The organism is Pseudomonas sp. 8209 (assembly GCF_028682105.1).
Classification (GTDB): domain Bacteria; phylum Pseudomonadota; class Gammaproteobacteria; order Pseudomonadales; family Pseudomonadaceae; genus Aquipseudomonas; species Aquipseudomonas palmensis.
In genome coordinates this window covers 1-57,671 of sequence record NZ_JANIAH010000003.1, presented here as the reverse complement: position 1 = coordinate 57,671, position 57,671 = coordinate 1, and the positions used below count along the sequence as shown (strand labels likewise).

Here is a 57,671-nt window from a genome sequence, read left to right as displayed (position 1 = left end):
GCGTTCAGTTGCAGGCGGCGGTCCCACAGGGTGCTCTTGAAGCCCAGTTCGGCGTTGTTGGCGCGCTCGGTGCCGATCAGCAACGAGTCGGCGCCAGCCACCGGTGCGGTGCCCACCGCCAGGTTGACCCCGCCGGACTTCTCGCCGTGGGACAGCGTGGCGTAGCCCAGCAGGTCGTCGGTGAAGCGGTAACTGAGGTTGAGCAGGCCCGAGGGGCTGGTGCTGTACTGGTTGAGGTCGCCCGAGTCATACGCACCGGCCCGTCCCTGGCGTACCGCTGCCGCCGCCCCGCTGACCGCAGCGCCGCCCACCGGGGCGCTGCGGTTGACCCAGGCGCTTTTCTCTTCGTAGGTGCCGCGTATCCCGGCGGTGAAGTCCAGGCGCGGGGTGAGGTGCCAGGTGCCCTGACCGAACAGGGCGAAGCTGTCGGTCTTGATGTGCCCCTTGCCCACAGAGCTGACGTTGGCCAGCGCACCGGTCGGCGTGCCGTTCCACACGTCGGCCTGGGGGCCGTAGAAGGCGAAGGACTTGTTGTCCAGGTTGGAGCCGAAGTAGTACGCGCCCAGTACGTAGTCGAAGAAGCCGCCCGTGGTCGAGGCCAGGCGAAATTCCTGGGAGTACTGCTTGTCTTGCACCGACACCCCGGCGTTGTAGGTCGCCGGCACATCCAGGCCGTCGTCGTTGCGCGGGGTGAAGTCCCACCAGCGGTAGCTGCTGATGGAGGTCAGGGTGAAGTCGTTGTCCAGGGTCCAGTTGGCCTCCAGCGAGGTGCCGCCCTGGAACACCGTGACCTTCTGGTCGTCGTCCAGGTTGACCTTGCGGTGGCGGCCGTCGACCAGCGTGGCGCCGGCCGCCGCCGCACGGCTTTCATAGCGGTTGACGCCGTTGATGGTCGGCCCGGTGCTGTACAGCACGCGGGTGCCGGCGCTGGAGTCTTCCTCGTTGTAGTCGCCGATCCAGCGCAGGTTGAACTGCTCGCTGGGCTTGTACAGCAGTTGCCCGCGAAAGCCCTGGCGCGCGCCGCCGTTGAGGGTGTGGCCGTCGTGCTCGTTGCTGATGTCGCCGTCGCTGCGCGTGCGGTAGGCCGAGAAGCGACCGGCCAGGGTCTCGGTGAGCGGGCCGGAAAGCGTGCCCTTGGTCTGGAAGTAGCCGTCCTCGCCCACCGAGGCCTCGATGCTGCGCTCGGGGGTGAAGCTGGGCGCACGGGTGCTGATGTTGATGACCCCCGCAGTGGTGTTCTTGCCGAACAGGGTGCCCTGGGGGCCGCGCAGCACTTCGAGCTGCTCGATGTCCATGAGGTCGAACACCGCCATGCCGGGGCGGCCGAGGTAGACGTTGTCCAGGTACAGCCCCACGCTGCCTTCCAGGCCGTCGCTGGCCGGGTTGTTGCCCAGGCCGCGGATCGACACGCTGGACTGGCGCGCATGCATGTAGGCCACGTTGACGCTGGGCACCAACTGCTGAAGGTCCTGGATGCGGTACACGCGCTGGCTTTCCAGGGCCTGGCCGTCGAGCACGCTCATCGGCGTGGGCACGTCCTGGGCGCTCTCTTCACGTCGGCGCGCAGTCACGGTGACGGCCTTGAGCTGGCTGTCGGGCCTGACCTCGGGCGTCGCCTCGGTGGCCGCCTGGGCCGGCAGCCAATGCGCGCTGCCGGCCAGCAGCAAGGCCAGCGGCAGGCGCTTGAGCCGTCGGGAAGACAAGGGTGCGGCGGGGGAAGACGGGCGCATGGGCGGCTCCTGGGCAAGGAATTGATATTCCTTAAAGTTATTTATTTATGATTTCACATATGTTTACTGCATAAGAGATTGCCTTTATAAGGAGTGCAGCCGAGGCAGAGCAAATGCATTTGCCCGATACTTTTCATGTGAAAAATGCATATCGACCTACGCCAGCTTCGCCACCTGATCGCGCTTGCCGAGCACCGCAGCTTCGTGGCGGCGGCGAACGCGGTGAGCCTTTCGCAATCGGCCTTCAGCCGCAGCATCCAGGCCCTGGAACACAGCGCCGGGTGCCTGCTGGTGGACCGGTCGAGCAAGGAGCTGGCGCCGACCAAGCAGGGCCTGGTGGTGCTCGAACATGCACGCCGGCTGGTCAGCGGCGCGCATCAGTTGAGCAACGAGATCAGCCAGTTCAACGGCCTGGAGGCCGGCGAGCTGCGCTTTGGCTGCGGCCCGGCGCCGGCCGCCGGGCTGGTGCCGCGTGCCATCGGCACGTTCATCGGGCGCTACCCCAGGGCACGGGTGCGCTTTCAGGTGGATGACTGGCAGAACCTGGACAAGCGCCTGCTGGCCGAGGAGTTCGAGTTCTTCGTGGCCGACACCCGCCGCTTCGAGGCCGACCCGGCCTACCACACCGTGCGCCTGCGCCCGCGCCGCTGGCACTTCTGCTGCCGCGCCGCGCACCCGCTGGCGCAACTGCCGAACGTCAGCGCCGAGCAACTGCTGGCCTACCCCCTGGCGGTGACCCTGCGCCCGCCCAACCTGCGCAAGGTGATCAGCGACCTGAGCGGGCGCCCGGACTTCACCGCCAGCGTCGAGTGCGAGAACGGCTACAGCCTGCTGGGGGTGGTGCTGAACTCCGACGCGATCGGCATCTGCAGCGCCAACAGCGATGCGCTGCACAGCGCCGCCCAGCAACTGGTGCGCCTGAACATCGACGGTCTGCACGACGACTGCGAGGAGCTGTACACCCGCTACGGCATCGTCAGCCGTGCGCGCCAGCGCCTGTCGCCGCTGGCCGAGGCAATGATCGCGCAGATCGTCGCCACCGATCAGGCCGACCAGGACCTGTGCAACCTGGAGCGCCTGGCCATCTGAGGTGTTGCGCCGGGCGCATCGAAGGTATTCGGCAAATGCGCTTGTGGTCGCGTGGCGTGCAGGGCGAAATCACCCACCAGACTTTCAACCGGTGAGCGCCATGACCCAACCTGCCCCCGTGCGCAACGTGCTGTACATCATGTGCGACCAGCTGCGTCGCGATTATCTGTCGTGCTACGGCCACCCGCACCTGCACACGCCCAACATCGACCGCCTGGCCGCTGCCGGGGTGCGCTTCAGCCGCGCCTACACCCAAGGCACCATCTGCGGGCCGTCGCGCATGTCGGCATACACCGGGCGCTATGTGAGCAGCCACCAGGTGGCCTGGAACAGCGTGCCGCTGCCGCTGGAGGAGCTGACCCTGGGCGACTACCTGCGCCCGGCCGGCATCCGCACCGCGCTGGTGGGCAAGACCCACGCCACGCCGAACCTTCAGGCGCAGCAGCAGCTGGGCATCGACGCCGACATGGCCAGGCAGCTCGATGAAGTGGGTTTCGAAGCCTATGTGCGCCATGACGGTATCTACCCCGACGACCCGCAGTTCGCCGACAAGCGCGAGAGCGCCCCATACACCCGTTACCTGCGCGAACACGGCTATGGCGGCGACAACCCCTGGCACGACTGGGCCAATGCAGCGCAGGGCGAAGATGGCGAGGTGCTCAGCGGCTGGCACATGCGCCACGCCGACCGCCCCACGCGCCTGCCCGAGCAGCATTCGGAGACGGTGTACACCACCGACCGCGCCATCGACTTCATCACCGAACAGGGCGAGCAGCCGTGGTGCCTGCACCTGTCGTACATCAAGCCGCACTGGCCGTACATCGCACCGGCGCCGTACCACGCGCTGTATGGCGCGGCGCAGGTGCTGCCAGCGGTGCCGGGCGGGCGCAGCGATCACCCGGTGTATGGCGCGTTCCGCCAGCATCAGGAGAGCGTGAACTTCTCCCGCGAGGAGGTGCGCCTGAAGGTGATCCCCACCTACATGGGGCTTATCAGGCAGGTGGACGACCAGCTCGGACGGCTGTTCGAAGTGCTTCGACGCACCGGGCGCTGGGACGACACGCTGATCGTGTTCACCAGCGACCACGGTGATTTTCTGGGCGACCACGGGCTGGGGGAGAAGGAGTTTCTGCTGGAGCAGGCGGTGGGAGTGCCGTTGATCGTGCGTGACCCGCGTGGGGCGGCAGATGCCACCCGCGGCACGGTGGATGCGCGGCTGGTGGAGACCATCGATGCGCTGCCGACGTTTCTGGACGCACTGGGATTGCCGGGGGCCGAGCATCGGCTGGAGGGGCGGTCACTGGTACCGTTGCTGCACGGTACGGCGCAGGGATGGCGCGAATACGCGATTGCCGAGTACGACTATGCGTTCCAGACCCCGGCGCGGGAGCGGCTGGGGCAGCCGATCGACCGTTGCCGCATGACCATGGTGCGCAGCGAGCGCTTCAAGTACATCGCGTATGACGGCTTCAGGGCGCAGCTGTTCGACCTGCAGGAAGACCCGCAGGAGCGGCACGACCTGGGCGATGATCCGGCGCATGCCGGCGTGCGCGAGGTGCATCAGGGGTACCTGTTGCAGTGGCTGCGCGGGCTCAAGCGCCGCACCACGATCAGCCATGCGGAGATCGAGCGGCGGGGGGAGCGGTTCCGCTACGGGGAGCCGCAGGCGGACAGCGTGGTGAAGATCGGGGTGTGGTGAGGCGGGCCGCTTCGCGGCCCGTCGCGGGTCAAGCCCGCTCCCACAGGTACTCCACTGCCCCTTGGATCAGTGGTATCCCTGTGGGAGCGGGCTTGACCCGCGATGAGGCCCGTAAGGCCTCAGATATTGCCGACCTTCTGCCACACCTTCGGCTTGAAGAACAACGTCTCGCCACGGGCCAACCCGGTCAGGCTGTCGTGGTCCTTGACCACCTCGGCCTCGATCAGCTCGCTCTGCCCTTCCACCTTCAGCGTCACCCGCGTGGTCGCGCCCAACGGGCGGATGTCACGCACTTCAGCTGCGTGGTGGCCTTCCACCTCCTGCCGCGACAGCGACACTTCGTGCGGACGGAACAGCACGTGCTGGTCCTCGCTCAGGTGCAGGCGGTTGGAGTCGCCCAGAAAGTGGTAGACGAAGTCGCTGGCCGGGTTCTCGTATACCTCGCCCGGCGAGCCGATCTGCTCGATCACGCCCTTGTTCATCACCACGATACGGTCGGCCACTTCCATGGCTTCTTCCTGGTCGTGGGTCACGAACACCGAGGTCAGGTTGATGTCTTCGTGCAACCGCGCCAGCCAGCGACGCAGCTCCTTGCGCACCTTGGCGTCCAGCGCACCGAACGGCTCGTCCAGCAGCAGCACCTTGGGCTCTACCGCCAGCGCCCGCGCCAGGGCGATACGCTGGCGCTGGCCACCGGACAGTTGCTCGGGGTAGCGGTCGCTGAGCCAGTCCAACTGCACCATGTTCAGCAGCTCGTGGACCTTCTCGGCAATGCGCGTCTCGTTCGGGCGCTCGCCCTTGGGCTTCATGCGCAGGCCGAAGGCGACGTTGTCGAACACGCTCATGTGGCGAAACAGCGCGTAGTGCTGGAACACGAAGCCGACGTTGCGATCACGCACGTCGTGCCCCGACACGTCCTCGCCATGAAACACGATGCTGCCCTGGTCCGGCGTCTCGAGACCGGCGATGATGCGCAGCAGGGTGGTCTTGCCGCAGCCGGACGGGCCCAGCAGGGCCACCAGCTCGCCGCTGTGGATATCCAGGTTGATGCTGTCCAGGGCCTGGAAAGCGTTGAAGCGCTTGCTGACGTTACGAACTTCGATCGACATGAATTATTCCTCCGCGGCGCTGTGGCGCAGGCGGTTAATGCGGGACTCGCTCCACTGCTTGAGCAGCAGGATGAAGAGCGCCAGGATCAGCAGCAGGCTGGCCACGCTGAAGGCCGCGACATGGTTGTATTCGTTGTAGAGGATCTCGACATGCAGCGGCAAGGTGTTGGTCACCCCGCGAATATGCCCGGACACCACCGACACCGCACCGAACTCGCCCATCGCGCGCGCCGTGCACAGCACCACGCCATAGATCAGGCCCCATTTGATGTTGGGTACGGTGACATGCCAGAACATCTGCCAGCCGTTGGCCCCGAGCAGGCGTGCAGCCTCCTCTTCCTGGGTGCCCTGCTCCTGCATCAGCGGGATCAGCTCGCGCGCCACGAACGGCACGGTGACGAAGATGGTCGCCAGCACGATGCCGGGCAGGGCGAACACGATCTGGATGTCATGGTCCTGCAGCCACGGGCCGAAGAAGCCCTGGGCACCGAACATCAGCACGTAGACAAGACCGGCGATCACCGGCGACACCGAGAACGGCAGGTCGATCAGGGTCACCAGGATGCTCTTGCCGGGGAAGCTGTACTTGCTCACGCACCACGCCGCGCTGACCCCGAACACCAGGTTCAGCGGCACCGAGATGGCCACCGCGATCAGGGTGAGCTTGAGCGCCGACAGCGCGTCGGGCTCGAAGATCGCCTCGAAGAAGGTGCCCAGGCCCATCTTCAGGCCCTGGGACACCACGATGAACAGCGGCAGCAGCAGAAACAGCGCGAAGATCAGCCAGCCGAGGCCGATCAGCACGCGCCGTGAAATCGCGCTGCCACGGCGGGCAGCGTTGGCCGAAGCGGCCACACCAACAGATGATGCAGACATGGGTCAGGCCTCCTTCACGGGGTTTCGATGCGCCGCTGCAACAGGTTGATCAGCAGCAGCAGGATGAAGGAAACCACCAGCATCATCACGCCGATGGCGGTGGCGCCGGTGTAGTCGTACTGGTCGAGCTTGACCATGATCAACAACGGCAGGATCTCGGTCTTCATCGGCATGTTGCCGGCGATGAAGATCACCGAACCGTACTCGCCCACACCCCGTGCGAAGGCCAGCGCGAAGCCGGTCAGCCAGGCCGGCAGCAGCGCCGGCGCCAGCACGTAGCGGAACACCTGCAGCGGCTTGGCCCCCAGGCACGCGGCGGCCTCTTCGACCTCGCGCGGGATGTCGGCCAGCACCGGCTGCACCGTGCGCACCACGAACGGCAGGGTCACGAAGGTCAGCGCCAGGGTGATGCCCAGCGGCGTGTAGGCGATCTTGAAGCCCAGGTCGGTGGCGAACTGGCCCACCAGACCGGACGGCGCATACAGCGCGGTCAGGGCGATGCCGGCCACGGCGGTGGGCAGGGCGAACGGCAGGTCGATCATCGCATCGATGACCTTGCGCCCTGGGAAGGTGTAGCGCACCAGCACCCAGGCCAGCAGCGTGCCGATCACGCCGTTGATCAGCGCCGCATAGAACGCGGTGCTGAAGCTGAGCTTGAGCGCGGCCAGCACCCGGGGTGCGGTGACGATGGTCCAGAACTGGTCCCAGGTGAGCTGGGCGGCATGGATGAACATGGCCGCCAGCGGTATGAGCACTATCAGGCTGAGGTACACCAAGGTGTAGCCCAGCGTCAGCCCGAAGCCGGGTATGACGGGGGAGATACGACGCGACATAGAAGTCCCTGGTTTAACGCACGAAGCCCGAGACGAATCCCGGGCCCATGCTGGCTACTGAATGGCGATTATCCTAACGGCCACGCATCACTGCGCCGTGTAGATCTGGTCGAACACACCACCATCGTTGAAGAACTTGGGCTGCGCAGTTTTCCAGCCACCGAAGTCTTTGTCGATAGTCACCAGTTCGAGTTTAGGGAACTGCTTGGCGTATTCGGCAGCGACCTTCTCGTCACGCGGGCGGTAGAAGTTCTCGGCGGCGATCTTCTGGCCGGCCGGGCTGTACAGGTACTTGAGGTATTCGGTGGCGATCGCGGTATTGCCCTTTTTCTCGGCGTTCTTGTCCACCACCGCCACCGGCGGCTCGGCCAGGATCGACAGCGACGGCACGACGATGTCGAACTTGTCGGCGCCACCGTCTTCCTTGAGGGCCAGGAAGGCTTCGTTTTCCCAGGCCAGCAGCACGTCGCCCTGACCATTGTTGACGAAGGTGATGGTCGAGCCGCGGGCGCCGGTGTCCAGTACCGGCACGTGCTTGAACAGCTCCTGCACGTATTCCTGGGCCTTGGCTTCGCTGCCGCCGGCCTTCAGGCCGTAGGCCCAGGCGGCGAGGAAGTTCCAGCGCGCGCCACCGGAAGTTTTCGGGTTGGGCGTGATCACCGACACGTCCTTCTTGATCAGGTCGCCCCAGTCCTTGATGCCCTTGGGGTTGCCCTTGCGCACCAGGAACACGATGGTCGAGGTGTACGGGGTGCTGGCGTCGGGCAGGCGGGTCTGCCAGTTCTCCGGCAGCGTCTTGCCGAGCTTGGCGATTTCGTCGATGTCGCCGGCCAGGGCCAGGGTCACCACGTCGGCGCGCAGGCCGTCGATCACCGCACGGCCCTGCTTGCCCGAGCCACCGTGGGACTGCTGGATCTTGACCTTGTCGTCCGGGTGCGCCTGCTGCCAGTGCTTGATGAATTCGGCGTTGTACTGCTGATACAGCTCGCGGGTGGGGTCATAGGACACGTTCAACAGCTCGTAGTCCTTGGCGATGGCGGAACCGGCAAACACGGCACTGGCCAGTGCGGCCAGGGCATAACGGCGGATGGACATGGTGAAGCTCCCGATTGGCGTATTTTTTTCTAATTAGAGGGCTGAATCAGCTGGGCTTGTTGCCTGGATTCTGCAGGCGGAATTTTTCCTTGCGTTCGATCTGCACGACCTGGGCGTTGTGCACGGTGATTTCCACCGCGCCGAAACGCAGGTCGCGCAATGCGCTCTGGATCTCGCGCAGAATGGTGGCTTCGTCCTGTCCGTCAACGCTACGCAGAGATGCGCTCATGCTCGTGCTCCTGGAAATAAGGGGTGCCGTGCAGCTGCATCTGAAGGGGACGACTGCGCCTGGCTTGAGGGCAATCTTAGAGAGGGTGGAATATTCTTAAAAATACTATTTAAGAATTTTTATATAACTAAAAAGTGCAGAGGCGGGCTGCTTTGCAGCCCATCGCGGGTCAAGCCCGCTCCCACACGGTTCTCCACCGGCCCCTGTGGGAGCGGGCTTGCCCCGCGAAAGGGCCCTCAGGACCAGCGCAGTTGCTGCGCAGGCACCGGTCGACCGTACCAGTAGCCCTGGCCCATGTCGCACTGCTGCTCCAGCAGGAAGCGCGCCTGCTCGGCCTCTTCGATGCCCTCGGCCTGGATCTGCATGCCCATGCTGCGCGCCAGGGCGATGATCACCCGCACGATGGCGACGTCATCATCGTCATGGGGCAGGCCCGCCACGAAGCCCTGGTCGATCTTGAGCTTCTGCACCGGCAGGCGCTTGAGCCGCAGCAGCGAGGAGTAACCGGTACCGAAATCGTCGATGGCCAGTTGCAGGCCCAGCTCGCGCAGGCGGTGCAACTGCTCCAGCGCCACCTCGGGGTCTTCCATCACCGCGCTTTCGGTCACCTCGACCTCCAGCCGCGCCGGGTCCAGCCCGGTGTCGTGCAGCACCTGGGCCACCAGTTGGTACAGGCTGCGCTTGCCGAACAGGCGGCTGGACACGTTGACCGCGACAAACCTCAGGGCCTTGCCCTCGGCCTGCCACTGCACCATCTGCTGGCAGGCCTGGCGCATCACCCAGGTGTCGATCTCGGCAATCAGCCCGGTGCGTTCGGCAATCGGGATGAACTCGCCCGGCGGCACCAGCCCGCGCTCGGGGTGCTGCCAGCGCACCAGTGCCTCGACGCCGATCATGGCACCGGTGAGCAGGTCGTGCACCGGCTGGTAGTACACCCGCAGCTCCTGCTGCTCCAGGGCACGGCGCAGCTCGCCGGCCGTCTCGACCCGCTGCTGGGCATGGGCGGTCAGCTCCTCGGTGTACAGGGCGTACCCCGAGCGGCCATTGCCCTTGGCCTTGAACAGTGCCGAGTCGGCGTTGCGCAGCAATTGCTCGGCGCTCAGCGCATCGCTGGGGAACAGGCTGATGCCGATGCTGACGCTGGTGAACAGGCGATGGTGGTCGAGCTCGAACGGCTCCTTGAGGCAATCGATGATGCCTTGCGCCAGGGCAGCGGCCTGGCCGACCTGGGCGCAGTTCTCGGATAGCACGGCAAACTCGTCGCCGCCCAGCCGCGCCAGGGTCATGCCGGTGCCCAGCTGGGCCAGCAGGCGTTCGCTCACGGCCTTGAGCAACTGGTCGCCGGTGTTGTGGCCGAGGCTGTCGTTGATGCTCTGGAAGTGGTCCAGGTCCAGCAGCAACAGGGCACAGCCGCGCTTGTTGGCCTGGGCCGCAGCCAGGGTCTGCTTGACCCGGTCGTTGAACAGCAGGCGGTTGGGCAGGTCGGTGAGCGGGTCGTGGTGCACCAGGTGCGCCAGCTCGCGCTCGGTGTGCTTGATCGCGCTGATGTCGCTGAACACCGCCACGTAGTGGGTCAGCTGGCCGCTGTCGTCGTGAATGGCGCAGATGGTCTGCCACTGCGGGTAGATCTCGCCGTTCTTGCGCCGGTTCCAGATTTCGCCGCTCCATTCGCCCTTCTCGGCCAGGGTGGCGAATATCTGCTGGTAGAACGCGGTGTCGTGGCGGCCCGACTTGAACTTGCTTGGGCGCTGGCCCAGCACCTCGTCCTTCTGGTAGCCGGTGATCTGCATGAACGCCCGGTTGACGTGCACGATCAGGCCGTCGCGGTCGCTCACCAGCACCCCTTCGAGGGTGCTGTCGAACACCGCTGCGGCCATGCGCAGGCGCTCGCGGTCCTCGCGGCGCAGGCGCGCGCCCACGCCGATGAAATTGAGCAGGCGCCAGCGCGACACGAAGATCAGCGCAGCGCTGCAGCCCATCCACGCGTAGGCGTTGATCAGTTCCCAGCGTGCCAGCTGGGCGGGATCATCGAAAAGATTGCTCAGTATTTGATCAGACAGCACCAACCACATGACCGACAGCACCAGATACAGCGCGGACATACGCAGGGCGTCTCGAACGGATACAGACATAGAGTCGCTGGAACCCAGGGCAAAATGATGGCCATTATAGGGGTAGAAATATCCCGTGACCTCCTATCTAAAACGCCGACTGGTTTTATTTAGTAGGGTAGGGATAATACTTTGCGCTGTTTCTTTCGCTTTACGAGGGCCCACCCGCCTATGTGGTACAACGGTTTTCTCGACCTGTCAGCCTGGCAACTGCTGGCCGTCACCCTGCTGATGACCCACGTGACGATCGTCGCGGTCACGGTTTATCTGCACCGCTATTCCGCGCACCGCTCCCTGGAGCTCAATGCCGGGCTCAAGCACTTCTTCCGCTTCTGGCTGTGGCTGACCACGGCGCAGAACACCCGCGAATGGACCGCCATCCACCGCAAGCACCACGCCAAGTGCGAAACCGTCGACGACCCGCACAGCCCGGTCATCAAGGGCCTGTCCACGGTGCTGCGCAAGGGTGCCGAGCTGTACCGCGAAGAAGCGCAGAACCCCGAGACCCTGCGCATCTACGGCAAGAACTGCCCCGAGGACTGGATCGAACGCAACCTGTACTCGCGCTACAAGCTGGGCGGCATCGCGCTGATGGCGCTGATCGACGTGCTGCTGTTCGGCACCATCGGCATCACCATCTGGGCAGTGCAGATGATGTGGATTCCGTTCTGGGCCGCCGGCGTGGTCAACGGCCTGGGTCACGCGGTGGGCTACCGCAACTTCGAATGCCGCGATGCCGCCACCAACCTGGTGCCGTGGGGCATCATCATCGGCGGCGAAGAGCTGCACAACAACCACCACACCTACCCCAACTCGGCCAAGCTTTCGGTCAGGCGCTGGGAGTTCGACATGGGCTGGGCGTGGATCAAGCTGTTCACCTGGCTGCGCCTGGCCAAGGTGCAGCGCGTGGCACCCATCGCGCACCGCGTCGAGGGCAAGGGCCAGCTCGACATGGACACCGCCATGGCGATCCTCAACAACCGCTTCCAGATCATGGCGCAGTACCGCAAGCTGGTGATCGCGCCGTTGGTCAAGCAGGAGCTGATGCGCGTGGACGACTCGGTGCGCCACCAGTTCCGCCGCGCCAAGCGCCTGCTTTCGCGCGAGCCGAGCCTGCTCGAAGACCGCCACCACCAGCGCATCGAGTCGATGCTGGCGCACAGCCAGGCACTCAAGACCATCTACGAGAAGCGCCTGGCCCTGCAGCAGATCTGGGCACGCACCAGTGCCAACGGCCACGACATGCTGGCCGCGATGAAGGACTGGGTACACGAGGCCGAGGCCAGCGGTATCCAGTCGCTGCGCGACTTCGCCGCACAGCTCAAGACCTATTCGCTGCGCCCTGCCCTGGCCTGACGCCGTTGATCGGCGCGCCCCGTCCTGGGGCGCGCCTGAGGAACTCTCCCTTCGATTTTCACTCTGACTGGCATATCGCCCGCGTGGCGGGCCGTGTCAGGCCGCACGCCCTTCGCCTTTCGATTCCGCTTTTCGAGACGCTTCGTGCACATGGTCAACAAGAACCCGCCGTCCCCGTCGTTCAGCCCACCGTCGCATCCCGCGCACACCTTGCTGGCCCTGCTGCATGCCCAGGGTGAAGTCGCGCGCCTGAGCGAGCGCGAGCAGCTGTTCAGCTCGCTGCTGGACAGTGTCAACGCGGTGCTCTGGGCCATGGATTGGGAAACCCGGCGCGTGCTGTACGTGAGCCCGGCCTACGAGCGGATTTTCGGGCGCTCGGCCGGTCTGCTGCTGGCCGATCACAACGAGTGGCGCGACAGCATCTACCCCGACGACCTGGAGTACGCCGAACGCAGCCTGGCCGAGGTGCTGGTCAAGGGCGCGGTGGAAGACCGCGAGTACCGCATCATCGCCGCCGACGGGCAGGTGCGCTGGCTCAGCGACAAGTGCTTCATCAACCAGCAGGCCGATAGCGCACAGGGCGTGATCGTGGTCGGCATGGCCGAGGACATCACCGAAAAGAAGCAGCTCGAAGGCGAGTTGCAGCGCCTGGCCACCACCGACGTGCTGACCCAGAGCAGCAACCGCCGGCACTTTTTCGAATGCGCGCACCACACCTTCGCAAAGGCACGCCAGGAGCAGGCGCCGATGGCGTTCCTGCTGCTGGACATCGATGACTTCAAGCAGGTCAACGACACCTACGGGCACCAGACGGGTGATCAGGTGCTGCAACGCATCGCCGACAGCGGCAAGGCGGTGCTGCGCCGTGGCGACCTGTTCGGGCGCATTGGCGGCGAAGAGTTCGCGGCGGTGTTTCCCGGGTGCACGCCGGAGCTGGCGCTGCAGGTGGCGCAGCGTCTGCAGCGCGAGATCCAGCGCCTTAGCTTCAGCCAGGACGAACAGGTGTTCGGGGTGACGGTGAGCCAGGGGCTGACCGGCATCGATGAGGAGGATGAAGTGCTCGACAGCCTGTTCGCACGGGCGGATGCGGCGATGTATCAGGCCAAGCGGCAGGGCAAGAACCAGATTGTCAGGGGCTGAAACATCCGGCGCCTGAGCCGGCCCCATCGCGGGCCAAGCCCGCTCCCACAGGTTTACCAGGGCCCTTGTGGGAGCGGGTTTGACCCGCGATTGCGGTCTCAGGCCTTGCGCAGCAGCTCCAGCTGCGCCAACCCCACCCTCAGCAGGCGCGCCGTCTTGCTCTCGGCCAACTGCTCCAGGCCCTGCTCGGCCGGCAGCCGCGCCAGCTGCCCGGCCAGGTTCAAGATCAGGTTCTCCCGCGAGTACACCCCGCCCCCCAACTGATACACCGAGGCAATCAGTTCGCGCAGCTCCAGCGGCAAGCGCCAGCGGGTACGCAGCGCCGAGCCGTACGCAGCGCCATACTCGTTCAACGACAACTGCACCGCGTCCTCGTCCAGCTCGCCCCCGGCCAGGCTCCACTCCTGCAGGCAGCGCAGCAACGCCAGGTCGCCCAGGCAATGCAGCAAGCCGGCACAGTAGCAACGCTCCTGGTCCAGCTCCATCGACCGCGCCAGGCTGGCGGCATACTCGGCCGTGTGCAGCGACAGGCCCCAGAAATGCTCGGCATGGCGTGACAGCAACGGGTCGCTGAGCCTGGCGCTGCGCTTGAGTGCCAGGCCCATTATCAGGTTCATGCTCTGGGTGGTGCCCAGCTTGTTCAACGCCTGCAGCAGGGTCTGCACCGCACCGTCACGATGCAGCGCCGCGCTGTTGGCCGCAGCGATCAGCACCGCGGTGATCTGCGGGTCGTTGCGGATCTCTTCTTCCAGTGCCTTGAGGTTGAGCCCCTCGGGGTTGAGTGCGTGCTTGATCGCCTGCTTCACATCAGCCAGCAACGGCCCGCCATCGGCGGTGCTGCGGTGGTCTTCGAGAAACCGCGACAAGGTGATGCCCGGGCGCAATGCCGGCACCGGGCAGGCCACCGCCTCGCCGGCACCAAGCAGTTGCTCCTCCAGGCGCTGGCGCAGCAGCTCGGCATTGAGCGGCTTGCTCAGGTACGCCGTGGGCGCCAGCGGCAGCGCCTCGCGCACGCTGGCCACATCGCTGCGACTGCTGATCAGGATGAACGGCAAGCTGCGGCGCTTGGCGCGCACGCTGCGCAGCAGGTCCAGGCCGTCGATGCCGGGCAGCTCGCGGGCGGCGATGATCAGATCGGGTTGGCTGGCCAGCGCGGACAGCGCCTCGTGGCCATTGGCACAGACGTGCAGGCGGGCATCGCAGCGCACGCTGAGCAGCATGTCCTTGAGCATGTCACGCACCCACGGGTCGCCTTCGGCAATCAGCACACAGGGTGCGGTGGGTGGGTTTGAAACGGTCATCGGGCTTCTCCTGACATCTCGATGCACGCCATCCAGGGCGTCTTCCAAGGTAGCTCCTGTGCAAACCTTAGCGCCCTTGTCGGGCTTTGGGCGAAAAAAAACCCGCCGAGGCGGGTTTTTTCCTATCGCGTCACACTTACGCCAGTTCGGCGAAGCACTCTTCGATGATGGCCAGACCCTTGTCCAGCTGCTCGTCAGGCGAGGTCAGCGGAACCAGGATACGCAGCACGTTGCCGTAGGTACCGCACGACAGCAGGATCAGGCCCTTGTCACGCGCCTTGGCCACGACGGCTGCAACGGCAGTCGGGTTAGGGGTGTGGGAACCGGCCTTGTCGAACACCTCGACCGCGATCATCGAGCCCAGGGCACGCACGTCACCGATGATCGGGTGCTTGTCCTGGATCTTGCGCAGGCCAGTGACCAGACGCTCGCCGACTGCCTTGCTGCGGTCCAGCAGTTTTTCTTCTTCGAACACTTCCATCACGGCCAGGGCCGCGGCGCAGGCGATCGGGCTACCGGCGTAGGTGCCGCCCAGGCCGCCTGGAGCGATGGCGTCCATGTACTCGGCCTTGCCGCACACACCGGCCAGCGGGAAGCCGCCAGCGATGGATTTGGCGAAGGTGGTCAGGTCAGGCGCGACGCCCATCTGTTCCATGGCGAAGAAGGTACCGGTACGGCCAGCGCCGGTCTGTACTTCGTCGGCGATCAGCAGGATGCCGTGCTGGTCGCACAGGGCGCGCAGACGCTTCATGAACTCTTTAGGCGCGACGTAGAAACCGCCTTCGCCCTGGACCGGCTCCAGGATGATCGCAGCGATATCCTTGGCTTCGGCGTCGTTCTTGAAGATGCGTTCGATCGAAGCGATCGAGTCGTCGATGCTCACACCGTGCAGTTCGTTCGGGTAGATGGCGCGGAAGATGCCGCCTGGCATCAGGCCCATGCCGGCCGAGTACGGTACGACCTTGCCGGTCAGGCCCAGGGTCATCATGGTGCGACCGTGGTAGGCGCCGGTGAAGGCGATCACGCCGGCACGGCCGGTGGCGGCACGGGCGATCTTGATGGCGTTTTCAACGGCTTCGGAACCGGTGGTGACCAGCAGGGTTTTCTTGGCGAAATCACCCGGGATCAGCGCGTTGATCTTTTCGCACACTTCGACATACGGCTCGTAGGCCAGTACCTGGAAGCAGGTGTGGGTCAGCTTGTGCAGTTGAGCTTCAACGGCAGCGATGATTTTCGGATGCACGTGACCGGTGTTGAGTACCGCGATACCGCCGGCGAAGTCGATGAACTCGCGGCCTTCGACGTCAGTCACGGTGGCGTTCCTGGCCGACTCGGCGAAGATCGGGTGGATCTGGCCGACGCCACGTGGGACGGCGGCTACACGGCGTTGCATCAGGGATTCGTTGGTCTTGCTCATAATGTCCTCATTTCGCCACACGCAGGTGGCGCGATTCGATCGGGGCGGCCGGTATTCGACTGCAGCAGCATGCGTTGATCGACTGCTGCAGGGGCCCAGGCGGCCGGATGTCACGGTGTAAAAAAGGCCAGCGGGACGGCGCTCTCGCGCCCCGCTGGCAGAGGTAAAGCCTTACGCTGCGATCAGACGCTGATGCACAGGTATTTGATTTCGAGGTAGTCCTCGATGCCGTACTTGGAGCCTTCGCGGCCCAGGCCCGAGGCCTTGATACCACCGAACGGCGCGACCTCGTTGGAGATCAGGCCGGTGTTGATGCCGACCATGCCGTATTCCAGGGCTTCGGCGACACGGAACACACGGCTCATGTCACGGGCATAGAAGTACGAGGCCAGGCCGAATTCGGTGTCGTTGGACATGGCGATGACTTCGGCCTCGTCCTTGAAGCGGAACAGCGGAGCCAGTGGGCCGAAGGTTTCTTCCTTGGCCACGGCGGCGCTTTTCGGCACGTCGACGAGGATGGTCGGCTCGAAGAAGTTGCCTTCGATCAGCTTGCCGCCGCTCAGTACCTTGGCGCCCTTGCTCACCGCGTCAGCGATGTGCTCCTGCACCTTGGCCACGGCCTTGCCGTCGATCAGCGGGCCGGTGGTGGTGCCGTCTTCCAGGCCGTTGCCGATCTTGAGCTTGGCGACTGCCGCCTTGAGCTTCTCTGCGAACACGTCGTAGACGCCGTCCTGCACGTAGATACGGTTGGCGCAGACGCAGGTCTGGCCGTTGTTGCGGTACTTGGAGATGATCGCGCCCTCGACGGCCTTGTCCAGGTCGGCGTCGTCGAACACGATGAACGGAGCGTTGCCGCCCAGCTCCAGGGAAACCTTCTTGATGTCCTTGGCGCATTCGGCCATCAGCTGGCGACCGATTTCGGTCGAGCCGGTGAAGGACAGCTTGCGCACGATCGGGTTGCCGGTCAGTTCGCTGCCGATGTCGCCGGCGCTGCCGGTGACCACGCTCAGCACGCCAGCCGGGATGCCGGCACGGGTGGCCAGCTCGACCAGGGCCAGGGCCGAGTACGGGGTCTGCGAAGCGGGCTTGAGCACCATGGTGCAGCCAGCGGCCAGGGCCGGGCCGGCCTTGCGGGTGATCATCGCAGCCGGGAAGTTCCACGGGGTGATGGCCGCGGTAACGCCGATCGGCTGCTTGATCACGATCAGGCGCTTGTCGGGCTGGTGGCCCGGGATGGTGTCGCCATAGACACGCTTGGCTTCTTCGGCGAACCACTCGATGAACGAGGCGGCATAGGCGATTTCGCCCTTGGCTTCGGCCAGTGGCTTGCCCTGCTCGGAGGTCATCAGGCGGGCCAGGTCGTCCTGGTGCTCGATCATCAGTTCGAACCAGCGGCGCAGCTTGCCAGCACGCTCCTTGGCGGTCAGTGCGCGCCAGGCCGGCAGAGCCTTGTCGGCGGCCTCGATGGCGCGACGGGTTTCGGCGGCGCCCATTTTAGGCACGGTGCCGAGCACTTCACCGGTGGCCGGGTTGGTCACCTGGATCGTCTGACCGTTGTCCGCGTCCAGCCACTCTCCGTTGACGAAGGCTTGCTGGCGGAACAACTGGGCGTCTTTGAGCTGCATGTCGGGCTTCCTTAACTGCACCGTGCGAACACAGGGCGAATTATTGATTTGTAGAAAAAGGAGAGCGTTTGAAATCTCAAACGAATCCTAGGATCAACGGGAACAAAGGACAATAGGGTGTTCGAAAAAAAGAACAAAAAGCCTAGCAGACCCTGAAATTTCAGATCAACGTCACTTTTGCGCCAGCGAGTGTTCGGAATCGAACACAACATTACTGGCGATGGACGGCAAGGGTGCAGATGGGTATCATGGCGCCCGCGTTGCACTCGTAGCTCAGCTGGATAGAGTACTGCCCTCCGAAGGCAGGGGTCGTGGGTTCGAATCCCGCCGAGTGCGCCATCTACGACAAAAGGCCCAGGTGAAAACCCGGGCCTTTTTTCATGGGCGCGCAAAAGGGGCAGGCCGGGCTCAGACCGTGCGCTCGCTCTCTATCAGCTGCCCCTGGCTGTTGCCATGCAATGCCGAGTACCTGGCCAACTGCCCCAGCCGCCGATCCAGCTCCTGCAGCAGGCGGTTGCGCCGGGTGGTCACGTCATTGCCGTTGAACAGCCCGGGCTCGACGGTATACAGGTTGAATATCTGGTTGATCGCGGCCGGCCCGGCGATCACATGGTTTTCCTGCGAGCTGTGGTTGTACAGCGCCACCATCTGCCCGGTCTGGGTGTCGGCAGGGCGCGCGAACAGCATGCTCACTGTCTGCCCGGTGCGGATGCGCACGGCGCTGTCGGCGAACTGGAAACACGCTTCCCTGCCATCGCGCAGCTTCACCCAGAACTCATGCTCCTGGATGTTGTGGCTGCTCACATGCATCGACGACGAACTGCCGCCGATGGAGCCGTAGCCGTCGATCATGTAGCCGCCGCCGGAATGGTGCGAGTGGCTGGCGCTGAGGTGGGTCTGGTTGCGCTTCTGGGTGTCGAGAATCTCGCCGGTGACCACGAAGAAATGCAACTGGCGATCGTAGTGGTTGAACGGCTCGTCGATGAAGTTGGGGTCGTCGGGCGACAGGCTGATGTCATACATGGTGCGCACCATTTCCTCGCGCGCGGCCTTGTCGTGCCTGGCGCGCTCCTTGAGCTCGGCGCGGCGCACCTTGGCATCATCGATGGCCTTGAGCGCCTGGGCCTTGAGGATCGGGGTTTTCTCCTGGGCGTAGGCGGCGGCCTTTTCGCTGGCCTCCTTGAGCACCGGCGCGGCCTTCTGGCCGGCCTCCACGGCCAGTTCCCTGGCCTTGGTCAGCGCCTGGGCCGCCTTGGCGGCAAGTTCGGGGTTGGCGTCGACGGCTTTCTTTTTCAGGTCATCCCAGAGACTCATTCTCTATCCTCTCAACGCTTGATCGATCAACCGCACAGGTGCGGGGCGCTGGAGAGTCTACAGGCAGTGCCGGAGGTTTTGGCAGGCGGTGCGGGCCTGTTCGCCGTCGATGCCGGCTCTGCTGATACCTGTCAACCGGCCACCAGCAGCCGGTCCTGCAGCACCACGCTCATGCCCCCCAGCCGCCACAGCTCGAAATAACGCGCAAAATCCACCTCCAGCGCCAGCAGCGGCGCCGCGATGTACCACGCCAGGTAATAGTCAGCGGCAATCCCGTACAACGCTTCGAGCAGCGCGTACATCGGCAGTTGGCTGTCACGCACGTCCTCGATGACCGTGTCGGCGAAATGCTCGAACACCCAGGCATTCGGCGCATCGCTCTGCAACGCCTTCAACGCCACCTCGCGGCTTACCACCTCGACCACAGGCTGCCAGTGGGCCTGCTCCGGCCACGGCCCCTGGGTGGACAGGCAGTACCGTGCCTGTTCGTTCCACCAGGCCAGCGCCGCGGCCTTGAGCCGGCCTTCATCGCAGCCGCGCTGCGGCAACAGGTACAGGCTGCTGTCCAGCGAACCTGCCGCCAGCACCTGCTGCGCCCGCGCCTGCAAGGCATCGGCCTGGGCAAAGCCGGCAAAGATCTGCGCCAGCTCCGCGTCGCTGCCATGCTCCTTGAACAAGCCGAGAAAATGCGAGCTGTCGAGCACGACGCGACCTTCGCGGCAAGCTATCCAGTCATCGAGCAGGGTCATGCGCTCAGCGACCGAACTGGCGAAGAATCGTCAGGTGCACATCCAGCTGCAGCTTGCGCAGGTTGCCCAGCACCGCCTTGCCGCCCATCACCAGCGCGGGCTCGAAGCCGTACAGCTCCTGCTCGCCCAGCGGGCCCAGGGCCTGCAGCGCACGCTCGAACAGGAACTCGCCATCGGCGTCCTCCATGTCGAAGTCCTCGCGCTCGACCATCGACAGGAACGACTGCAGCTCCAGGTCCGGGTTGCTGCAGGGCACGTTCTTTTCGCTGCTCATGGCGTACACGCGGTTGTACGCACACAGCACGATCAGCTTGCGGCCATAGGTTTCGCCCCATGCATAGAGGTCGCCAAAGGCCGTGCGGCCGATCACATGGTAGGTGTCCAGCTTCTCGAACTCGGTGCCTTGCAGCCACATGTCCAGCAGGTGCTGGTAGTCGTGCGGGTTGACCAGCCAGAACAGGCCGTCGGCATAGCTGCCCCACCCCTGCTCCTGCCAATACTCCAGCAGTTTGTCCGGCAGGCGGCCACGGTACTGCGCGATGCTTTCGGCCGGCACGGGCCGCTGATGGGCAGGCTCGCCCATGGCCTCGATAAACATCTCGAGAAATGCGTCCTTCATCACTGACTGGCTCCCCTGGCTAGCTCTAACCTGATGTTCAATTTGGCACTGCCGTTGCCCGCCTCCACCGCCTTGCGCACGGTCTCGTCCAGCAGCGGCAGCCGGCTCGACCAGCTGGCGCCGATCGACGAGTTGACGTTCGAATTGCCCATTCTAACAGGGTCGGGTTTTACCCACCCGCCAGCCACCATGTCGGGCTCGTGCAGTGCGGCCAGGTTCGACTTGATTTCCTTGGCCCGTGCCTTGGCCATCTGCGCCGCAACCTTGGGGTCGACACCGTTGTTGACCAGGCCCTTCTGGATGTTCTCGGCCACGCTACGCTCGAATTCGCGGCCGAACTTGCGCTGCAGCGCCACCGCGTCGGGGTTGCGCCCGGTGCTGTCGAACGCCTCGCGGGCGAACTTGAACTCGTCGGCGGTCATGTTGTTGATGGCGTCCTGCTGGGCCTGCAACTGCTTGTTGTATTCCTTGAGGTACGCCTGCTGCTCGGTGGGCGTCATCTCCTTGTAGCGCGGGTTGTCATAGGGGTTGAACTGCTTCACGGGCAGTTCGTCCAGGCGCTCGACGGTGGCCACGGTGCCCGCACCCGCCGCCGGCTTGCCGGCAGGGGGCAGCTCGACCTTGGCCACCGGCGCTTCCTTGACCAGCACTTCGGCCTTGGCGGCCATTTTTTCCAGACCCGCCCGGCCCATCTTGATGCCGGTCTTGGCCAGCGTCACGCCGGCCTTGGCCGCGCCGCCCACGCCGGTGGCAATGCTGCCGGCCTGCCACACGATCTCGCCCAGGTCACGCCCCAGTTGCATGGCGTGCTCGTCACCGCCCACCTCCAGCGCCAGGGTCACGCGGTCGATCTTGGCGTTGAGTTCATCCACCACATCGGCGCCCAGCTTGTCGCGCGCCTCCTGGTTGGAAATCAGTTCCTTGATGCCCTTGAGGCCATCGATAGGGTGCGCGATGAACTGCGCCAGCCCCTCGATATCGTTGATGCCGGCCTCGACCAGGCCACGCCCCACGCCAACCTGGGTCAGCAGGTCCTGCTTCTTGCTGATGAAGCCCCACTTGGCAATGACCTTGAGCTCGTCCGCCAGGCCCTCGGCTTCCTTGAGCTCCTTCTTGGCCTGCACCAGTTGCTGGGTGGCCAGCCAGTTGTTGTCGGTGGCGGCGCCAGCGGCGGTGTTGGCGGTGGCGGCATCCAGGCCGGTGCTGGCGGCCAGCCCGGTGACCAGGCTGGTGATCAGGTTGCGCTTGGCTTCACGCTGCGCCTCGGACTCGTTGGGGCTGGCTTCGGAGAACAACCCGGTGAGCACGCTCGATGCCGCCGCCCCGGCCGCACCGCTGCCACAACTCTGGCTGCTGGCCGCCGCGCCCGCGCAGGCGAGGATGCCGTGCAGCGCCGCGTGTACCGGCGAGCCTTCGATAAGGCTGCCGTTGGCCACCAGCTCGCCGATATAGCCCGCGCCCTGCTGCTGCACGTAGTTGACCACCAGGCCCTGCATGAACGCCGTGTTGCCGGCGCTGATGTTGCCGCTGGCCGCACCCACCAGCGCGGTGGTGATCTGCCGGTAGGTGCCGCCGGCGCCCCAGTTTTCGGCAATGCCGTCGGCCTGATGGCGCAGGTCGCTGGCCGCCAGCAGCAAGGCAGTACGCTCGCCGTCGCCCAGTTCCGGGTTGGCGGCCTTGGCTTCGGCCTCCTTGGCCTGGTTGCGCTTGGCGTCGACTTCCTTGGCCTTGTTGTTGAGCAGGGTGCCCGCCTCGTTGGCGAACGCGCCGACGATCTCGAATCCGGCGCGAATCTGCTCCTCGTTGAAGATCGGCTTCAGCGCATTGCTGCCATCGCGGTCGCTGGACACGTCGCGGTTGAGGCTGGCTATGGCCTCGTCCACGCTCTTGCCGGTGCGTTTGTGCTGCTCGGCCGCATCGGTGATGACGATACTGCCACCACTGATACCGCTGCGGGTCACGCTGCTGGCGCTATCGCTGGCACTGATGGCGATCGGCATGCTCACACCGATGTCGTTCTCGTTTTTGGCAAGGTCGGTGCCAGGGGTCTGCGTGGCGCCGCTGGTGGCGTTGCCCTGCTGGTCCTTGCCGACCTCGCGGTAACCGCCGCCTAGGCTCAGGCTGCTGCCCTTGTACTCGGCCTCGTTCCTGATGTCGCGGCTGGTCAGGCTGGCGGTGACCAGGCGGTTGCTGCCGTCCTGCACGGCCTTGTCGCTGCTGGCGATCACTGCGCCCACCAGGTCGGTGTTGCCGGCCACGTAGATATCGAAGCCGCCGTCGCCGGCCTTGATCCCCGACTGCTCGGTGACGCTGGCGTACCTGGAGTCGATGTCGGTGGCGCCGAAGCTGCCGCTGGCACCACTGACCGAGCTCATGCCATAGCAGAACGGCGGAATGCACAGGCTGATACCCACGCCCAGGCTCTTCTCGTCCACGGTGTAGGTGCTGGTGTCCTGCAGGCTCTCGATGTTGAGGTTGCCGCCCACGTCCATCACCACCTGCTTGCCGCTGACCACCGCGCCCTTGAGGTTGGTGTCGCCGCCCGAAACCATGACCAGCTGGTTGCCGGCATCGATATGGGTGTTGGTGTGGGTGAGGTCCTCGCCATCGGCTTCGCCGCGATTGCCCGACACCCCTAGGTCGAGGGTGAAGCCGTTGCGTGTGCCGCCCAGCGACAGGCCGATACCGACGCTGGCACTGCTGCCGGTACTGTCCGTCTGCTGGGTGCTGGTGTTGGTGGCGGCCAGCAGGTTGATGTCGCCGTCGGCCAGCAGGCTGGCATTGTTGCCGGCCTTGATCTGGCTGCCGCGCACGGTGAGGGTGCTGTCCTCGTCGGCGCCGGTGGCGATCAGGCGCACGTCGTTGCCGGCGACGATGGTCGAGCCGGCAGCGGTATCGCTGTGCTGCTCGGTGGTGCTCTGGTTCTTCTTGGTGCCCAGCGACAGGCTCAGGTTGATCCCGCCCGCCGAACCCGGATCGGTGGCCACCGCGGTGGCCGCGTTGTTGGCCGCCAGTGCCGCAGTGGCCGCGGCCAGCGCCTTCATGCGCCCGTCTTCGGTCTTGTCCGAGGCCTGCTTCATCTGCTGGGTGGTCTGGATGGCGCTGATCACCGGGTTGGTCAGGGTCAGCGACACGCCGGTCTGCTTGAACAGGGTCTGACGCTCACGCTCGCTGGTGTTGCGCGCCTCGACGATGGCGATCTTCTCGGCACGGATATCCACGTCGCCCTTGGGCGCCATGACCTGGCTGCCGACCTGGCGATAGCTTTTGCCGGCCTCGATCAGCACGTCGCCTTCGGTGGAGCCGACGGTGCTGGCCACCGCGGTGGTGCTGGTGGTCATGTCCTTGACCCGCTGCTCCTGGGTGCCGACGGTCACGGCGATGCCACCACCGCTGAACAGGCCGCTGGTCTTCTCGGTCTTGTCGTGGCGCTCGCTGCGGCTGTCGCTGGCCGCCGCGATGTTGACGTCGTTGCCCGCCACCAGGATGGTCTGCTGGCTGGACACCACGTTGGCGCCCTGCAGGTTGATGTCGCGCCCGCCCTGCACGTAGGTGTGCTCGCCGCTGAGGGTCGAGCCCTGGGCGGTGGTTTCGCTGAGCGTGTCACGGGTGGTTCTGGTGGTCTTGGAGAACATGCCGTTGCCGCCAGTGACCTTGTGCGCCTCGTCGGCGAACTGGTAGTTCTGCCCGGCCATCAGGTTCACGTCGCGGCCGGCGTCGGCCATCACCATGCCCTGCTCGCTGCTGGCCTGGCTGGCGCGCAGGTTGATGTCCTGACCGGCCTTGAGGCTGACGTCGCCGGTGCCCTGCACATTGCTGCCCACCTCGGTGCGGCTGGCGTCCTTGCGCCAGTTGCTGCTGTTCCAGGTGATCGACTGCTGGTGCGACTCGGTGACAGTGGTCAGGTTCAGGTTGTTGCCGGCCACCAGTTGCGTGCTGCCGTTGGCACCGGCGTTGACCACCTGGGCACCGGCCAGGTTGATGTCGTTGCCGGCCGAGGCCGTGAGCGTGCCGCCGGCGCCGCTGACGAACAGCCCGGCCACCCGCGACAGGTTGCTGCGCGTGCCCTGCTCGCTGCTGCTGTCATGGGTGCTGGAGATGACGTTGAGGTCGTTGCCGGCGCTGATCGCCAGGCTGTCCACGGCGCCGATCAGGCCGCCGAGGTTGTCGAGGTTCTCGCGTGCCTGCACCGATACCTTGTCGGCCTGGATGCGCCCGCCGAGGTTCTCCACATTCTGCGCGGTCAGCGCCAGGATGCTACGCCCGCCGAGGCTGCCGCTGTTGCTCAGGGTGTCATTCACGTCGAGCTTGAGCTGCTGGCCGGCCATCAACGCACCCGCGCCGTTGAGGTCGCCCTGCTGCACCCGCACGTACACCTGCGGCACCAGCACCCTGCGGGTTTCGCCGCCGGCCACGGTCACCTGTTTTTCCACCAGCCACACGATGTCGCTGGTCAGCTGGGCCATCTGCTCGGCGCTCAGCGCCACACCCGGCACCAGTTGCCAGGTATTGGCCACGGTAACCGCGTTGTCGAGCAGCGCGCGGTACTGTTCCTCGTCATTGGCATAGCCGTCGATGAAGCGCCGGCCAGTGAGCTGGGCGACCTGTTCGCGAATCAGCTTCTGTTCGTAGAAGCCGTCGCCCAGGCGTTGCAGGGTCTGCCCCGGGTCCAGGTGCAGCTGTTGCAGCATGTAGTCGGACGACAGCCAGTTGCGGTAGCCGGCAAAGCGCGGGTCGGTTTCCACCAGATAATTGCGCACCGCCTGCGGGTTGCTGTCGAACAGGCTGTTGCTCGGCAGGGTCAGCACCGGGCCGCCGGTGCGGATCTGCTCGCCGACGCCTTCGGCATTGAGCCCGGCCTGCGCCGCCACCTCGATGATCGGCGCCACCTGGTAGGCATTGGCGGCGGCGCTGTCCACCGCGCCGGCGCCGGCGGCCTGCTGGTCGCTCAGCTGGCTGGCATGGCCGCCGAGCTGGGTGCCGCTGCCGGTGACGGCGGCCAGCTCCTGCCATACGGTGGGCTGCAGCGAGATTTCCTGGATCAGCGGCGCGGGCACATAACCGGCCACGCGGGCGCCCTGGCGGTCGCGGCCCTTGCGCTGGATACGGTAGAAGTTGGTCACCGTGCCGCTGTCGGTGGTGACCTGCCGGCCCTTGAACTCGGTGTTCACCAGGCTGCCGATGGCGCCGTGCAGCAGGCCGCCGGCGATGATCCGGCTCTTGTCGTTGAGCACTTCGCCGGCGTTGATGACCAGGTTGCCGCCGGCCAGGATCTGCCCCGGCGCCGAGGTGGCGATCTGGGTTTCGCGCACCACGCGGGTCACGTCGTAGCGGTTCCAGTTGTCCTTCTGGCCCTCGGGGGTGATCAGGTACTGCACTTCGTTGTGGCGGAACGTGACCTGGTCGGCCTGGTAGCGGTTGGGCGAGCCGGCCAGCTGGAATTCCTGGAAGCTCTGGCGGCTGATTTCCACGTCGCGGGTGCTGAAGTGGTTGTTGAGGTTGCGCAGGGTCTGCACGTCCAGCGCCATGTGCCCCAGCGACTCGATGGTGGCACTGGCGTTGGTCAGCAGCGCGGCGCGGCCGCTGGCGTGGTCGGCGTCATCCAGCGTGGCGCCGATGGCCATGTCGCCGGCACTGAAGATCAGCGCCGCTTCGCTGTTGTCGATCTGCGTGGCGCCGATGTCCAGGCGCGCACGGGCGGCGATGGCACCGGAGCGGTCGCCCTCGTTGGCGTTGACCAGGGTGCCGGCAGCGATGCCCAGCTGGTCGCCGTAGATGCGACCGGTGCCCAGGTTGTACAGCACGCCGGTTTGCAGGCGTACCTTCTGGCCGTCGATCAGGCCACGGTTGGTCAGGCTCTGGTGGGCAGTGATGCGCACCTGGTCGGCACTGATTTCACCCTCGGCGCGGTTGTCCAGGGTACTGGCGTCGAGCAGCATGGAGCGGCCGGCCAGCAGCTTGCCGCTGTTGTTCAGCGCACCGCCGGTCTGCACGTCGAGGGTGCCATTGGCCTGCAGCAGGCCACTGAGTTCAAGGCCTGCGAGCAGGCGCAGGGTCAGGTCGCCCAGGCTCACGGCCTGACCGTTGCCACTGTAGTAGGCGGCGTTCAGGCTCAGCGACTGGCCGGCCAGCAGGCGCCCGTCGAGGTTGCTGATGCTCTGGCGGCGCGCAGCGGGGTCACGGTCGGTAATGTTCAGGTGCTGGCTGGAGCTGATCAGCCCGCCCGCGTTGTCCAGCAGTTGGCTGACGCCGATGTCCAGCGTGGTGTCGGCGCGAATCACACCGGCCTGGTTGCCCAGCACGTCGGACTCAAGGCGCAGGGCGTGCCCTTGCAGGCCCTGGTTGTCGGCCTGTGTGGCGTTGTTGGCGAGGGTGCCGGTCGACACATGCAGCAAACCGGCGGAGCGGATCAGGCCGCCCTGGTTGTCCACACGTTCGGCCGAGGCCACGTCGATGGCGCCCAGCGCCTGGATCTGCCCGGCCTGGTTGTTCAGCCGCAGGCCCTGCACCTGCACACTGTCGGCGCCGACGATGCGCCCGCCGGCGTTGGTCACGTCGGTGGCCAGCAGTTGCATCGCGCCCTTGGCCGAAATGTAACCGCCGGCGTTGCTCAGATGCGCGCTGTGAATCTCCAGCGCACCCTGGCTGATGATGCCCTTGCCGCTGCCATCGTCGAGGTTGACCAGTGCCTGTTCGCCGGTATCGATGTACAGCCTGCCCTGGGACTGGATCAGCCCGCCGGCGTTTTCCAGGCGCCCGCTGCGCAGGTCCAGGGTGCTGCGCGCATCCAGGGTGCCCTGGGCGTTCTGCAGCAGTTGGCCATTGCTGTTCAGGTTGAGTGCCAGGCCGCTGATCACGCCGCCACTGTTGTCGATACCCTGAGCGTTCACCACGATGTCGCCCGCCGCTTCCAGGCGCCCGCCCACGTTGCCCAGCTGGCTGTCGCGTGCAGTCAGCAGCAGGGCGCCCTGTACCGAGCCGACCGTACCGCCGCTGTTGTTCAGGTGCGCCGCAGTCAGCGTCATCTGGCGGATCGCGGCGAAGGTGCCGGCGGTGTTGAACAGCTCGCCAGCGCCCGCAAACAGTGTGCCGCCGGCGCTCACGGTGCCGCTGCGGTTGTCCAGCGTGCCGGCGTTGAACACGCCGTTGCCGCTGGCCGCAAGGGTGCCGCCGGTGTTATCGAGCAGGCCCTGGGTGGTGACCGCAAGGCTGCCTCCCTGGGTGGCCAGGACCTTGCCGCCGCGGTTGGACAGGGTGTCGGCCTCGATCGATACGTCCTTGCCCTGAGCCACGCCGGCGTCGAGCTGTACCTGGCCGGCCTTGAGCTGCAGGGTGCCGGTGCTGACCAGCGTGCCCTGCGCGCTGTCGAGCGTCGTGGCAGACAACTGCAGGGTGCCGGCGCCGGCATGCTCGACGCGGCCCTGGGTGTTGACCACGGTGGCGGCGCTGAGCGTGGCATGGGTCGCGTTGCTGGCGATGCGGCCACTGCGGTTGTCGAGGGTGCCGTCGACCTTGATCGAGGTGCTGCCCTTGCCGCTCTGGGTCAGCTCGCCGCCCACGTTCGACAGCTCGCCGGCGCGTACTTGCAGGTTGCCCGCCACCACCTTGGCGGCGTCGCTGCGCAGGGTCTGGCGGGCGGTGGCACTGAGGGTCTTGCTGGCATCGACGCTGGCGTTGGCGAGGTTGATGTCGCCGCCGGTGAGGGTGATGTTGCCGGCCACGTTACGGCTGGCGCTCAGGTCGACGTCGCCTGCACTGACCTGCAGGTCGCCGCCGGCCAGGTGTTCGCCGTGGGCCTGCACGCGCTGCGCGGTGAGGGTCAGGTTGCCGGCCTTGCCCAGCTTGCCGCTCTCGTCCAGCCCGGCAGCCAGTGCCGAGCCCTTGCTGCTGGTGATGGTCGACTGCGCGCCGGTCGCCTTGAGTTCGACATTGGCCTGGCTGGCCAGGGTGCCGCTGTTGTTCAGGTCGCCGGCGCTGCTCAGCTGCAGGTCGCCCTTGGCATAGACCGTGCCGCTGTTGTCGACCCCGCCCTTGGCGGCGACGCGGGTGGCGCCGGCACTGCTGAGGGTACCGCTGTTGAGCAGCTTGCCGTCGGCGCTGATCACCACTTCGCCGGCGCCGGCACCGATCGTGCCGGCGTTGCGCACGCCCACACCGCCCTCGGTGCCCACCAGCATGATCTTGCCGGCGTACATGCCGCCGAGCTTGGCCACGTCGATGGCGACTGCGGGGGCCTCCTCGTCGCTGCCTGCCAGCCGGGTTGCGCGGGTATTGTCGGCGTTGACCTGGTTGCGCCCGGCGGTGACTTTCAGGTCCTTGGCCCAGATGCCGGCGTTGACCTGCACGCTCTGCGCGATCAGGTCGGTGTAGTCGGCGTCGGCGCTGTCCAGGCCCTTGCCCTGGATGCTGAGGGTACCGCCCTTGACCTGGTAGCCGGTGATGCGGCCGTTCTCAAGCTGCGCCTGGCCGGTGGTCAGGGTGGCGCGGTTAGCGTTGATGAACCCGCAGCCGTCGCAGGTGACGCCGGCCGGGTTGGCGATCACCACCTGGGCGCGTTGACCGGCCACTTCCACATAGCCGCGCAACTGGCTGGGGTTGCTGGCGTTGACCTCGTTGAGGATCACCCGCGCACTGCCCTTGCTCAGGTTGCCGTTGCCCTGGATCCAGCCACCCAGCTGGGTCTGGCTGGCCTTGACGCCGTTGTTGAGGATGACCCCGCGCTTGTCCACGTCGAACTGGCTGTAGGTATTGCGCGACACGCCGGCGGCGCTGGGGGCGGTGATGTTCACCTGCGGCGTGCCGTTGGCACTCTGGCCCACGTTCGGGCGCTGGGCTGCTGGCGCACGCCCATCGGCGACCACCCCGGCAGCCCAGGAAGGTGCAGCGTCCAGCGCCACCAGGCCGAGGGCGAGCATCATTGCGAAACGCAGGCGGCCCAGTTCGGCCAGTGTGCCGGCCGAGCCGGCCACGGGCCCGGTGGTGGTGCCCGGCGCCTTGCCCTGGCTGGCGACGTTCTCGGCAACCACCATCAGCAGCCCGCGAGCCTTGTTGAAAACGATACGGTAGAGATGCTTGTTCATTGCAATTCCATTTGCGGTGCCAGACCGCCAGAAGTCAGGGTTACGCTGTGAGTTCCAGCGGGTGAGCGGCAAACCAGGCCTTGGCCTGTTCGGGAATCACGCCGATCCCCAGGTGCGTCTTGACCCGCAGGCCGCGCACTTCGCCTTGGTGGTCGAGGGCGCGCATGCAGCGGTTGGGGAACAGCTGGCGCTGCACCAGGCGCGCCAGCGTTGCCGCATGCCCGAACGGGGCGACGAAGTCGTTTATCCACAGGCGTTCGCCGCTGTTCCAGTCGGCATCGGCCATCTCGACAGGCGAGCGCTGGATGTAGCGCTGCTCGGCGGCGCCGTCGAGGTTGAGCCAGGACAGGTAGAACACCGGCTTGCCGGCCTCGCTGCCGAGCACGAACTGGCGGTGCTTGAGCGCCGGCAGCAACAGGGTGGCCAGGCTGTGCAGCGGTGCGTCGCGGTGAGCTGTGGAGTGCATCCACAGCCAGGTGGCCGAGCCCAGCACGGTGGCCTCGTTCCAGGGCTCGTCGAAGAGCCCGGGGGCGATGATGTCGAAGCGATCGATACGCATGGCGGGCCTCAGAACGACAAAGAGACAGTGAAGGCACTGGTGATGTTGGCCGTTTCGAAACCGTCGGGCTTCTTCAGCGGCGTACCCCAGGACCAGTCATACGACAGCGCCTTGTAGCCGCCGCGCACCCCTACCACGGCACCGGCCAGGCGCTTGCCCACCAGGTACTCGCTGGAGTGGCCGCTGACTTCGCCGTAGTCGACGCCGGTGTACAGCTCCTGGCCGGTATCGCCCAGGGCCAGGCCGATCTCGTTGCGCAGGGTCCAGCCGCGTTCGGCCGAGAGGATGTTCTCGCCGTCGAAGCCGCGCACGGTGTAGCGCCCGCCGATGGAGAAGCGGTCCTGCGGCACCAGCGCCGAGCGGTTCCACTGCGCGCGCCAGCCACCGATGTAGCGCATACGCTGGTTGTAGGCGATGAAGGGCACCTGCAGCTGGGCATCGGCACTGATGATTTTGGAGCGCGAGGTGCCTTCGCCGGTGAGTTCTTCTGGCGCCTGCAGTGCGCCGTGGGCACCGGTGCCGCGGCGGTAGCCCGCGCTCAGGTCGAGGGTGGAGGCGCCGATGAATTCGCGGTGGCTCAGGCCCGCTTCCCAGCCGGCCATGCGCCGGCGCTGCAGCTGGATTTCAGTGTCGTCGATGAAGTTTTCCGAGGTACGCGTCCACAGGCTGCCCCAGGCCGTGGTCTTGCGTACCGCATCGCGGTACAGCAGGCGCGACAGGCGCAGCTCGTTGTTGCGGGTTTCGCCGCGGTACTGGTAGGTCTCGTTCTCGCCGGCCACCTGCTGGTGGTAGTCGTACTCGCTGGTGGTGAAGCCCAGCAGCCAGTAGCCGAACGGCAGCGAGTAGTGCAGCGTGTTGCCCTTGGAGCCGCGATTGCCCGACTCGCCGCCGCCCAGGTCGTGGGTGGCGCTGGCGTAGAACAGGTCGTTGAGCGAGAGGATGTTGTCCAGCGACAACGCCAGGTTGCCCTGGTACTTGCCGGTGGTCTTGCTGCCGGAGTTATCCACAGACAGGCTGAGCCGCGCCGGGAAGGCCTGGCGCCAGGCGATCACGATGTCGCTCTCGCCGGGGCCGGCGTCGCGGGCCTGGGCCGGGGCGATCTGGATGTCGGCTTCGGCGGTGGGTACGCGCTTGAAGTTCTCCAGGGCCTGTTCGATGTCGCGCAGGTTGAGCAGGTCGCCCGAGTGCGCCGGCAGCGCGTTCCAGGCATTGGCGCGCGAGCTGGTGCCTTCGGCGAAGCGGATGTCGCGGATACGCCCGGGAATCAGGGTCAGGGTCAGTTCGCCGCTGTTGAGGTCCTGGGCCTGGGCCAGCACGCGGGTGGTGACGTAGCCTTTTTCGATGATCGCGTTCTGGATGCGCTTCATGGTCAGGTTGATGCCCGCGCTGCCCAGGCAGCGCCCGGTGGCCGGGTCATCCTTGGGGTTGGCGGCGCGCAGCGCCCACTGGAAGCGCTCGGCCGCATCGCCCACCAGGCGCAGTTGGCGGATGGGGAAGCACGGGGTTTCATTGGCGGGCAGGCGGCCGTCGCCTTCATCGGCCAGCGGTGCTTCGAGGCGCACGTCGGGGCGTGCTTCGAGCTGCTCGCGCTGCACCCGCTCGCGGTCGCGCTGGCGCAGCAGCTCGGCATTCGGGTCGGCGGCGTGTGCGGCGGTGCCGGCACCGGCGGCCCAGGCAGCGAGGGCCAGCAGCAGTGCGGCAGCGGGAGTGGGGCGCGAGGTGCTGACGAAGCAGTGGGCAACACGTGTCGTCAACGCCCGGCAATGGGCGATCGGCAGCATGGCACATCCTTGTGGGCCGGAATTCTTGGGGGAGTGTTATCGGGGGGCGGAGCGTTGTGCGCGGCTGAATGTTCAAGCCTGCTGGGAGGGACGGTGATTTGTCCTACAACCTCTTCCGCACCGCTCTGACGGGGATATCGCGAGAAAGTTGCAACGGGGTGTGGGAAACGTGATGGGGTTCAAGGTTTTGCAGGGGATGGCACCAGATGTGCCCTCACAAGGTGCCAGCCGCTGCTTCTGCGGCGATCGATCAGATCGAGCGCCGCCCGCGCGGCGCTTCGCCGGCAAGGCCGGCTCCTGCATCGATTGCAACGCGCCATGGCCTGCAGGATCGGCGTTGCCAGCCTTGTTCGTCCGGCGTCAGGCCTTCAGAAGCTCGCGCGAATGCCCGCGTACAAGGTCCGACCTGGGCCCGGCTCGTAGTAACGGGCGCCTGTGTCGTTGATGCGCAGGTTGTCGTAGTAACGCCGGTCAGTCAGGTTATCCACACCCACGTACGGCTCCAGCTCCTGGCCCTGAAGCTTGAGTACCGTGCCCACGCGCAGGTTGAACAAGGCATTGCCCGCCACCCGCGCCTCATTGGCGTTGTCCGCATACTGCGGACCATAGGCGTTCATGTTGACCCGTGCATAGAACGCATCCGACTCGTAGCCCACCTCGGTGAACAAGGTCTGCCGGGGAATGCCCGGCAGACGGTTGTCGTCATAGCCCTCGAAACGGGTGTAGTGGTAGTCGTTGTAGCTGTAGGCCATCGACAGGCGCCAGTTATCCACAGGCCGGTATTCGCCACTCAACTCGAAGCCGTCACGCCGCGATTTGCCGGCGTTGCTGTAGGTGTTGCCGCGGTCGGTGCTCTGCGCCACCAGTTCGTCCTTGAGCAGGATGCTGTACACCACCGCCTCCAGGCGCAGGTCGTCCCACTCGCCCTTCACACCCAGCTCGCGGGTCAGCGCCCGCGCCGGTTGCAGCCCGGTGTTGAAGCCGCCTGCGGTCGGGTTGCTCAGTTCGTTGAGGGTGGGGGTCTCGAACGAGGTGGCCACCCGCGCATACGCCATGGTGTGCTCGGTAAGGCGGTAGCTCAGGCCGGCACTGTAGTTGAAGTCTTCGAAACGCTGCGCATCGGAGGCGTCGCCGTCGCTCGGGAAGCGGTCGTCGACCGACTGGCGCGTGGCGTCATAGCGTCCGCCCAGGGTCAGTTGCAGACGCTCGGTGAGGTCGATGCTGTCCTGCACGTACAGCCCATAGCCACCGGCCTTTTCGCGTTGGCGCAGGGTGAGGTTGCCGGTGTGACCACCGACTTCGTTGTTGTGCCGCTCGCGGTCGTCGCGCTGCTGCTCGATGTCGATGCCGGTGGTGAGCTGATGACCCAGGCCGAACCAGTTGGCCAGGTGCGTGTACTGCCCGCCGACACCGGCAAACAGGCGTTCGTAGGTGGTCTGCCCGCCCGCGCGCAGCGGCAGGCGGTTGCCGAAGTCACGCCGGCCCAGCCAGGTACGCAGCTGGTAGCTGTCGGTGTCGCTCAGCTGGCTGGTCCAGTTGACCGCCAGGCGTTGCTGGTTCATCTGTTCGTCGGAGTCGAACAGCAGGCTCTGCGGGCGCGCCTGGCTGCGCTTGTCGCGCACCTGCGCGAGGGTCAGGGCGCCAGGGTCTTCGGAGCGGTTGTCGAGGGCCTGGAAGGTTACCCCCAGCACGCCGGCATCGGCCTGCCAGCGCAGCTTGCCGGTGAGGTTGCGCGCTTCGGAGGCGGCGTGATCGCGGTAGCCGTCCATGTTGGTGACGTTGAGCGCCAGCAACCCGCCAAGGTTGCCGGAGGTGCCACTGGTTTCGGCACGCACGCGGCGATAGCCGTCGGCACCACCACCCACGTCCACGAGGGTGCGCGGCTCCAGCGAGGGCTCGCGGGTGGTGATCGCCAGTACGCCGCCGGCACCGTTGCCGTACAGGGTGGAAGCCGAGCCGCGGATCACTTCGATGTTTTCCACCAGGCTCAAGTCGACACCGTCCATCTCGGTCTGGCCATCGGGCATGGTCAACGGCACGCCGTCGACCAGTACGCGGATGCCGCGCATGCCGAAGCTGGAGCGGGCACCAAAGCCGCGAATCGACAGGCGCATGCCCTGGGCCATGTTGTAGCGGCTTTGCGGCACCGCACCGGGCACCGCCATCAGCAGGCTGTCGAGGGTCAGCATCTGTTCGCCGGGCTTGTCGGCGACGCTCACCGAGCTGACGGCGGCCGGGGTCTGCAACCATTCGGAGGTCACGCGGGTGGAGGTGACTTCCAGCGGCGCCAGGTCGACACTGTCGGCGCTCGCGGAGCCCGCGCCAAGCAACAGGAAGGTGAGGACGGTGGGCCGCCTTGGCAACATGGTGACTCCTTGAAGGTGGCCGCCGGCTACACACTGTGCCGACGTTTTTGGGGGTTCGTTATAACGCAGATGCCGGGTCGGCAAAACTGTCCAATAGTACCGCCAGCTCCGACCATAGCTGCGGGTCGTCGCTGCAGGCGACGTTGAAGCGCATGCACTGCAACAGGCCGGGCTCGGGGCCGAACAGGCTGCCCGGCCCCAACAGCACATCCCGCGCCAGGCCTGCACGGGCCAGGGCCTGGGCGTCGCAACCGGGGGGCAGCCGCACCCAGATGAACAGGCCGCCGGCATACCCCAGCAGCGGCTCGCAGCCCAGCGCCCGCAGGCGCTGCTCGACGCGCCCGGCCGCCTCCTGCAGGCGCAGTTGCAGGCGCTTGCGGTGCTTGTCGTAGCTGCCATCGGTAAGCAACTGTTCGACCACCTGCTCCAGCAGTTCGGAGGTAATGCCGCCGCTCATCAGCTTCATGTGGGTGAGGCTGGCGGCCAGTTGCGGCGCGGCCACCACATAGCTGACCCGGGCGTTGGCGCTGAGGGTCTTGGAGAACCCGGACAGGTACGTCACCTGCTCCAGGCCCGCCAGCGCCGCCAGGCGGGCCGGCGCCTGCGGGTGCAGGTCGGCGTAGAGGTCATCCTCGATGACATGGCAGTCGTACTGTCGCGCCAGCTGCAACAGCGCGAACGCCTGGCCCGCAGTGAACGAGTGCCCGGTGGGGTTGTGCAGCACGCTGGTGGTCAGGTACAGCCTGGGCCGGTGCTGCGCCAGCAACTGTTCGAAACGCGCCAGGTCGAGGCCCTCGGCGGTGCGCTGCACGGTGACGATGCGCGCGCCGTGCAGGGCCAGGTTGGCGTGGAAGTTGAAATAGCACGGGCTGTCGAGCACCACGCAATCGCCCGGGCGCAGCATCACCCGCAGCAGCATGTCCAGCGCCTGCACGGTGTTGCTGGTGGTGACGATCTGCTCCAGCGGCGCGGCGATGCCCTGGCCGAGCAGGCGCGTCTGCAGGGTCTGGCGCAGCGCCAGGTAACCGGCCGGCGTGCCGTAGCCGCCAATGCGCAGGCGCGTGGAGCGGGCCACGGCGCGCAATGCCTGACGCAGGTTGCCGGGCTCCAGCCAGTCGGGCGGCAGGTGCCCGCTGCCGGGGCGCAGGCTGTTGTCATCGGCCAGCAGCGAGCGGCGCAGCACGCTGGCCAGGTCCTGCGGCAGCCAGTCGGTGTCGCCCCCCGGCACCCTCGGCGCGTGACGGCTGGCGACAAAGTGCCCGCGGCCCTGGCTGGAGGTGATCAGGTTGCGGGCACGCAGGCGGTCCAGCGCTTCGATCACGGTGAACTTGCTCACGCCCAGTTGCGCGGTCAGTTCGCGCACCGGCGGCAGGCGACTGCCCGCCGGCAGCTCGCCGGCCTCGATGGCACGCGCCCAGGCTTCGGCGATCTGCTGGACCTTGGGTGTTCCGGGGCAGAACTCGATGACGGGCAGCATGCAGGTCTCCACAGGTTTACCGGTAATCCTACCAGTAAAGTAGGGCGCGATTGCCCGCTGCTTGGCCTGCCCGCAGCGTGGCCCGCGCTCTAGACTGCGGCCTTTGCACTGTGAGCACTGCCCCATGAGCCTCGGCCTGACGCCCTCCTCTTTCGGTTACTTCGTGGTGTTCTGCGCCAGCATGACCTTCAGCCCAGGGCCGATGACCCTGCTGTTGCTGAGCCTGGGCCTCAAGGCCGGCCTGCGCCAGTCGCTGCCGGCGCAACTGGGCGCCAGCGTGGCCTACCTGCTGTCGATTCTGGTGTTTGCACTGGGCTTTTCGGCGCTGATCCAGGGCTACCCGCTGGTGCGCCAGCTGATCCAGGCCCTGGGGGTCGCGTATGTGCTGTACCTGGCCTGGCGGCAGTGGACCAGTACCGGGCTGGCGCTGGGCGATAGCGGCGGGCCGGCGCTGGAGGGTTTCCGGGCGCTGTTCGCCAGGGGCCTGCTGACCGGGCTGTCCAACCCCAAGAGCATCCTGATGTTCAGCGCGGTGTTCCCGCAGTTTGCCAGCCACACCCGCGACATCGCCGTGCTCGGCCTGACCTTCCTGCTGCTGCAGTTTGCCAGCGGCTGCCTGTACTGCTATTTCGGCCAGCGCATCCGTCATGTGCTGCAGCAGCCGGCGCGTCCGCGCCTGCTGCAACGGGCCACGGCGGTGCTGCTGACAGGCGTGGCGTTGATGCTGATGCGCGGTTTCGACGGAGCATGACGTTTTTCAATCGGCCCCATGGCGTTTTCAACCTTGCCGAGTGGGCATCCGTGCACGATTCTTAGGGGATAGGCATCGCCGCTTATCCACCGCCGAGGCTGCACATGAAAACCGTGAAAGAGCTGCTCAATACCAAAGAAGAAAAACACCATGCGGTACACACCATCAGGTCGCACCAGACGGTGCTCGAGGCACTGATGGTGATGGGCGAGAAGAACGTCGGCGCCTTGCCGGTGGTCGATGACGGCCAGGTGGTCGGGATCATCAGCGAGCGTGACTACGCCCGCAAGATGGTGCTCAAGGGACGTTCGTCGGTGGGCACGCCGGTACGCGACATCATGAGCGCACCGGTGGTCACGGTAGACCCGCACCAGAGCGTGGAGGTGTGCATGAACCTGATGACCAACAGCCACCTGCGCCATCTGCCGGTGGTGGAGAACGGCCAGCTGATCGGTCTGCTGTCGATTGGCGATCTGGTCAAGGCGGCGATTGCCGAACAGGCCAACCTGATCCTGCAGCTGGAGCAGTACATCCGCGGCGAATGAACCTCAGCGGTATTCGCCCTCCAGCTCGTCGAGCTGGTGGTCGAAGCTGCGCAGGCGCGCCGACCAGGTGTACACCAGCACTTCGAGGTCGCGGTTGAGCACGGCGCTGCCGCGCCCGGCACTCTGCTGCGAGTCGCACAGGTCGAGCTGGTAGCGTTCGCGGGCCATGGCCGTGGCCACGCTGGAAAGTTCGCGGGCGTTGTTCAGCCAGTAGCGGTGGCGCCCGCGGGTCTGCTGGTCGAGCTGCTGGCACTGGCGTTTGAGGGCTTCGAGGCTCTGTTCGAGCGGGGTGCCTTCAAGCTCGCCCATCACTTCCTGAAAAGTGCGCCCCGGCTGCCAGTAGCTGCCCCAGAAGTAGCGGTCGAATACGGTTTCGACCCGGCGCAGGGCAACCTTGGTGTTCCAGATGGCCACCAGGGTGCGGCCCTGCTCGAGCTGGCGCTTGCGCACCTTGAGCTGCTGCCAGCTGCTCCAGGCCAGGGCCGTGAGGGCCAGCGCCGCAATCACGGCGGCGGCCGCGTACATGAAGTGCATGGCCTCCACCAACTGGTAGAGCTGGCGAACGCCGTAGAAGTAGCCGGTGCTCAGCAGGCCCAGGGCGGTCACGGCCGCCCAGAAGCCGGGTGCGTAGGGATCTTTCATTGGCGCCATCCCCTTATTGTTTTTCTGAGCATAGCAACGCCAACTGCAGGTACAGGTGCCGCTCAGCGCTTATTTGCGGGGATTGCGCAGCGCCTCGTTGAGCTGGTCGAACTGAACGGCCCAGTCGGCATCCTCCAGAATCGCCTCCTTGAGGAATTCGCGCTGTGCCGGCGTCCAGAACGGCGCATCCACCAGCTTGATGTCGCCCTTGAGCGGCGAGTGGCTGGTGATGAACTGGTCGATGCCTTTGGGATCATCGGGCAGGCCAAGCTGCTTGAACAGGGCGCTAAAGCTGTGGGTAGGTGCTTCCATGGGTCACTCCTTCTGGGCGTCAGGCCGGGTTGAATGGGGTAGACAGCGCACAGGTCGTTCGAGGTCAGTCGGGTTGGCGTTTAATTTCACCGCCGGTCCCGACCGCTGGAGTTTAGTCGCTGCAGTTGCGGTACATGCAGACGTTCCGATGCCGATGGCGTCGCTCGAGGGTGGGTGGGGGCCGCTTTGCGGCCCAATCGCGGGTCAAGCCCGCTCCCACAAGGATCACCGCTGCCCATGTGGGAGCGGGCCAGAATGGCCTTGCAAGATAGCGGTTGCTACCAGCCGCCGCCCAGCGCCAGGAACAAGCCGATCTGCCCCATCGCGACCTGGGTATTGGCCGCCGCCAGCTGCGCACGCATGTCGGTGTAGGTGCGCGTGGCCTGCAGGTCGGCCAGGAACGATTCACGCCCGGCCTTGAAGAACCGGTGGGTCTGGTCGGCCGCCAGTTGCGCCGAGCGCTCGGCCTCGGCCAGCGCGTCGCGCCGGTCAAGCAGCGCGCTGTACTGCGCCAGGCTGGTCTGGGTCTCGCGGATGGCGTTGAGCACCACCCCGTCGAAATGCGCCAGCGCCGCCTGGGTCGAGGCCTCGGCCTGGCGAATGCGTGCCCGCGAACCATTGGTGGGCACGGTCCAGGTCAGCAGCGGACCAAAGCCCCAGCGGTTGGTCGCCGGCTTGCCCAGGTTCTCGAGGATGCCGATGGTGCCCACCTGCGCGCCGATGCTGATGTCCGGGTACAGCTGCCCGGTGGCCACGCCGATGCCGGCAGTGGCCGCCGCCAGGCTGCGTTCGGCCTGGCGGATGTCGGGGCGGCGCTTGAGCAGCGCGGCGCCATCGCCCACCGGCACACGTTGCGCGATGTGCGGCAGCTCGGCGCAGTGCGCGGTACCCGCCGGCAGTTGCTCGACCGGCTTGGCCAGCAGCATCGACAAGGTGTACAGGCCCGCCTCGCGCATGGCCTGGTAACGCGGCAGTTCGGCGCGCAGCGACTTGAACTGGGTCTCGGTGCGCGTCACCTGGGTTTCGTCACCGCGCCCGGCATCGCGCAGGCGCTGGGTGAGGGTCACGCTCTGCTCCTGCAGGTCCAGCGAGGCCCGTGCGATGTGGTATTCCTCGTTGGCCGCGCACACCTGGGTGTAGGCCCGCACCACATCCGCCACCAGGGTGATGCGGGCGGTGTCGGCGGCAGCCTGGGTGGCGTCGGCGTGGGCCTGGGCGGCCTCGACGCCGCGCTTGAGCGTGCCCCACAGGTCGAACTGGTACGAGGCGCTGAGGATCGCCTCGCCGATGTTGGCCACCGGCACCTTGTCGGGTTGCAGAAAGGCTTCGCCGGACTCCTGCAGGCGCTGCGCACCCAGCTTGACCCCGCCATTGAACCCGCCCTGGGCCTCGGCCTCCTCGACCTGTGCCCGCGCCCGCGCGATGTTCGCCGCGGCCACGCGCAGTTCGGTGTTGGCGGCCAGCGCCTGGTTGACCAGCGCGTCGAGGCGCGGGTCCTGGTAGAGGTGCCACCAGTTGGCGGGCACCGGCGCCGAGACCACGCTGTCGGCGTCGCTGCGCAGCGCGCCCTGCAGGTCGCCGCGATTGACCGCCGCCTCCTTGGGCACGCTGTAGTCGGGCCCGACCATCTGGCAGGCCGACAGCAGCAACCCTGCGCCCAGCAGCGCAAAGCGTTTCATCGGGCGGCATCCTCGATGATCGACACCGTGGCAGTACGCCCGGCGATCATGCGAAAGTTTTCCGGCACCTCGTCGAATGCGATGCGCACCGGTATGCGCTGTGCCAGGCGCACCCAGCTGAAGGCCGGGTTGACGTTGGGCAGCAGGTTGGCGCCACTGCTGCGGTCACGGTCCTCGATGCCTGCGGCGATGCTCTGCACGCGACCGCGCAGGCGCGCGTCGTCGCCCATCACGCGGATATCCACGGCCTGGCCGATATGGATGCCGCCCAGCTTGGTCTCTTCGAAATAGCCATCGACGTGGTAGGAGTTGCTGTCGACCACCGACAGCACCGGGCGCCCGGCGCTGACGAACTCGTGGGCGCGCGGGGCGCGGTCGTTGAGGTAGCCGTCGACCGGGCTGCGTACCAGCGAGCGGTCGAGGTTCAGCTGCGCCGCGTCCACCGCCACCTGCGCCTCGGCCAGGGCCGATTGCGCGCGGGCCTGGCGCGACTGGCTTTCTTCGAGCTGCTCCTGCGCCACCAGGTTGCCCAGGCCACGGTTGCGGCGCGCCTCGCGCTGCGCCTGGGCCAGGGTTTCACGGCGTTCGGCCAGGGTCGCCTGGGCCTGGCGCAGGGCCAGGTGGAAGCGGTCCTGGTCGATGCTGAACAGCACGTCGCCGCGCTTGACCACCTGGTTGTCGCGTACCGACACCTGCTGGATCAGCCCGGACACATCGGGGGCGATCTGGATCACGTCGGCGCGGATGTGGCCGTCGCGGGTCCAGGGGGCGAACATGTAGTACAGCACCATCTGCCACACCAGCACGGTTGCCAGCGATACCACCAGCAGGGTCAGGACCACGCGGCCCAGGGTCAGTAAGGGTTTTTTCATGGCAGCATCAGGCTTCGGCAAAAGTGGTCGACCGTGCCCAGCAGCACGGCGTAGAGAGCAACGTTGAACAGCGCCCGGTGCCAGACCAGGCGGTAGAAGTGCAGGCGCGTGAGTACCGCGTGCACCCCCAGGAACAGCACATAGGTGAACACCATCATCACCAGCAGCGTGGGCAGAAATACCCCGCTGATATCCAGTTCACCGATCACAGGGGGGCTCCATCGATGCCGTAGGGCAGTTGCGGTTGATCGTCGGACGGTTCCAGCACCACCTCCACCCCCGGCAGCAGCGCCAGGCGCAGGCCGCTCAGGGCATGCAGCAGGTGCACGCGGGTTTCCCCGCAGTCGGCCATGGCCTCAAGGTTCAGGGCATGCCGCGCACGCTCCATGCTGCGCAGCAGGTCGGCCGGCGCATGCAGGCGGCGGCGGGCCTTGAGGCACGCCTGAAAGTGCGCACCCACCTCAGCGATCACCTGCGCCAGCGCCGCCTGTGCCGGCGGCGTGGCCCGTGGCATGTAGGCCAGCAGGTCGAGCAGGTTGAGCCCCACGCGCAGGTCGCGCAGCGCGCTGTTGGTGTCCTGGCCGGTCTGGGTCAGGCGCGGCAGGTGCTGCATCAGGCGGTCGAGCATCTGCACGCCGAGGCGCCGGTGTTCGGCCAGGCTGGCCGGGCGGGTCATGCCGACGATGTCGTGCCAGCTGAAGCGGGTCAGGCGCTTGGCCGCCAGCTCCACGCCGAACGGGCGCACCACCAGGGTCCAGATGAAGGCGAACAGCAACCCCACCGGGCCGGCCAGGTTGGCGTTGGCAAAGGTCAGGAAGTCCGCGTCGTAGGCGCCCTGGATGCTGATGAACGAGGCGGTGTTGACGATGGTGAGCAAGGTGCCCAGGTAGAAGCGCGGCTGCACCGTGAGGGTGCCGACGCAGATGAACGGCACGGCGAACGCCAGTACCAGCATCGGGAAGTCATGCAGGTTGGGCAGCACCAGGAACAGGTAGAGGCTGGCGAACACCACCGACAGGGTGGTCCAGAAGAAGAACCGGTAGATCTGCGGCGCGGGATCGTCCATGGCCGCGAAGAAACTGCACGCCACCGCCGCGAGGATCACGGCGCTGGCGCCGTCGGGCCAGCCGAGCAGTATCCACAGCGCGGTGGCGGCGAGGATCGCGGTGAAGGTGGAGAACACCGAGTAGAGCATCAGCCCACGGTCGAAGAACGGCGTCAGGCGGCCCAGGCGCCAGTGCCGGTACACCGCGCGCCAGGGCGACAGGTCTTCGTCGCGGATGGCGTGCTGCAGGCTGCAGCAGTCCTGCCACAGGTCGATCCATTCGCCCAGCCGGTAGAGGGCATTGGACAGCAGCAGGCCGGGGCGCTCGTCGAGGGCGGCGACACTCGGTTGCAGGCGTTCGAGCTGCTCGCGCAGGGCCGTCCAGCGCGCCACCGAGGCGTCTTCGGCGCTGGCCTGCAACCAGCTGCGGGCCTGCTCCAGCAAGCCTTGCAGTTGCGCCGCCTGGGCCGGGGCGCGGCCTTCGAGGGCCAGCAGCGCGTCGTCGAGGGCGTCGATCACCGGGAACAGGTGGATCATGCGCCCGCGCAGCTCGCGGGCATTCTTGACCGTCTGCGGCCGCGCGCCCTCGTGGGACAGCTGGCCGATCATCATCTCCAGCGAGTTGAAGGTGGTGACCATCGAGGCGCGCAGCCCGCCCACGGTTTCGGGCGTGGCCTGGCGGGCGAGAAAGGTGTCGCAGTAGCGGATCGCCTCGGCGAACCAGTTGCCGGTGGCGCCGACCACCACCGGGGTGAGCCGGCGCGGCCAGAAGATCGCCCCGACCACCGCCGCGCAGACGATGCCCAGGCAGATTTCCTGGGCCCGCGAGGAGGCGATGTCGAACACCGCCAGCGGGTTGTCCACCACCGGCAGGGCGATCATCGGCAGGGTGTAGCCGGCCAGCATCAGCGCGTAGCTGTTGGCGGTGCGCAGGTGCAGCGAGAGAAACAGCAGGGTGCCGGTCCACAGGGCGATGGCGCAGGTGAGCAGCACCGGGGTCTGAACCAGCAGCGGCACCAGGAACACCGCCCCCGCCGCGCCCAGCAGTGTACCCAGGGCTCGGTACAGGGCCTTGGAGCTGGTGGGCCCGACGAACGGGCTGGAGACGATGTAGACCGTGGCCATCGCCCAGTAGGGGCGCGGCAGTTGCATGAGCAGGGCGATGTACAGGGCGATCATCGACGCGGCGAAGGTGCGCACGCCGTAGAACCAGTCCCGCGCCGGCGGCATGGAGCTGAAGAAGTCCTTCATGAAGGCACGCCCGACGAGCGCTGCGCGGCGTCTTCGAAGGCGCGCACCACACGCAGCGCCGCTTCGAGGTCGGCGGGCGGGATGTCGTGCAGCACCTGGCGGCGCAGGCGCACCAGCTCGGCCTCGATCGCCTCGGCCAGCTCGCGCCCGCGCGGGGTCAGGCTCAGGGCCTTGGCGCGGCGGTCACCGGGGGCTTCGCTGCGGCATACGAAACCGGCGCTGCACAGCTGGTCGAGCAGGCGCACCAGCGACGGGCTTTCAAGCCCTGCGGCCTGGGCCACCGCCACCTGGTGCACGCCATCGCCCAGGCGCACGATCATCAGCAGTGGTACCGCACAGGCTTCGGAGATGCCGTAGCCGACCAGCGTGGCCTGGCAGATGCGCCGCCAGTGACGGCTGGCCGCGACCATGCCGCTGCTGATGTTCAGTTGCAGTGCATCAAGATTCATGGGCAAGGTGTCGAGATTCATAGTTTGCTAACTATCAATATTCTTCGATCAACGCCCCGGACGTCAATAGCGGCAATGCGGCATCCGTCGGCCGAGGTCAGCGCCGGTACTGGTCTTCGTGTTTCAGGGTCAGCGCCCGCGGGCTGCCCAGGCTGATCGCCCGGTCACGCCAGAACAGATAGCGCATGGGGTTGCCGGCCACGCTGAAATGCATGGCCAGTTCCTCGGCCGCCGGCATCACCCCCGCTGCGGCCGCCAGCTCCAGCCAGTACACGGCGAGCCTGGCATCGGCCCGCACCTGCTGGCCATGCAGGAGGCGGTAGCCGATCTCGAACCGGCAGCGCCCATCGCCGCGCTGGGCGCCCTGCATGAACCAGTCGTAGGCGCGCTGCGGATCGACCTGCCAGGTTTGCAGGTGGGTATCGCAGATCTCTTCTTCGTAGAGGTCGCCCAGCGCCGCGGCGGCTTCGTCCAGGCCGCGCTCGAAGGCCTGCCGGTAGCACTCGGCGGCGCTGGCGTAGGCGATGGTCACGCCCTTGCCGAAATAGTGCTGCTGGCCCAGGTTGTACCAGGCCACCGCACTGCCCTGCAGCGCCGCCATGCGCAGCAGGCGCCCGGCCAGGGCCGGTTCGGCACGCCAGTACTTGCCGTTGAGCCATACCCAGCCGAGGTCGTTGAGCGCCACCACGCTGCCATCCAGCGCCTGCTGGCGCAGGTCGGCATACACCACCTGCAGGTCGACGGCTTCGTCCAGGCGGTTGACCAGGCAGAAGCCCCTGCCGAGCACCGCACGCTGGGCCGGCATGCCGATGCCGGCCGTGTGGCGCTGGGTCTGCCCGCCCGGATCGGGGGCGATCGCCCTGGGCAACAGCCGCGCGAGCAGTGGGTAGATGGTGCTGGCAGCAGACAACGGTTCATCCCTGACTGACCGGTGGGTGGCCCATGCCACCCTGTGAGGCAAGCCTAGACAAGGACGCGCACTTTTGTCGCCCCGATGCGCTCAGCGCTGCATGCCCCAGCGCCGTACTGTGACGCGCTCGAGGGTATTGAACACCAGGCTCTCGACCAGCAGGCCGATGAGGATCACCACGGCCAGGCCGGCGAACACCTTGTCGGTGTACAGCTCGTTGCGGTTCTGGAAGATGTACCAGCCCAGCCCGCCCTTGCCGCTGGTGGCACCGAACACCAGTTCGGCGGCGATCAGGGTGCGCCAGGCGAACGCCCAGCCGATCTTGAGCCCCGACAGGATCGACGGCAGCGCCGCCGGAATCAGGATGTGCACCACCAGACGCAAGCCGCGCAGCCCGTAGTTGCGCCCGGCCATGCGCAGGGTTTCGGACACACCCATGAAGCCGGCATAGGTGTTGAGCGCCAGCGCCCACAGCACCGAGTGCACCAGCACGAAGATCAGGCTGTTGTCGCCCAGGCCGAACCACAGCAGCGCCAGCGGCAGCAGGGCAATGGCCGGCAGCGGGTTGAACATCGAGGTCAGGCTGCTGAGCAGGTCGCGGCCGATCTGGGTCGACACGGCCAGGCTGGTGAGCCCGAAGGCCAGCACGATGCCCAGCAGGTAGCCCTTGAGCAGCACCACCAGCGACACCCCGACCTTGGCCGGCAGTTCGCCGCTGAGCAGGCCGTCGTAAAGCGCCGCGGCGGTTTGCAGGAAGCTGGGCAGCAACAGGTCGTTGCCCTGATAGCGCGCCACGGCTTCCCAGGCCAACGCCAGCAGGATCAGGATCAGGCTCTTGCGCAGCCAGCCCTGTTGCCACAGGCGCTGGCCCAGGGGCAGCTCGCGTTCCAGCGGTACGCTGAGCAGGGGTTCAAGGGTGACTTCGTACTCCTGACGCGGAGCCGGTGCAGAGGTGGTCATCGGTGGGGCTCCCGGTCAGTAGGCGATGCGGATGTCGGTGAAATCCAGGGCGGCGTCCTGCTCGGCGGCGGCATCATCGTCGAACAGCAGACGATGGATGCGCCGCGCGCTGGCCTGGAAGTCAGCAGCGCCCAGGCTGTGCAGGTCGTACTGGTGACTGTGGATCTCGGCGCGCACGCGCCCCGGGTGCGGCGACAACAGCAGGATGCGGTTGCCCACCACCAGCGCCTCCTCGATGGAGTGGGTGACGAACAGCAGGGTGAAGCGCACCTCCTCCCACAACAGCAGCAGTTCTTCCTGCATCTTGCGCCGGGTCAACGCGTCGAGGGCGGCAAAGGGTTCGTCCATGAGCAGGATCTTGGGCTGCATGGCCAGCGCCCGGGCGATGGCCACGCGCGCCTTCATGCCGCCGGAGAGGGTGTGCGGGTATGCATCGGCAAATGCCGCCAGGCCGACCTTGTCCAGGTAATGCAGGGCGCGCTGTTCGGCCTCGGCGCGCTTGAGCGTGCCGGAGGCCAGCAGCGGGAACATCACGTTCTGCCTGACGGTTTTCCACGGCGGCAGCTGGTCGAACTCCTGGAACACCACGATGCGGTCCGGGCCCGGCCCGTGCACCGGCTGGCCCTGCAGGCGGATCGCGCCCTCACGGGGCTCGATGAAGCCGGCCACGGCCTTGAGCAAGGTCGACTTGCCGCAACCTGAGGGGCCGAGCAGGACGAAACGGTCAGCCTTGTCCACTTCGAAGCTGACCTGGTGGGTGGCCCGCACCACGCGCTGGGCGGTGCGGTATTCGAGGCTGAGGTTGTCCACCTGCAGCAGCGCCGGTGCGCTCACGGGGCTCAGGTTGCTGGCCGTGTGGCCTGGCAAGCGGGCGGTCATGCGCTCAGCTCCCCTGCAGTGGCTTGGCGTCCTGGAAGAAGTAGTCCTTCCACGATTCGGGTTTGTGCTTGATCGCGCCGATGCGGTACATGAAGTCGGCCAGCTTGTAGGTGTTCTTCGGCGTGACGCTGAATTCGTATTGCGGGTTGTCGATGATCTTGAGCAATGCCTCGCGGTCGATCTTGGCCTTGGTCACGCGAATGTAGGTATCGGCCGCCGCGCCCTTGTCGTGCTGGGCGAAGTCGGCCGCCTCGGCCAGGGCGTCGACGAAGGCCTGGTAGGTTTTGGGGTTGTCGTTGCGGAATTTTTCGGTGGCGAACAGCACGGTGGGCGAGTTGGGCCCGAGCAGGTCGTAGGTGTCGAGCACCACGTGCACGCTCTTGTTGGCCAGCGCCTGGTCCTGGAACGGCGGGTTGGAGAAGTGCGCATTGAGCTCGGTGCCGCCGGCCAGCAGCGCGGCGGTGGCGTCGGGGTGCGGGACCGCCAGGGTGTACTTGTCCAGGCGCGCGTAGTCCTTGTCGCCCCACTGCTGGGCGGCGGCGTACTGCAGGAAGCGCGACTGCACCGAGACGCCAACCGCCGGCAGGGCGATGCGGTCCTTTTCGGTGAAGTCGGCGATGGTCTTGACGTTGGGGTTGCTGCTGACCAGGTAGTACGGGAAGTTGCCCAGCGAGGCCACGGCCTTGACGTTCTGGCGGCCGTAGGTGCGGTCCCAGATGGTCAGCAGCGGGCCGACGCCGGCACCGGCGATGTCCACCGAGCCGGACAGCAGCGCGTCGTTGATCGCGGCGCCGCCCGAGAGCTGGGTCCAGTCGACCTTGATGTCGATGCCCTGGGCCTTGCCGTGCTTCTCGATCAGGTGCTGGTCGCGCACCACGTTGAGCAGCAGGTAGACGATGCCGAACTGTTCGGCGATGCGGATTTCACCTTCGGCCTGGGCCGTGGCGGGGGCGACAAGGCTGCCGGCGAGCAGGCTGACGCCCAGGCCGATGCTGGCCGCCAGGCGGCTGATTGAGTTGCGCATGCGGTACTCCTGAAGACGGGTCAGAACGGGGCGTCGCCCTGGATGGTGGTGCGGTACAGCTTGCGGCGCAGGTGCGCGGGGCAGCCGGCGGCCAGGTGGATCAGCGAGCGGTTGTCCCAGAACACCAGGTCGTGGGGTTGCCACTGGTGGCGGTAGATGTTGTGTTCGAGCACGCTGTGGGCGTACAGCTCGGCCAGGATCTGGCGGCTTTCGTCCTCGGGCAGGCCGACGATGCGGGTGGTGAAGCCCTCGCTGACGAACAGCGCCTTGCGCCCGTTTTCCGGGTGGGTACGCACCACCGGGTGGATCACTTCCTGCACCTGGGCCAGTTGCTCGGCGGTGAGCGTGGGGCGCCAGTTGCCTTCGAACTTGGTTTCGCTGTAGCGCGCGGTGTAGGAGTGCGCGGCGCTGCGGCCTTCGACGGCGGCGCGCAGGTGGGCGGGCAACTGGTCCCAGGCCTTGTGCATGTCGGCGAACAGGGTATCGCCGCCCTCGCTGGGCAGTTCCTGGGCATGCAGCATCGAGCCCAGGCTGGGCAGTTCCTTGTAGGAGAGGTCCGAGTGCCAGAACTTGCCGGCATCGCCCAGGCCGATGTTCTGGCCGTTCTCGATGATGTTGGAGACGATCAGGATCTCGGGGTGGCCGCCGAGCAGGAACTGCTTGAGCACGTGGATCTGCAACACGCCGAAACGGCGGCTGAAGTCGATCTGCTGCTGGGGGGTGATGCGCTGGTCGCGGAACACCACCACATGGTGGTCCAGGTGCGCGCGGTGGATGCGCGCAAAATCGCCAGCGTTGACCGGACGGCTCAGGTCCAGGCCGATGATCTCGGCGCCCACGGCACCGGCAAACGGACGAATCTCGAAGGCTTGGGGTTGGGCGCTGTCGGTGTACGACAAGGCGCCAGGGGCCGCTGACATATCTTTTCACTCCCACGTGTCGGGTCGGTAACTGCGCGTGGAAATAAATATAAATGCATAAGAAAAATAATTTAAATACCTTTAGAGAATAAGCATAGAGAGGGTTGTCCGCCTCGCGTGGCCTATGCTGCTGAGGCCATCAAGCAGATGTCATCAGGGGGAAAAGCCATGTTCTATGTGCAACGCGACACCCGTGGGCAGATCGTGCGGTTGGAGTCGACGCCCTTTGCCGAGGAGAACGAAGCGCTGCCCAACGATTCGCCGGAGGCTCAGGCCTGGTTTGCCAAGAAGCTGCAGCAGAGCGACCTGGACATGATCCGGGTGCTGGAGGACTTGATCGAGGTACTGACCAGCAAGGGCGTGATCAGCATCACCGACCTGCCGGCGAGCGCACAGGCCAAGCTGCTCAGCCGTTCGAGCGCGCGCCAGACCATGGGGGGGTTGAACAAGCTGATCGATGAGGAGCGGCCGTTGATCTAGCAGCTTCGCCGGCCACGTCGGCGCCTGCGGGGTTCACCGCCGCCTGCAGGCGCCGGCCTGGCCGGCGAAGAAGCCACTACGGCGCCCAGGGCCGGGGCTCGCCGATCAAGCGCCCCTGCACCCCGAAAATCCCCATGTCGCGCAGCACCTCCAGTTCGCCTTCGGTTTCCACCCGCTCGGCAATCAATGGCAGGTCGATGCTGTGCGCTGCGCGCTGGATCGCCTCGATGAACAGGCGCTTGTGCGGCTCCTGATCGATGGCGCGGATGAAGCTGCCGTCGACCTTGAGGTACGCCAGGCCCAGGTGCGCCAGGTTGCCGATCATGCTGAAGCGCCCGCCAAAGTGCTGCAGGCTCAGCTTGAAGCCCAACGCGCCCAGTTGCCGTGCCAGCTGCTCGAGCGCGGCCTGGTCGGGCAACTGCTCTTCGCCGATCTCCAGGGTCAGGCGCGGGCCCAGCGCCGCATGACGCCCCAGCAGCCCGTACACCGCCTGCAACGCCTGGGGGTCGGCCAGGGTGGCCGCCGACAGGTTCAGCGCCAGCGCCTGGTCATGGCGCTGCAGGTGGGCCAGCACCTGTTCGAGCATCAGCAGGTCATGCCGGATCGACCAGCCGAAACGCTCGAGCCAGGGCAGGAAGCGCCCGGCGGGCAGGGTTTGCCCATGCCCGTCGGGCAGGCGCGACAGCACCTTGTACTGCAATACGCGGCCCAGCTCGTGCGTCGCCACCACCGGCTGGAAGAACAGCTCGAAACGGCGCTGGTCGAGGGCGTGCTGCAGCAGGGCATGCCAGTCGTGGTCCAGCAGCGCCGGGGCGTGCGCGGGCAGGCAGACCCACGTCGGCAGCTGCTGGCTCTGCGCCTGGGCCAGGGCTTCGTCGCAGCGCTCGAGCAGGGCCTGCGGGGCGTCGCCCGGGCTGTAGGGGGCCAGGCCGATCCAGGCCACCGGGTTACGGTCGGAAGCACCGGTGTTGTACAGGCTGTGCAGGGTCTGCTCCAGTTCCTGGGCCAGGTGCACGGCCTCGTCATGCACCAGCCCCGGTGCCAGCACGGCGAACTCGCCGCCACGGCTACGGGCGATCAGGTCGAGGGTTTTGGGATAGTGCGCGCACACCCGCTGCACCTGCTGCGCAAGAGCCTGCAGCAGGGCATCGGTGCGCTGGCCGCCCAGGCGCAGGTTGAGCCCGGCCAGGTCCTGCACGTGCACCAGCGTCAGGTAGCCGGGGCTATCGTCCTGGGCGCTGAGCCGGGCAGACAGCTGCATCTCGAAGAAGCGCCGGTTGCCCAGGCCGGTCAGGCTGTCCTGCCAGGCCTCGGCGCGCAGGGCTTCACTGCGCTGGGCCTCCTCGAGAAACAGCGCCTTGAGTTTCTCGACCATCTGGTTCATGGCCTGCACCACCCGGCGCAGCTCCGGGGTGCGCGGCAGGCGCGGAGCACTGAGGAACTCGCGACGCGCAATGGCCTGGGACTGCGCCACCAGGTAGTCCAGCGGTCGCAGCTGACGGCGCAGCAGCAGCGCCCCCAGCAGTGCACTGACCACCCCGCAGGCCAGCAGCCAGGCCAGGCTGCCGAGCGCGCTGCGCCACAGCTTGGCCAGGGCGAACATCGGGTGGCTGACCACCTCGACCCGCGCCGCCTGCTGCCAGCCGCGGCTGACGATGGCATCGCCGCCGGCCGGCTCCAGGTTGATCAGGCGGATGAACCAGGCCGGCACACCGCTGCTGTCCGGCTCGGCGTGACGCTCCACCAGCAGGGCATTGGGGCCCAGGTCGATCACGCGGATGCTGGCGTAGTAGCCGCTGTCGAAGATGGAGCTGACCATCAGCTCGACCATTGCCGGGTCGTCGATGTTCGGCGTGAGCGACAGCGCCAGCGCGGTGGCGGCGTCCTGCGCATGCGCGCGCAGCTGATTGACGTACTGGCTGCGCGAGCTTTCCAGGCCGACCATGAAGCTGCCGCTGAAGGCGACCACCAGAAACAGGCAGATGGCGAGCAACAATTGCTTGAACAGTGACATCCGCAATCCTCAGTAAGCCGGCTCGGTGGGAAACCCCTCGGCCTGCATCTTCTTCAACAGATCCTGCCAGCGCGACAGGCGCTTGCTGTCGCCGACCTTGCGATTGCCACCCGCCCCGGTCAGCCACAGGCCCTCGCCATTGAAGGCATACACCGGCAGCAGGTCGGTGCGCTGGCTGGCCGGCTCGATGGTGTCGATCAGGCTGTCGAGCACCAGCGGCATCGCCTCTGGAGTGGAATAGTAGGTCAGGACCATGTGCGCGCGATTCTGGCGCAGCGCCTTGACGTAGGTAATGCGCAGTTTCTCGCTGGGGATACCCAGGCGGCGCAGGCTGAAATACTTGGCGATGGCGTAGTCTTCGCAGTCGCCGGCGCCCTTGATCAGTGACTGGACCGGGGTGGACCAGTAGTCGGCCTGCTGCCACAGTTCGGGGTCTTCGACGTAGCGCAACTGGCGATTGAAGAACTGGTTGACCACCTGCAGGCGCTCGGCTTCGCTGCCCTGGCGCTGGGTGGCAAGCAATTGCTGCCAGGCATCGATACGCTGCTGGCCGGCACCAAGGGGGCCGTACAGGGCCTGGGCCTTGCGGCTGATCTGGGAAAAGTCCCAGTCCGCGCGCAGGTTGCCCAGCAATACGCAGCCGAGCAACAGCGCCAGGCCAGCCCGGCGCGGGGTCAGAGGCAAAGCCCAACGTATCGCCAAGGCCGGCGGTCCATGCAGATCGTGGAATCGCGATGGTGCAGGCTGGGCGGGCAAAAGACAATGGCGCACGGCGGCAAGCTTCCAAAGCGCTGCGACTTCATTCAGGATAGCCGCCGCGAACGCCCGCAGGCCCGCGCCGGCCTGAATTTGACAGGCGCAACCGTCATCACTAGGGTCATTGGATCCAATCTTTGCTAGCAGGGCAGTCAGCGTGGCCGAAAAAATCAAACTCCTGAGCATTCTGGGTGACGAGCAGGTGCCTGCTCACCTGGCGCGCAGCGTGATCGAAGAGCGCCTGCGCAGCGCCATCCTCGACGGGCGCCTGGCACCCGGCATGGCGTTGCGCCAACAGGAGCTGGCGACGCTGTTCGGGGTCAGCCGCATGCCGGTGCGCGAGGCCCTGCGTCAGCTGGAGGCGCAGTCGCTGCTGCAGGTGGTTGCGCACAAGGGCGCGGTGGTGGCCCCGCTGATCAGCGAAGATGCGATGGACTCCTACGGGCTACGGGTGATCCTGGAGAGCGAGGCGCTGCGCCAGTCGATCCCGCTGCTGGACGCCGAGGACATCGCCCTGGCCCGGGGCTACATCGAGCAACTGCAGAACGAGACCCGGCACGCCGAGATGGGCCAGCTCAACCGCCTGTTGCACATGGCCCTGTACCGCAAGGCGCCCAATCAGAAGTTGCTGCGCCTGATCGACAACGAGTTGAGCGAAGAGGCGCGCTTCCTGCGGTTTCATCTGTCGTCGATGGGGCTGGGCAAGCTGACCCAGGACGATCACATCGCGCTGGTGGACGCAGCCCAGGCCGGCCAGGTGGACGAAGCTGTACAGCTTCTGACCCAGCACCTGGACAAGGGCATGCAGGCCATCAGGCAGTACCTGGCCAGCCAGCCGCAGGGCTGAACGCGCCGCCGGGTCGGTCAGTGGTTGCAAATTGCGCAAGGCCCCATAACAATGAGACTAATTATCATTTATGACCTTGGTTGCAGCGCGCCTTCATGTCCTCCCACGACTCTGTGCACAGGCTCTATCAGCAACACCACAGCTGGCTGAACACCTGGCTGCGCTGCCGCCTGGGCAATGCGGCCGATGCCGCGGACCTGGCCCAGGACACCTTCGTGCGCCTGCTGCAGCGGCGCGAACAACTGGAGCTGAATGCACCACGCGCATTCCTGCGTACCATCGCACGGGGGCTGGTGATCGATCACTGGCGCCGCGAAGAGCTGCAGCGTGCCTACCTCGAAGCCCTGGCGCAGCTGCCCGAGGCCGAGGTGCCATCAGCGGAGACCCGCGAGCTGCTGCTGGAGCTGCTGGAACGCATTGCGTGCCTGCTCGACGGCCTCAGGCCCAAGGTGCGCACCGCGTTCCTGCTGGCCCAGTGCGAAGGGTTGAGCCACAAGCAGATCGCCGAGCAGATGGGTATCTCGCTGCGCTCGGTGGAGCGGTATGTGGCCGACGCCCTCTATCACTGCTACCTGCTGCGCTATGAACCCTAGCCCGCGCGTGGTCAAGCAGGCCATTCACTGGATGCTGCGGGTGCGCGAGAACGGCGCCAGCCCGCAGTTGCAGGCCCAGTGCGAGCAGTGGCGCAGCGCCAGCCACGAGCACGAACTGGCCTGGCAGCGGGTGCACAGCCTGCAGCAGGAAATGAACCTGCGTGCGGTGCCGGGCGCCGGTGTCGTCGCCCTGCAGACCCTGGAGAACAGCCAGCAGCGGCTGCACCGGCGCCAGGCCCTGAAGCTGCTGGGCGGCGTGGTGATGCTTGGCTCAGCGGTCTGGGTCAGCAAGGACATTGGCCTGCTCGACCCGTGGACCTCGGATTTCGCCACGGCCACCGGCGAGCGGCGCAGCGTCCGCCTGCCCGATGGCAGCCTGCTCAATCTCAATACCCATACCGCGGCGGACCTGGCCTTCGACAGCCGCCAACGCCTGGTGCGCCTCAAGCACGGGGAGTTGATGCTGACCTGCGCCGAACACCCGCTCGGCCCGGCTGGGCGGCCGTTGCTGGTGCAGAGCCGCGATGCGCTGCTCGAAGGCTTCGATGGGCGCTTCGTGGTGCGTCAGGAGCGCGACTGCACCCGCGTCACGGTCAGCCAGGGCAAGGTGGCGATCCATCACCCCGGCCCCGCCGGGCTGCAATGGGTGGCTGCTGGCGAAGCCTTTCTGGTGAATGCCCAGGGCGCCACACCCGTGGCGCAGCAAAACATGGACCCCGGTGCCTGGGCCGATGGCCTGATCGTCACGCGCAACATGCGCCTGGGGGACTTCATCGACGAGGTGGCGCGCTACCGCCACGGCTACCTGAGCTGCTCCGACGATATCGCCAACCTGCGCCTGTCCGGGGTGTTCCGCCTGGAAGACACCGACAAGCTGCTGCACCTGCTGCCGCAGACCCTGCCGGTGCATGTCAGCTATCGCACGCGCTGGTGGGTACGCCTGGAACGCCAGGCGTGATGCGCTGATTTTTTTGGCGGGTTTTGTCGGCACGTCCGGCTAGGACAGTAAGCGACTCCCTTCTGCCCTTACCGACCCTACGGATGCTCTTCATGCGCGATACCCTGGCCCAGCCGCGGCTCACTGACAGTAATGAGTTTCAACCTCTCTTAGATTCACGCCTGGGCAAGGCGGTGCGCGCCGCACTGTTCGGTACCGCGCTGGGCCTGGCCAGCGTGCCGATGGTAGTGATGGCCGAACCTGCGGGCAGCGCCAGCCAGCAGTACAACATCCCCGCCGGCTCGCTGGACGAGGTGCTGAACCAGTTCGCACGCCAGGCCGGCATCACGCTGTCGAGCACCCCGCAGATGACCCAGGGCGCGCAGTCGCCCGGCCTGCAGGGCAGCTACGCCACCGACCAGGCGCTGCGCCAGTTGCTCAATGGCACGGGGCTGGAGGCGGTGAGCCAGGATGGCACCAGTTATGTGCTGCATGCGGCCCCGCAGGACGCCGCACTGGCATTGCCTACCACCGACGTGCGTGGCTTTGCCCTGGGCAACGCGCTGGGCAGCATGGAGGGCTACAACGCCACCCACAGCCAGATCGCGACCAAGACCAGTACCGCGCTGCTGGAGACGTCGCAGTCGGTGTCTGTGGTAACCCGCCAGCAGATGGACGACCAGGGCGCACAGACGGTCTCGCAGACCATGCGCTACACCCCGGGCGTGCTGACCAACCCGTATGGCGCGACCCACCGCTATGACTATGTGGCCATGCGCGGCTTCAACGATGGCTCGGTGGACAACATCTACATCGACGGCCTGAAGTCGATGGGTGACAGCGGCACCTTCAGCACCATGCAGATCGACCCGTACTTCCTCGAGCGCGTGGATATTCTCAAAGGTCCGTCGTCGGTGCTGTATGGCCGCAGTTCGCCAGGTGGCCTGGTGGCACTGACCACCAAGAAGCCACTGTACGAGACCTTCCGCCAGGTGCAGGCTACCGTCGGCACCCAGGGCCAGCGTGGGGTGGGCTTCGACTTCAGCGGCCCGCTGGACGACGACAAGCGTATCGCCTACCGCCTGACCGGCCTGACGCATCAGTCCGACACCCAGTTCGATCACAACGAAGAAAAGCGCTATGCGCTGGCGCCGACCCTGAGCATCGACTTCACCGAGGACACCTCGCTGACCTTGCAGGCCTACCTGCAGAACGATCCGGAAGGCGGCTACCACGCCGGCGTGCCCGCCGATGGCGCGCTGCACAAACGCAACGGCCAGCGTATCTCGGAGCACTTCTTCGAGGGCGAGCCGGGCATCGACAGCTACGAGCGCAATCAGCAGTCGTTCGGCTACCAGTTCGAGCATCGCTTCAACGACGTGTTCACCGCACGCCAGAACTTCCGCTACCTGGACTCGACGGTGAAGATGGACCAGGTGTACGCCTGGGGCTACGAGTCGCCCACCAGCAACAAGCTGAACCGCTACTACACCGGTGCCGACGAGAAACTGCACTCCTACATCATCGACAACATGCTGCAGGCCGAATACTTCACCGGCGCGGCCAAGCACACCACACTGGTGGGCCTGGACTACCAGCGACGCAAGACCGTTGTGGACTGGAGCAGCGGCGGCCTGGCGTCGATCGATGCGTTCAACCCGCAGTACGGCAATTCGCAGATCACCTATTACGCACCGACCAGCTACACCCGGCGCCTGCAGCAGACCGGCATCTACGCCCAGGACCTGATCGAGCTGGACAAGTGGCGCTTCTCGCTGGGGCTGCGGCAGGACTGGGTGAAGACCTCGGATGAGAATCGTATCGCCGAGCCTACCCGCCCACTGGGCACCAAGATCAGCGATGACCGCACCAAGCTCACCGGCCGCGCGGGCGTGCTGTACCTGTTCGACAACGGTATTGCGCCTTACCTGAGCTATTCGGAGTCGTTCAACCCCAACTCCTACGCCGATGCCGCCGGCAACCCGCTGGCACCGACCGAAGGCACCCAGTGGGAGGCCGGTATCAAGTACCAGCCGCCGGGCACCGACAACCTGTTCACCGCCTCGGTGTTCCGCATCGAGCAGGAGAACCTGGCCACCAAACAGCCGCAGGACGACTTCTACTACCCGGTCGGGCAGGTACGCTCCCAAGGCCTGGAGCTGGAAGCGCACATGCAGTTGAGCGAAAACCTCAAGGTGCTGGGCAGCTACACCTTCACCGACATCGAGTACAGCAAGACGATGCCGAGCACCCTGGCTGGCAGCACACTCGACAACAAGGGCAACTCGCCAACCCAGGCGCCAAAGCACATGGCCTCGCTGTGGGCGGACTACAACTTCCGCCAGGGGGTGCTGGACGGTGTGCGCGTAGGCGGTGGCGTGCGTTACGTGGGCTACAGCTGGGTGGATGCGGAAAACACCATGAAGGTACCGTCGTACACCCTGTTCGATGCGTCGGTTGGCTACGACCTGGGCAAGGTCGGGCTCAAGGGCGTGGATGTGCGGCTCAATGCCAACAACCTCACCAACGAGAGCTACATCGCCTCGTGCGCGAGCCTGAACTACTGCTACATGGGTGAAGAGCGCAATGTCAGCGCCACGGTCAGCTATCAGTTCTGACCACACCCCCGTGAGCCGCAAAGCCAGTGCCTGATTCCAGGCGCTGGCTTTGTCGCATCTGGCGACCTGATCTGGAATCCTTTTATATGCGCCACCTCTACGTATTGCTGCACCGCTATATCGGCCTGGCCACCGCGCTGTTCCTTGCCCTGGCAGGGCTCACCGGGAGCGTGCTGGCGTTCAACCACGAGATCGACGAATGGCTGAACCCTTCGTTCTATGAAGCCCCGGCGCAAGGCCCCCGCCAGGACCCCGGCAACCTGGTGGACAAGGTGCAGGCCGAACACCCGCGCCTGCAGGTGTGGTACATGGAATACCCCGACGAGCCCGGCCATTCGGCGTTGCTGGCGATGGTGCCGCGCAACGACCCGGCCACCGACAAGCCGTATGCCGAGAAAAACACGGTGTTCTACCTCGACCCGGTCAGCGGCCAGACGCTGGGTCAGCGCTACTGGGGCGAGTGCTGTTTCTCGCGGGAGAACTTCATGCCGTTCGTCCTCGAGCTGCACTACAACCTGACCCTGCCGGGCAACTGGGGGCTGTGGCTGATGGGCGTGGTGGCGATCCTGTGGGTGCTCGACTGCTTCATCGCCCTGCTGCTGACCCTGCCCCGTGGTCGTCCGTTCTGGCGCAAATGGAGCACGGCCTGGAAGATCAAGGGCGGGCATGCGTATCGACTGAACATGGATATCCACAGGGCTGGGGGCTTGTGGCTGTGGCTGCTGCTGTTGCCGGTGGCCGTCAGCAGTGTGGCGATGAACCTGCCCAGCCAGGTGTTCAAGCCGGCAGTGTCGCTGTTCTCGCCGGTGGAACCAAGCGTCTATGAGGCCCGTGGCAGGCTGCCCAGAGAAGAACTGGGGCAGACCCAGCTGACATGGCATCAAGCCCATCAGCTGGCGCAGCAGGAGGGCCAGCGGCTGGGGCTGACGGCGCCGATCGGCGAGTTGTACTACAGCTTCGAGTACAACTTCTATGGCGCCGGTTTCGGACAGCACGACACCGATGCCCAGGGCAAGTCGTGGTTGTTCTTCCATGGCACCGACGGGCGCCTGCTGGGACAGGAGATCGCTGGCCAGGGCACCCTCGGGGAACGCTTCTACCGGCTGCAACTACCCATACATGGCGGCAGGATCCTCGGCACTACAGGCCAGGTGATGATCGCGGTGCTGGGGGTAGTGATCGCGGTGCTGTCGGTGACAGGGGTGTATATCTGGTGGCGCAAGTTGCTGGCGCGGCGCAGTGGCCGGACTCGGCGCACTGCATAGACTGAAGGTCGGCTCCTGCAGCCCATTGTGTGCAGGGGCCGGCCTGGCCGGTGCAGAGGGTGGCAGGAACAACCCGCTACCCTAGCCCCTGAAAAGACAAAACCCCTGTCTGCAACGCAGACAGGGGTTCTGGAATTGAATCTTGACGATGACCTACTCTCACATGGGGAAACCCCACACTACCATCGGCGATGCATCGTTTCACTGCTGAGTTCGGGATGGGATCAGGTGGTTCCAATGCTCTATGGTCGTCAAGAAATTCTGTGTGCTGGCCCGTACATTGCGACGTGCCGGCGAATTCTTGATGCTTCTACTCTAAAGACAAAACCCCTACCTGCAGATGCAGATAGGGGTTTCGGAATTTAAT

44 protein-coding genes, 1 tRNA gene and 1 rRNA gene (1 of these 46 running past the window's edge) are annotated in these 57,671 nt (G+C 66.2%); 13 read left to right on the top strand and 33 right to left on the bottom strand.

Annotated features, from left to right (window positions below):
* Positions 1-1,730, bottom strand: the 5' portion of a protein-coding gene (locus tag NP552_RS06990; RefSeq protein WP_274096591.1) for a TonB-dependent receptor. Its footprint begins 610 nt before the window's first position; the window shows 1,730 of its 2,340 coding nt (coding positions 1-1,730); the start codon lies at positions 1,728-1,730; the stop codon falls past the left edge of the window.
* 144 nt (positions 1,731-1,874) lie between these two features.
* On the opposite strand from NP552_RS06990, the gene NP552_RS06985 reads away from it, so the two are divergent.
* Positions 1,875-2,819 carry a LysR family transcriptional regulator gene (locus NP552_RS06985; protein WP_088514085.1) on the top strand — a complete coding sequence of 315 codons (945 nt, stop codon included), beginning with the start codon at positions 1,875-1,877 and terminating at the stop codon, positions 2,817-2,819.
* Between the two features lie 100 nt (positions 2,820-2,919).
* A complete protein-coding gene (locus NP552_RS06980; RefSeq protein WP_043859901.1) occupies positions 2,920-4,518 on the top strand; it encodes an alkaline phosphatase family protein in 1,599 nt (532 codons plus the stop codon).
* A 119-nt stretch (positions 4,519-4,637) separates the two neighbouring features.
* Here the strand turns inward: NP552_RS06980 and NP552_RS06975 are convergent, their stop codons facing one another.
* The 6 genes from NP552_RS06975 to dibA all read right to left on the bottom strand — a co-directional run bounded on the left by NP552_RS06975 (position 4,638) and on the right by dibA (position 10,792).
* On the bottom strand, positions 4,638-5,627 hold the full coding sequence (locus NP552_RS06975) for a sulfate/molybdate ABC transporter ATP-binding protein (protein ID WP_054915893.1): 990 nt from the start codon (positions 5,625-5,627) through the stop codon (positions 4,638-4,640).
* Between the two features lie 3 nt (positions 5,628-5,630).
* Complete coding sequence (cysW, locus tag NP552_RS06970) at positions 5,631-6,503, bottom strand: sulfate ABC transporter permease subunit CysW (protein ID WP_043859899.1); 873 nt, start codon at positions 6,501-6,503, stop codon at positions 5,631-5,633.
* 14 nt (positions 6,504-6,517) lie between these two features.
* Positions 6,518-7,336, bottom strand: a complete 819-nt coding sequence (cysT, locus tag NP552_RS06965) for a sulfate ABC transporter permease subunit CysT (protein WP_043859898.1) — start codon at positions 7,334-7,336, stop codon at positions 6,518-6,520.
* An 87-nt stretch (positions 7,337-7,423) separates the two neighbouring features.
* Positions 7,424-8,431 (bottom strand): sulfate ABC transporter substrate-binding protein, encoded by a 1,008-nt coding sequence (locus NP552_RS06960; RefSeq protein ID WP_043861301.1) that lies wholly within the window; start codon positions 8,429-8,431, stop codon positions 7,424-7,426.
* A 46-nt stretch (positions 8,432-8,477) separates the two neighbouring features.
* Positions 8,478-8,660, bottom strand: a complete 183-nt coding sequence (gene oscA / locus NP552_RS06955; RefSeq protein WP_007941032.1) for a sulfur starvation response protein OscA — start codon at positions 8,658-8,660, stop codon at positions 8,478-8,480.
* A 236-nt stretch (positions 8,661-8,896) separates the two neighbouring features.
* Positions 8,897-10,792: a phosphodiesterase DibA gene (dibA, locus tag NP552_RS06950; RefSeq protein WP_043861302.1), complete on the bottom strand. Its 1,896-nt coding sequence runs from the start codon at positions 10,790-10,792 to the stop codon at positions 8,897-8,899.
* Between the two features lie 150 nt (positions 10,793-10,942).
* Between dibA and desA the strand changes: the two genes are divergently transcribed.
* A complete protein-coding gene (gene desA, locus NP552_RS06945; protein ID WP_043861303.1) occupies positions 10,943-12,127 on the top strand; it encodes a delta-9 fatty acid desaturase DesA in 1,185 nt (394 codons plus the stop codon).
* Between the two features lie 150 nt (positions 12,128-12,277).
* Entirely contained in the window at positions 12,278-13,267 is a 990-nt protein-coding gene (locus tag NP552_RS06940) for a sensor domain-containing diguanylate cyclase (protein WP_255000782.1), read from the top strand.
* Positions 13,268-13,365: 98 nt separating this feature from the next.
* Here NP552_RS06940 and NP552_RS06935 read toward each other — a convergent pair whose 3' ends face one another.
* From NP552_RS06935 to gabD, 3 genes are all read right to left on the bottom strand, one after another.
* Positions 13,366-14,568 (bottom strand): response regulator, encoded by a 1,203-nt coding sequence (locus NP552_RS06935; protein ID WP_043861305.1) that lies wholly within the window; start codon positions 14,566-14,568, stop codon positions 13,366-13,368.
* Positions 14,569-14,704: 136 nt separating this feature from the next.
* Positions 14,705-15,985: a 4-aminobutyrate--2-oxoglutarate transaminase gene (gene gabT / locus NP552_RS06930; RefSeq protein ID WP_043861306.1), complete on the bottom strand. Its 1,281-nt coding sequence runs from the start codon at positions 15,983-15,985 to the stop codon at positions 14,705-14,707.
* Between the two features lie 182 nt (positions 15,986-16,167).
* Positions 16,168-17,610, bottom strand: coding sequence for an NADP-dependent succinate-semialdehyde dehydrogenase (gabD, locus tag NP552_RS06925; RefSeq protein WP_043861307.1), 1,443 nt, complete (start codon positions 17,608-17,610; stop codon positions 16,168-16,170).
* Between the two features lie 262 nt (positions 17,611-17,872).
* Between gabD and NP552_RS06920 the strand changes: the two genes are divergently transcribed.
* A tRNA-Arg gene (locus tag NP552_RS06920) sits at positions 17,873-17,949 on the top strand.
* 69 nt (positions 17,950-18,018) lie between these two features.
* On the opposite strand, the gene NP552_RS06915 is transcribed toward NP552_RS06920, so the two are convergent.
* The 8 genes from NP552_RS06915 to NP552_RS06880 all read right to left on the bottom strand — a co-directional run bounded on the left by NP552_RS06915 (position 18,019) and on the right by NP552_RS06880 (position 35,555).
* On the bottom strand, positions 18,019-18,924 hold the full coding sequence (locus tag NP552_RS06915) for a hypothetical protein (protein ID WP_274096590.1): 906 nt from the start codon (positions 18,922-18,924) through the stop codon (positions 18,019-18,021).
* 131 nt (positions 18,925-19,055) lie between these two features.
* Complete coding sequence (locus NP552_RS06910; RefSeq protein WP_043861309.1) at positions 19,056-19,673, bottom strand: hypothetical protein; 618 nt, start codon at positions 19,671-19,673, stop codon at positions 19,056-19,058.
* Between the two features lie 4 nt (positions 19,674-19,677).
* Positions 19,678-20,292, bottom strand: coding sequence for a GAD-like domain-containing protein (locus tag NP552_RS06905; protein ID WP_043861310.1), 615 nt, complete (start codon positions 20,290-20,292; stop codon positions 19,678-19,680).
* Positions 20,292-29,372: a hemagglutinin repeat-containing protein gene (locus tag NP552_RS06900; protein WP_274096589.1), complete on the bottom strand. Its 9,081-nt coding sequence runs from the start codon at positions 29,370-29,372 to the stop codon at positions 20,292-20,294. Before NP552_RS06900 ends, NP552_RS06905 begins: the two co-directional genes overlap by 1 nt.
* 40 nt (positions 29,373-29,412) lie before the next feature.
* Positions 29,413-29,931, bottom strand: a complete 519-nt coding sequence (locus NP552_RS06895; protein WP_054915888.1) for a toxin-activating lysine-acyltransferase — start codon at positions 29,929-29,931, stop codon at positions 29,413-29,415.
* Between the two features lie 8 nt (positions 29,932-29,939).
* Complete coding sequence (locus NP552_RS06890; protein WP_054915887.1) at positions 29,940-31,712, bottom strand: ShlB/FhaC/HecB family hemolysin secretion/activation protein; 1,773 nt, start codon at positions 31,710-31,712, stop codon at positions 29,940-29,942.
* 368 nt (positions 31,713-32,080) lie between these two features.
* On the bottom strand, positions 32,081-34,078 hold the full coding sequence (locus NP552_RS06885) for a TonB-dependent receptor family protein (RefSeq protein ID WP_078481732.1): 1,998 nt from the start codon (positions 34,076-34,078) through the stop codon (positions 32,081-32,083).
* 58 nt (positions 34,079-34,136) lie between these two features.
* Positions 34,137-35,555, bottom strand: a complete 1,419-nt coding sequence (locus NP552_RS06880; RefSeq protein ID WP_274096588.1) for an aminotransferase-like domain-containing protein — start codon at positions 35,553-35,555, stop codon at positions 34,137-34,139.
* 124 nt (positions 35,556-35,679) lie between these two features.
* Between NP552_RS06880 and NP552_RS06875 the strand changes: the two genes are divergently transcribed.
* The gene (locus tag NP552_RS06875) at positions 35,680-36,306 is read left to right on the top strand and encodes a LysE family translocator (RefSeq protein WP_274096587.1); all 627 of its coding nucleotides are present in this window, start codon (positions 35,680-35,682) and stop codon (positions 36,304-36,306) included.
* A 104-nt stretch (positions 36,307-36,410) separates the two neighbouring features.
* Positions 36,411-36,851 (top strand): CBS domain-containing protein, encoded by a 441-nt coding sequence (locus NP552_RS06870; RefSeq protein ID WP_043861317.1) that lies wholly within the window; start codon positions 36,411-36,413, stop codon positions 36,849-36,851.
* Positions 36,852-36,854: 3 nt separating this feature from the next.
* Here the strand turns inward: NP552_RS06870 and NP552_RS06865 are convergent, their stop codons facing one another.
* From NP552_RS06865 to NP552_RS06810, 12 genes are all read right to left on the bottom strand, one after another.
* Positions 36,855-37,493 carry a hypothetical protein gene (locus NP552_RS06865; protein ID WP_054915884.1) on the bottom strand — a complete coding sequence of 213 codons (639 nt, stop codon included), beginning with the start codon at positions 37,491-37,493 and terminating at the stop codon, positions 36,855-36,857.
* A gap of 69 nt (positions 37,494-37,562) precedes the next feature.
* Positions 37,563-37,805: a DUF2789 domain-containing protein gene (locus NP552_RS06860; protein WP_043861319.1), complete on the bottom strand. Its 243-nt coding sequence runs from the start codon at positions 37,803-37,805 to the stop codon at positions 37,563-37,565.
* Positions 37,806-38,083: 278 nt separating this feature from the next.
* A complete protein-coding gene (locus tag NP552_RS06855) occupies positions 38,084-39,484 on the bottom strand; it encodes an efflux transporter outer membrane subunit (RefSeq protein WP_043861320.1) in 1,401 nt (466 codons plus the stop codon).
* Positions 39,481-40,356, bottom strand: coding sequence for an efflux RND transporter periplasmic adaptor subunit (locus tag NP552_RS06850; protein WP_274096586.1), 876 nt, complete (start codon positions 40,354-40,356; stop codon positions 39,481-39,483). The genes NP552_RS06855 and NP552_RS06850 overlap by 4 nt, the downstream gene beginning before the upstream one ends.
* On the bottom strand, positions 40,353-40,565 hold the full coding sequence (locus NP552_RS06845) for a DUF1656 domain-containing protein (RefSeq protein ID WP_043861322.1): 213 nt from the start codon (positions 40,563-40,565) through the stop codon (positions 40,353-40,355). The genes NP552_RS06850 and NP552_RS06845 overlap by 4 nt, the downstream gene beginning before the upstream one ends.
* On the bottom strand, positions 40,562-42,652 hold the full coding sequence (locus NP552_RS06840) for an FUSC family protein (protein WP_088513901.1): 2,091 nt from the start codon (positions 42,650-42,652) through the stop codon (positions 40,562-40,564). Before NP552_RS06840 ends, NP552_RS06845 begins: the two co-directional genes overlap by 4 nt.
* Positions 42,649-43,101: a MarR family winged helix-turn-helix transcriptional regulator gene (locus NP552_RS06835; protein ID WP_274096585.1), complete on the bottom strand. Its 453-nt coding sequence runs from the start codon at positions 43,099-43,101 to the stop codon at positions 42,649-42,651. Before NP552_RS06835 ends, NP552_RS06840 begins: the two co-directional genes overlap by 4 nt.
* A gap of 97 nt (positions 43,102-43,198) precedes the next feature.
* Complete coding sequence (locus NP552_RS06830; protein WP_274096584.1) at positions 43,199-44,011, bottom strand: tetratricopeptide repeat protein; 813 nt, start codon at positions 44,009-44,011, stop codon at positions 43,199-43,201.
* Between the two features lie 90 nt (positions 44,012-44,101).
* Positions 44,102-44,971, bottom strand: a complete 870-nt coding sequence (locus tag NP552_RS06825; protein WP_054915880.1) for an ABC transporter permease — start codon at positions 44,969-44,971, stop codon at positions 44,102-44,104.
* Positions 44,972-44,986: 15 nt separating this feature from the next.
* Positions 44,987-45,850 (bottom strand): ABC transporter ATP-binding protein, encoded by an 864-nt coding sequence (locus NP552_RS06820; protein WP_043861326.1) that lies wholly within the window; start codon positions 45,848-45,850, stop codon positions 44,987-44,989.
* A gap of 4 nt (positions 45,851-45,854) precedes the next feature.
* The gene (locus tag NP552_RS06815; RefSeq protein WP_043861327.1) at positions 45,855-46,874 is read right to left on the bottom strand and encodes an ABC transporter substrate-binding protein; all 1,020 of its coding nucleotides are present in this window, start codon (positions 46,872-46,874) and stop codon (positions 45,855-45,857) included.
* Between the two features lie 20 nt (positions 46,875-46,894).
* Positions 46,895-47,794, bottom strand: a complete 900-nt coding sequence (locus NP552_RS06810; RefSeq protein WP_043861328.1) for a TauD/TfdA dioxygenase family protein — start codon at positions 47,792-47,794, stop codon at positions 46,895-46,897.
* A 168-nt stretch (positions 47,795-47,962) separates the two neighbouring features.
* Between NP552_RS06810 and NP552_RS06805 the strand changes: the two genes are divergently transcribed.
* Complete coding sequence (locus NP552_RS06805) at positions 47,963-48,274, top strand: hypothetical protein (protein ID WP_043861329.1); 312 nt, start codon at positions 47,963-47,965, stop codon at positions 48,272-48,274.
* A 76-nt stretch (positions 48,275-48,350) separates the two neighbouring features.
* Here the strand turns inward: NP552_RS06805 and lapD are convergent, their stop codons facing one another.
* Positions 48,351-50,288, bottom strand: coding sequence for a cyclic di-GMP receptor LapD (gene lapD / locus NP552_RS06800; RefSeq protein WP_274096583.1), 1,938 nt, complete (start codon positions 50,286-50,288; stop codon positions 48,351-48,353).
* 9 nt (positions 50,289-50,297) lie between these two features.
* Positions 50,298-50,990, bottom strand: a complete 693-nt coding sequence (lapG, locus tag NP552_RS06795) for a cysteine protease LapG (protein ID WP_274096582.1) — start codon at positions 50,988-50,990, stop codon at positions 50,298-50,300.
* Between the two features lie 211 nt (positions 50,991-51,201).
* Here lapG and NP552_RS06790 point away from each other — a divergent pair, with 211 nt between their 5' ends.
* The 5 genes from NP552_RS06790 to NP552_RS06770 all read left to right on the top strand — a co-directional run bounded on the left by NP552_RS06790 (position 51,202) and on the right by NP552_RS06770 (position 57,304).
* Positions 51,202-51,891, top strand: coding sequence for a GntR family transcriptional regulator (locus NP552_RS06790; protein WP_043861332.1), 690 nt, complete (start codon positions 51,202-51,204; stop codon positions 51,889-51,891).
* A 95-nt stretch (positions 51,892-51,986) separates the two neighbouring features.
* Positions 51,987-52,484, top strand: coding sequence for a sigma-70 family RNA polymerase sigma factor (locus NP552_RS06785; RefSeq protein ID WP_054915945.1), 498 nt, complete (start codon positions 51,987-51,989; stop codon positions 52,482-52,484).
* Positions 52,474-53,442 carry a FecR domain-containing protein gene (locus NP552_RS06780; RefSeq protein ID WP_078481725.1) on the top strand — a complete coding sequence of 323 codons (969 nt, stop codon included), beginning with the start codon at positions 52,474-52,476 and terminating at the stop codon, positions 53,440-53,442. The genes NP552_RS06785 and NP552_RS06780 overlap by 11 nt, the downstream gene beginning before the upstream one ends.
* A 92-nt stretch (positions 53,443-53,534) precedes the next feature.
* The gene (locus tag NP552_RS06775; RefSeq protein WP_054915877.1) at positions 53,535-56,039 is read left to right on the top strand and encodes a TonB-dependent siderophore receptor; all 2,505 of its coding nucleotides are present in this window, start codon (positions 53,535-53,537) and stop codon (positions 56,037-56,039) included.
* Positions 56,040-56,125: 86 nt separating this feature from the next.
* Positions 56,126-57,304, top strand: coding sequence for a PepSY-associated TM helix domain-containing protein (locus NP552_RS06770; protein ID WP_088513908.1), 1,179 nt, complete (start codon positions 56,126-56,128; stop codon positions 57,302-57,304).
* A gap of 140 nt (positions 57,305-57,444) precedes the next feature.
* Here NP552_RS06770 and rrf read toward each other — a convergent pair.
* Positions 57,445-57,560: ribosomal RNA gene (gene rrf, locus NP552_RS06765) — 5S ribosomal RNA — on the bottom strand.
* Positions 57,561-57,671: the final 111 nt, after the last annotated feature.

Coding starts and splice junctions, on each gene's coding strand:
- NP552_RS06820 (WP_043861326.1), bottom strand. CDS start 45,850: ATGACCGCCCGCTTGCCAGGCCACACGGCCAGCAACCTGAGCCCCGTG.
- lapD (WP_274096583.1), bottom strand. CDS start 50,288: ATGTCACTGTTCAAGCAATTGTTGCTCGCCATCTGCCTGTTTCTGGTG.
- NP552_RS06960 (WP_043861301.1), bottom strand. CDS start 8,431: ATGTCCATCCGCCGTTATGCCCTGGCCGCACTGGCCAGTGCCGTGTTT.
- NP552_RS06935 (WP_043861305.1), bottom strand. CDS start 14,568: ATGACCGTTTCAAACCCACCCACCGCACCCTGTGTGCTGATTGCCGAA.
- NP552_RS06855 (WP_043861320.1), bottom strand. CDS start 39,484: ATGAAACGCTTTGCGCTGCTGGGCGCAGGGTTGCTGCTGTCGGCCTGC.
- NP552_RS06975 (WP_054915893.1), bottom strand. CDS start 5,627: ATGTCGATCGAAGTTCGTAACGTCAGCAAGCGCTTCAACGCTTTCCAG.
- NP552_RS06880 (WP_274096588.1), bottom strand. CDS start 35,555: ATGCTGCCCGTCATCGAGTTCTGCCCCGGAACACCCAAGGTCCAGCAG.
- dibA (WP_043861302.1), bottom strand. CDS start 10,792: ATGTCTGTATCCGTTCGAGACGCCCTGCGTATGTCCGCGCTGTATCTG.
- oscA (WP_007941032.1), bottom strand. CDS start 8,660: ATGAGCGCATCTCTGCGTAGCGTTGACGGACAGGACGAAGCCACCATT.
- gabT (WP_043861306.1), bottom strand. CDS start 15,985: ATGAGCAAGACCAACGAATCCCTGATGCAACGCCGTGTAGCCGCCGTC.
- NP552_RS06910 (WP_043861309.1), bottom strand. CDS start 19,673: ATGACCCTGCTCGATGACTGGATAGCTTGCCGCGAAGGTCGCGTCGTG.
- NP552_RS06780 (WP_078481725.1), top strand. CDS start 52,474: ATGAACCCTAGCCCGCGCGTGGTCAAGCAGGCCATTCACTGGATGCTG.
- NP552_RS06825 (WP_054915880.1), bottom strand. CDS start 44,971: ATGACCACCTCTGCACCGGCTCCGCGTCAGGAGTACGAAGTCACCCTT.
- NP552_RS06775 (WP_054915877.1), top strand. CDS start 53,535: ATGCGCGATACCCTGGCCCAGCCGCGGCTCACTGACAGTAATGAGTTT.
- NP552_RS06890 (WP_054915887.1), bottom strand. CDS start 31,712: ATGCTGCCGATCGCCCATTGCCGGGCGTTGACGACACGTGTTGCCCAC.
- NP552_RS06875 (WP_274096587.1), top strand. CDS start 35,680: ATGAGCCTCGGCCTGACGCCCTCCTCTTTCGGTTACTTCGTGGTGTTC.
- NP552_RS06980 (WP_043859901.1), top strand. CDS start 2,920: ATGACCCAACCTGCCCCCGTGCGCAACGTGCTGTACATCATGTGCGAC.
- NP552_RS06840 (WP_088513901.1), bottom strand. CDS start 42,652: ATGAAGGACTTCTTCAGCTCCATGCCGCCGGCGCGGGACTGGTTCTAC.
- NP552_RS06770 (WP_088513908.1), top strand. CDS start 56,126: ATGCGCCACCTCTACGTATTGCTGCACCGCTATATCGGCCTGGCCACC.
- NP552_RS06785 (WP_054915945.1), top strand. CDS start 51,987: ATGTCCTCCCACGACTCTGTGCACAGGCTCTATCAGCAACACCACAGC.
- NP552_RS06865 (WP_054915884.1), bottom strand. CDS start 37,493: ATGAAAGATCCCTACGCACCCGGCTTCTGGGCGGCCGTGACCGCCCTG.
- NP552_RS06905 (WP_043861310.1), bottom strand. CDS start 20,292: ATGAAGGACGCATTTCTCGAGATGTTTATCGAGGCCATGGGCGAGCCT.
- NP552_RS06835 (WP_274096585.1), bottom strand. CDS start 43,101: ATGAATCTTGATGCACTGCAACTGAACATCAGCAGCGGCATGGTCGCG.
- cysW (WP_043859899.1), bottom strand. CDS start 6,503: ATGTCTGCATCATCTGTTGGTGTGGCCGCTTCGGCCAACGCTGCCCGC.
- gabD (WP_043861307.1), bottom strand. CDS start 17,610: ATGCAGCTCAAAGACGCCCAGTTGTTCCGCCAGCAAGCCTTCGTCAAC.
- NP552_RS06885 (WP_078481732.1), bottom strand. CDS start 34,078: ATGTTGCCAAGGCGGCCCACCGTCCTCACCTTCCTGTTGCTTGGCGCG.
- NP552_RS06900 (WP_274096589.1), bottom strand. CDS start 29,372: ATGAACAAGCATCTCTACCGTATCGTTTTCAACAAGGCTCGCGGGCTG.
- NP552_RS06985 (WP_088514085.1), top strand. CDS start 1,875: ATGCATATCGACCTACGCCAGCTTCGCCACCTGATCGCGCTTGCCGAG.
- NP552_RS06810 (WP_043861328.1), bottom strand. CDS start 47,794: ATGTCAGCGGCCCCTGGCGCCTTGTCGTACACCGACAGCGCCCAACCC.
- desA (WP_043861303.1), top strand. CDS start 10,943: ATGTGGTACAACGGTTTTCTCGACCTGTCAGCCTGGCAACTGCTGGCC.
- NP552_RS06860 (WP_043861319.1), bottom strand. CDS start 37,805: ATGGAAGCACCTACCCACAGCTTTAGCGCCCTGTTCAAGCAGCTTGGC.
- NP552_RS06805 (WP_043861329.1), top strand. CDS start 47,963: ATGTTCTATGTGCAACGCGACACCCGTGGGCAGATCGTGCGGTTGGAG.
- NP552_RS06815 (WP_043861327.1), bottom strand. CDS start 46,874: ATGCGCAACTCAATCAGCCGCCTGGCGGCCAGCATCGGCCTGGGCGTC.
- NP552_RS06870 (WP_043861317.1), top strand. CDS start 36,411: ATGAAAACCGTGAAAGAGCTGCTCAATACCAAAGAAGAAAAACACCAT.
- NP552_RS06850 (WP_274096586.1), bottom strand. CDS start 40,356: ATGAAAAAACCCTTACTGACCCTGGGCCGCGTGGTCCTGACCCTGCTG.
- NP552_RS06915 (WP_274096590.1), bottom strand. CDS start 18,924: ATGAGTCTCTGGGATGACCTGAAAAAGAAAGCCGTCGACGCCAACCCC.
- cysT (WP_043859898.1), bottom strand. CDS start 7,336: ATGTCGCGTCGTATCTCCCCCGTCATACCCGGCTTCGGGCTGACGCTG.
- NP552_RS06940 (WP_255000782.1), top strand. CDS start 12,278: ATGGTCAACAAGAACCCGCCGTCCCCGTCGTTCAGCCCACCGTCGCAT.
- NP552_RS06895 (WP_054915888.1), bottom strand. CDS start 29,931: ATGCGTATCGATCGCTTCGACATCATCGCCCCCGGGCTCTTCGACGAG.